Origin of the sequence: Nonomuraea glycinis (genome assembly GCF_014646515.1) — a bacterium.
GTDB classification, from domain to species: domain Bacteria; phylum Actinomycetota; class Actinomycetes; order Streptosporangiales; family Streptosporangiaceae; genus Nonomuraea; species Nonomuraea glycinis.
In genome coordinates, this window is the sequence record NZ_BMNK01000003.1 from 399,534 (window position 1) to 453,429 (window position 53,896).

General features: G+C 70.5%; 47 protein-coding genes (1 of these 47 running past the window's edge). 22 read left to right on the forward strand and 25 right to left on the reverse strand.

The window, feature by feature from the left end; all coding sequences use genetic code 11:
* Positions 1–1,000, forward strand: the 3' portion of a protein-coding gene (locus IEY87_RS11400; protein ID WP_189138520.1) for a magnesium and cobalt transport protein CorA. The gene continues 2 nt to the left of window position 1, outside the view; the window shows 1,000 of its 1,002 coding nt (coding positions 3–1,002); only part of the start codon is in view: it crosses the left edge, with 1 base visible at position 1; its stop codon occupies positions 998–1,000.
* Positions 991–1,128, forward strand: coding sequence for a hypothetical protein (locus tag IEY87_RS11405; protein WP_189138521.1), 138 nt, complete (start codon positions 991–993; stop codon positions 1,126–1,128). The genes IEY87_RS11400 and IEY87_RS11405 overlap by 10 nt, the downstream gene beginning before the upstream one ends.
* 36 nt (positions 1,129–1,164) lie before the next feature.
* Here IEY87_RS11405 and IEY87_RS46625 read toward each other — a convergent pair whose 3' ends face one another.
* Positions 1,165–1,293, reverse strand: a complete 129-nt coding sequence (locus IEY87_RS46625) for a hypothetical protein (protein ID WP_263651311.1) — start codon at positions 1,291–1,293, stop codon at positions 1,165–1,167.
* Positions 1,294–1,433: 140 nt separating this feature from the next.
* Between IEY87_RS46625 and IEY87_RS11415 the strand changes: the two genes are divergently transcribed.
* Together IEY87_RS11415 and IEY87_RS11420 are read left to right on the forward strand one after the other, a co-directional pair.
* Positions 1,434–1,748, forward strand: coding sequence for a hypothetical protein (locus tag IEY87_RS11415; protein ID WP_225276937.1), 315 nt, complete (start codon positions 1,434–1,436; stop codon positions 1,746–1,748).
* Positions 1,745–2,122 (forward strand): helix-turn-helix domain-containing protein, encoded by a 378-nt coding sequence (locus tag IEY87_RS11420; protein ID WP_189138522.1) that lies wholly within the window; start codon positions 1,745–1,747, stop codon positions 2,120–2,122. The genes IEY87_RS11415 and IEY87_RS11420 overlap by 4 nt, the downstream gene beginning before the upstream one ends.
* A 76-nt stretch (positions 2,123–2,198) precedes the next feature.
* Here the strand turns inward: IEY87_RS11420 and IEY87_RS11425 are convergent, their stop codons facing one another.
* Both IEY87_RS11425 and IEY87_RS11430 read right to left on the reverse strand, forming a co-directional pair.
* Entirely contained in the window at positions 2,199–3,188 is a 990-nt protein-coding gene (locus IEY87_RS11425) for a threonine ammonia-lyase (RefSeq protein ID WP_225276938.1), read from the reverse strand.
* A gap of 52 nt (positions 3,189–3,240) precedes the next feature.
* On the reverse strand, positions 3,241–4,089 hold the full coding sequence (locus tag IEY87_RS11430; protein WP_189138523.1) for a phosphotransferase: 849 nt from the start codon (positions 4,087–4,089) through the stop codon (positions 3,241–3,243).
* A 247-nt stretch (positions 4,090–4,336) separates the two neighbouring features.
* On the opposite strand from IEY87_RS11430, the gene IEY87_RS11435 reads away from it, so the two are divergent.
* Entirely contained in the window at positions 4,337–4,975 is a 639-nt protein-coding gene (locus IEY87_RS11435) for an HD domain-containing protein (protein ID WP_189138524.1), read from the forward strand.
* Positions 4,976–5,586: 611 nt separating this feature from the next.
* On the opposite strand, the gene IEY87_RS11440 is transcribed toward IEY87_RS11435, so the two are convergent.
* The 5 genes from IEY87_RS11440 to IEY87_RS11460 all read right to left on the reverse strand — a co-directional run bounded on the left by IEY87_RS11440 (position 5,587) and on the right by IEY87_RS11460 (position 11,347).
* Positions 5,587–7,113: a glycoside hydrolase family 13 protein gene (locus IEY87_RS11440; protein ID WP_189138525.1), complete on the reverse strand. Its 1,527-nt coding sequence runs from the start codon at positions 7,111–7,113 to the stop codon at positions 5,587–5,589.
* 2 nt (positions 7,114–7,115) lie between these two features.
* Entirely contained in the window at positions 7,116–8,048 is a 933-nt protein-coding gene (locus IEY87_RS11445) for a carbohydrate ABC transporter permease (protein ID WP_189138526.1), read from the reverse strand.
* A complete protein-coding gene (locus IEY87_RS11450; RefSeq protein ID WP_189138527.1) occupies positions 8,045–8,911 on the reverse strand; it encodes a carbohydrate ABC transporter permease in 867 nt (288 codons plus the stop codon). The genes IEY87_RS11445 and IEY87_RS11450 overlap by 4 nt, the downstream gene beginning before the upstream one ends.
* 5 nt (positions 8,912–8,916) lie before the next feature.
* Complete coding sequence (locus IEY87_RS11455) at positions 8,917–10,260, reverse strand: ABC transporter substrate-binding protein (RefSeq protein WP_189138528.1); 1,344 nt, start codon at positions 10,258–10,260, stop codon at positions 8,917–8,919.
* A gap of 94 nt (positions 10,261–10,354) precedes the next feature.
* A complete protein-coding gene (locus tag IEY87_RS11460) occupies positions 10,355–11,347 on the reverse strand; it encodes a LacI family DNA-binding transcriptional regulator (protein ID WP_189138529.1) in 993 nt (330 codons plus the stop codon).
* A gap of 241 nt (positions 11,348–11,588) precedes the next feature.
* Between IEY87_RS11460 and IEY87_RS11465 the strand changes: the two genes are divergently transcribed.
* The gene (locus tag IEY87_RS11465) at positions 11,589–14,852 is read left to right on the forward strand and encodes a discoidin domain-containing protein (protein WP_225276939.1); all 3,264 of its coding nucleotides are present in this window, start codon (positions 11,589–11,591) and stop codon (positions 14,850–14,852) included.
* On the opposite strand, the gene IEY87_RS11470 is transcribed toward IEY87_RS11465, so the two are convergent.
* The gene (locus tag IEY87_RS11470; protein ID WP_189138531.1) at positions 14,849–15,721 is read right to left on the reverse strand and encodes a sugar kinase; all 873 of its coding nucleotides are present in this window, start codon (positions 15,719–15,721) and stop codon (positions 14,849–14,851) included. The genes IEY87_RS11465 and IEY87_RS11470 overlap by 4 nt on opposite strands.
* Positions 15,722–15,911: 190 nt before the next feature.
* Here IEY87_RS11470 and IEY87_RS11475 point away from each other — a divergent pair, with 190 nt between their 5' ends.
* The 3 genes from IEY87_RS11475 to IEY87_RS11485 all read left to right on the forward strand — a co-directional run bounded on the left by IEY87_RS11475 (position 15,912) and on the right by IEY87_RS11485 (position 17,736).
* Positions 15,912–16,658, forward strand: a complete 747-nt coding sequence (locus tag IEY87_RS11475; protein ID WP_189138532.1) for a hypothetical protein — start codon at positions 15,912–15,914, stop codon at positions 16,656–16,658.
* A 97-nt stretch (positions 16,659–16,755) separates the two neighbouring features.
* A complete protein-coding gene (locus IEY87_RS11480) occupies positions 16,756–17,469 on the forward strand; it encodes a maleylpyruvate isomerase family mycothiol-dependent enzyme (RefSeq protein WP_189138533.1) in 714 nt (237 codons plus the stop codon).
* Between the two features lie 3 nt (positions 17,470–17,472).
* Positions 17,473–17,736 (forward strand): DUF6343 family protein, encoded by a 264-nt coding sequence (locus tag IEY87_RS11485; protein ID WP_225276940.1) that lies wholly within the window; start codon positions 17,473–17,475, stop codon positions 17,734–17,736.
* Here IEY87_RS11485 and IEY87_RS11490 read toward each other — a convergent pair.
* The 3 genes from IEY87_RS11490 to IEY87_RS11500 all read right to left on the reverse strand — a co-directional run bounded on the left by IEY87_RS11490 (position 17,704) and on the right by IEY87_RS11500 (position 19,257).
* Entirely contained in the window at positions 17,704–18,036 is a 333-nt protein-coding gene (locus IEY87_RS11490) for a DUF3040 domain-containing protein (RefSeq protein ID WP_189138534.1), read from the reverse strand. The genes IEY87_RS11485 and IEY87_RS11490 overlap by 33 nt on opposite strands.
* Positions 18,037–18,224: 188 nt before the next feature.
* The gene (locus tag IEY87_RS11495; protein ID WP_189138535.1) at positions 18,225–18,470 is read right to left on the reverse strand and encodes a type B 50S ribosomal protein L31; all 246 of its coding nucleotides are present in this window, start codon (positions 18,468–18,470) and stop codon (positions 18,225–18,227) included.
* A 28-nt stretch (positions 18,471–18,498) separates the two neighbouring features.
* Positions 18,499–19,257: an SDR family NAD(P)-dependent oxidoreductase gene (locus IEY87_RS11500; RefSeq protein WP_189138536.1), complete on the reverse strand. Its 759-nt coding sequence runs from the start codon at positions 19,255–19,257 to the stop codon at positions 18,499–18,501.
* A 165-nt stretch (positions 19,258–19,422) separates the two neighbouring features.
* Here IEY87_RS11500 and recQ point away from each other — a divergent pair, with 165 nt between their 5' ends.
* Together recQ and IEY87_RS11510 are read left to right on the forward strand one after the other, a co-directional pair.
* The gene (recQ, locus tag IEY87_RS11505) at positions 19,423–21,240 is read left to right on the forward strand and encodes a DNA helicase RecQ (RefSeq protein ID WP_189138537.1); all 1,818 of its coding nucleotides are present in this window, start codon (positions 19,423–19,425) and stop codon (positions 21,238–21,240) included.
* A gap of 190 nt (positions 21,241–21,430) precedes the next feature.
* Positions 21,431–22,435, forward strand: coding sequence for a LacI family DNA-binding transcriptional regulator (locus IEY87_RS11510; RefSeq protein WP_189138538.1), 1,005 nt, complete (start codon positions 21,431–21,433; stop codon positions 22,433–22,435).
* Between the two features lie 111 nt (positions 22,436–22,546).
* On the opposite strand, the gene IEY87_RS11515 is transcribed toward IEY87_RS11510, so the two are convergent.
* A complete protein-coding gene (locus tag IEY87_RS11515; protein ID WP_189138539.1) occupies positions 22,547–23,353 on the reverse strand; it encodes a carboxypeptidase-like regulatory domain-containing protein in 807 nt (268 codons plus the stop codon).
* 252 nt (positions 23,354–23,605) lie between these two features.
* Here IEY87_RS11515 and IEY87_RS11520 point away from each other — a divergent pair, with 252 nt between their 5' ends.
* Entirely contained in the window at positions 23,606–24,301 is a 696-nt protein-coding gene (locus IEY87_RS11520; protein WP_189138540.1) for a 2OG-Fe(II) oxygenase, read from the forward strand.
* 94 nt (positions 24,302–24,395) lie between these two features.
* On the opposite strand, the gene IEY87_RS11525 is transcribed toward IEY87_RS11520, so the two are convergent.
* A complete protein-coding gene (locus tag IEY87_RS11525) occupies positions 24,396–25,094 on the reverse strand; it encodes a helix-turn-helix domain-containing protein (RefSeq protein ID WP_189138541.1) in 699 nt (232 codons plus the stop codon).
* A 219-nt stretch (positions 25,095–25,313) separates the two neighbouring features.
* Here IEY87_RS11525 and IEY87_RS11530 point away from each other — a divergent pair, with 219 nt between their 5' ends.
* Positions 25,314–25,763, forward strand: coding sequence for an SRPBCC family protein (locus IEY87_RS11530; RefSeq protein WP_189138542.1), 450 nt, complete (start codon positions 25,314–25,316; stop codon positions 25,761–25,763).
* A 90-nt stretch (positions 25,764–25,853) separates the two neighbouring features.
* Here the strand turns inward: IEY87_RS11530 and IEY87_RS11535 are convergent, their stop codons facing one another.
* Together IEY87_RS11535 and IEY87_RS11540 are read right to left on the reverse strand one after the other, a co-directional pair.
* Positions 25,854–29,015: an AfsR/SARP family transcriptional regulator gene (locus IEY87_RS11535; RefSeq protein WP_189138543.1), complete on the reverse strand. Its 3,162-nt coding sequence runs from the start codon at positions 29,013–29,015 to the stop codon at positions 25,854–25,856.
* 9 nt (positions 29,016–29,024) lie between these two features.
* Positions 29,025–29,381, reverse strand: a complete 357-nt coding sequence (locus IEY87_RS11540) for a nucleotide pyrophosphohydrolase (RefSeq protein ID WP_189138544.1) — start codon at positions 29,379–29,381, stop codon at positions 29,025–29,027.
* Between the two features lie 57 nt (positions 29,382–29,438).
* Here IEY87_RS11540 and IEY87_RS11545 point away from each other — a divergent pair, with 57 nt between their 5' ends.
* Positions 29,439–30,203 (forward strand): aminotransferase class IV, encoded by a 765-nt coding sequence (locus tag IEY87_RS11545; protein ID WP_225276941.1) that lies wholly within the window; start codon positions 29,439–29,441, stop codon positions 30,201–30,203.
* On the opposite strand, the gene IEY87_RS11550 is transcribed toward IEY87_RS11545, so the two are convergent.
* Positions 30,173–30,718 (reverse strand): DUF6789 family protein, encoded by a 546-nt coding sequence (locus IEY87_RS11550; RefSeq protein ID WP_189138545.1) that lies wholly within the window; start codon positions 30,716–30,718, stop codon positions 30,173–30,175. The two genes, IEY87_RS11545 and IEY87_RS11550, sit on opposite strands and share 31 nt — an antisense overlap.
* Positions 30,719–30,813: 95 nt before the next feature.
* The gene (locus IEY87_RS11555; RefSeq protein WP_189138546.1) at positions 30,814–31,827 is read right to left on the reverse strand and encodes a LacI family DNA-binding transcriptional regulator; all 1,014 of its coding nucleotides are present in this window, start codon (positions 31,825–31,827) and stop codon (positions 30,814–30,816) included.
* Positions 31,828–31,986: 159 nt separating this feature from the next.
* On the opposite strand from IEY87_RS11555, the gene IEY87_RS11560 reads away from it, so the two are divergent.
* The 4 genes from IEY87_RS11560 to IEY87_RS11575 are packed head-to-tail and all read left to right on the forward strand — an operon-like array spanning position 31,987 to position 36,429.
* Positions 31,987–33,267, forward strand: coding sequence for an extracellular solute-binding protein (locus IEY87_RS11560; RefSeq protein ID WP_189138547.1), 1,281 nt, complete (start codon positions 31,987–31,989; stop codon positions 33,265–33,267).
* Positions 33,264–34,226 carry a carbohydrate ABC transporter permease gene (locus IEY87_RS11565; protein ID WP_189138548.1) on the forward strand — a complete coding sequence of 321 codons (963 nt, stop codon included), beginning with the start codon at positions 33,264–33,266 and terminating at the stop codon, positions 34,224–34,226. The genes IEY87_RS11560 and IEY87_RS11565 overlap by 4 nt, the downstream gene beginning before the upstream one ends.
* Positions 34,223–35,041, forward strand: a complete 819-nt coding sequence (locus IEY87_RS11570; RefSeq protein WP_189138549.1) for a carbohydrate ABC transporter permease — start codon at positions 34,223–34,225, stop codon at positions 35,039–35,041. The genes IEY87_RS11565 and IEY87_RS11570 overlap by 4 nt, the downstream gene beginning before the upstream one ends.
* Positions 35,042–35,043: 2 nt before the next feature.
* Positions 35,044–36,429, forward strand: a complete 1,386-nt coding sequence (locus IEY87_RS11575; RefSeq protein ID WP_189138550.1) for a glycoside hydrolase family 5 protein — start codon at positions 35,044–35,046, stop codon at positions 36,427–36,429.
* Here the strand turns inward: IEY87_RS11575 and IEY87_RS11580 are convergent.
* The 3 genes from IEY87_RS11580 to IEY87_RS11590 form a co-directional block, all read right to left on the reverse strand.
* A complete protein-coding gene (locus IEY87_RS11580; protein ID WP_189138551.1) occupies positions 36,409–37,464 on the reverse strand; it encodes a hypothetical protein in 1,056 nt (351 codons plus the stop codon). The genes IEY87_RS11575 and IEY87_RS11580 overlap by 21 nt on opposite strands.
* A complete protein-coding gene (locus IEY87_RS11585) occupies positions 37,461–39,089 on the reverse strand; it encodes a hypothetical protein (RefSeq protein ID WP_189138552.1) in 1,629 nt (542 codons plus the stop codon). Before IEY87_RS11585 ends, IEY87_RS11580 begins: the two co-directional genes overlap by 4 nt.
* Positions 39,090–39,229: 140 nt before the next feature.
* The gene (locus tag IEY87_RS11590; RefSeq protein ID WP_189138553.1) at positions 39,230–40,600 is read right to left on the reverse strand and encodes a trypsin-like serine peptidase; all 1,371 of its coding nucleotides are present in this window, start codon (positions 40,598–40,600) and stop codon (positions 39,230–39,232) included.
* A gap of 82 nt (positions 40,601–40,682) precedes the next feature.
* Between IEY87_RS11590 and IEY87_RS11595 the strand changes: the two genes are divergently transcribed.
* Together IEY87_RS11595 and IEY87_RS11600 are read left to right on the forward strand one after the other, a co-directional pair.
* A complete protein-coding gene (locus IEY87_RS11595) occupies positions 40,683–41,255 on the forward strand; it encodes a GNAT family N-acetyltransferase (protein WP_189138554.1) in 573 nt (190 codons plus the stop codon).
* Between the two features lie 73 nt (positions 41,256–41,328).
* Positions 41,329–42,123, forward strand: coding sequence for an SDR family NAD(P)-dependent oxidoreductase (locus IEY87_RS11600; RefSeq protein ID WP_189138555.1), 795 nt, complete (start codon positions 41,329–41,331; stop codon positions 42,121–42,123).
* A gap of 110 nt (positions 42,124–42,233) precedes the next feature.
* Here IEY87_RS11600 and IEY87_RS11605 read toward each other — a convergent pair whose 3' ends face one another.
* The 4 genes from IEY87_RS11605 to IEY87_RS11615 form a co-directional block, all read right to left on the reverse strand.
* Positions 42,234–46,226, reverse strand: coding sequence for a S8 family peptidase (locus IEY87_RS11605; RefSeq protein ID WP_189138556.1), 3,993 nt, complete (start codon positions 46,224–46,226; stop codon positions 42,234–42,236).
* 74 nt (positions 46,227–46,300) lie between these two features.
* Positions 46,301–46,429 (reverse strand): hypothetical protein, encoded by a 129-nt coding sequence (locus IEY87_RS46630; RefSeq protein WP_263651313.1) that lies wholly within the window; start codon positions 46,427–46,429, stop codon positions 46,301–46,303.
* Between the two features lie 64 nt (positions 46,430–46,493).
* Positions 46,494–49,370: an ATP-binding protein gene (locus IEY87_RS11610; RefSeq protein ID WP_189138557.1), complete on the reverse strand. Its 2,877-nt coding sequence runs from the start codon at positions 49,368–49,370 to the stop codon at positions 46,494–46,496.
* 146 nt (positions 49,371–49,516) lie between these two features.
* Positions 49,517–51,319, reverse strand: coding sequence for a DUF4434 domain-containing protein (locus IEY87_RS11615; RefSeq protein WP_189138558.1), 1,803 nt, complete (start codon positions 51,317–51,319; stop codon positions 49,517–49,519).
* Between the two features lie 348 nt (positions 51,320–51,667).
* Between IEY87_RS11615 and IEY87_RS11620 the strand changes: the two genes are divergently transcribed.
* Both IEY87_RS11620 and IEY87_RS11625 read left to right on the forward strand, forming a co-directional pair.
* Complete coding sequence (locus IEY87_RS11620; RefSeq protein ID WP_189138559.1) at positions 51,668–53,188, forward strand: M28 family metallopeptidase; 1,521 nt, start codon at positions 51,668–51,670, stop codon at positions 53,186–53,188.
* 137 nt (positions 53,189–53,325) lie between these two features.
* A complete protein-coding gene (locus IEY87_RS11625) occupies positions 53,326–53,892 on the forward strand; it encodes a dihydrofolate reductase family protein (protein ID WP_189138560.1) in 567 nt (188 codons plus the stop codon).
* The last annotated feature ends 4 nt before the right edge of the window (positions 53,893–53,896 follow it).

The window sequence follows — 53,896 nt, forward strand, 5'->3', positions numbered from 1 at the left end:
GCCGGACGTGATTGTGAACAAGGCGATCTACTGCGATGGCGTGCGCCAGACCATCAGCGGCGACATCAGTGACGCGGTCACCGACGCCCGTGGCCGGGGCGACTGCTTTCTGTGGATCGGCCTGCACGAGCCGACACAGGAGGAGTTCGACCTCATCACCGGCGAGGTGAGCCTGCACCCGCTGGCGGTGGAGGACGCCATCCATGCCCATCAGCGGCCCAAGCTGGAGCGTTACGGCGACACCCTGTTCATCGTGCTCAAGCCGCTGCTTTACATGGAGGAGACCTCCGACATCGAGGTCGGCGAGATCAACCTGTTCCTGGGCCGTGACTTCGTCATCAGCGTCCGCCACGGCCAGGCCAACCCGCTGGGCGGGGTGCGCCGCCGCATCGAGTCCGACGCCGGCCTCTTGGCCGCCGGCCCGGCGGGGGTGCTGTACGCGATCTGCGACGAGGTCGTCGACACCTACTCGCGCGTCTCCCACGAGATCGAAGGCGATCTCATCGCCCTGGAGCATCGCGTCTTCAGCGGCGAACACACTGACGTCACCGCTGACATCTACTCGCTCAAACGGGAGGTGCTGGAGTTCCGCACCGCCCAGGATCCGTTGATCCCGGTGTTGGAGGAGATCGTCAGAGGGCGGGTCGAGTTGTGCACGGCCAACCGGGAGCAGTTCCGCGACGTCCTGGACCACCTGCTGCGCGTGGACGCCCGGATCGACGAGTACAACGAACTGCTCACCAGCGTCCTGAACGCCCACCTTGCCCTGGTGGGCCGCGAGCAGAGCGCAGCGGCCATGCAGCAGAACGCCGACATGCGCAAGATCTCCTCGTGGGCGGCCCTCGTCGCCGTACCCACCATGATCGCCGGAATCTACGGGATGAACTTCGATTACATGCCCGAACTGCACTGGCTGCTCGGCTACCCCTTCAGCCTGGGCGTCATGGTCGTGGCCGCGCTCATCGTCCACCGACTGCTGCGCAAGAGCGGATGGCTGTGAGAACCCCCCGCTTCTTCCGTTACCGGCCTTCCGCCGGAAGGCTCCTGCTCGCCGCGGTCATCGTCTGGATCGCCCTGCTGACGCTCGTCATCCTGCTCGACCCCCATGGCTCGGGCCCTCTTCCGTAACCGCGATGGACAGACATGTGCCGGATCCTGGCAGACCTACCTGCGGACCCAGCGGTGGTAGGCGTCCAGGTCGACGTTGCTGCCGCAGAGGATGGTGGCCACGTGGCGGCCGGCGAACCGATCAGGGTCCTCCAGAACGGCGGCGACGCCGAGGGGCCATGACATCGATATGACTTGAAAGGCATATGGCTTCAATGACATAATGAAGTCTGTGGACATCGATTGGCCGGCCGAAATTCGGCACGTGGCTTGACCGGCTCGAAGCAGAAGCCGGAGCAGGCGACCAGCGATCCAAGCTGCTGCTGGTGTTCACGGCCCGTGCCTTGGATCAGCTTCGGCATTTGACCGAGCCGCCAACCCCTGAGGAGGAAACGGCCACGTTGCGGTGGGTTCGTCAGTCGCGCCGCCATCAACTTTGGCGGGTGTCGCACGCCTACCACCCGGAGGTGGCAGTGCGATTGATCTGCTGGTTTCCACCGAACACGGGGAAGGCCGTCGTGGCGCTGTTTGCCGGAGACAAGGCGAAACTGGGAGATCTGTTCTACGACAGCGTGGCCACACGTGCCGATGGACTGATCGATCAGTGGAAGCGGGAGACTGCGTTTGAGGAGAAGCCATGACCAAGCCTGAGACAACCTTCGTCCGTGGCAATGAGCACCTGGATCGGCTGCTCGCCGATCCCGACCTTGCCGCAGACGTTGCCGTGGCGCACAAGGCGGCCGAGGAGATGGACCGTGTCCACGCCATGAACCTGGCGATGATCCGCAAGGCCGGACAGATGACCCAAGCCGAGGTGGCCAAGAAACTCGGCGTGGGACAGGGCGTGGTATCTCGGCTGGAGAACCGCAACGACATGCTGTTGTCCACCCTGTTCGACTACCTCACGGCGACGGGAGCCGAAAGTGCCAGCATCGTCGTGACCGTCCATGGTCGCCGCATCGAACTTGACCTGGCACAGCTGGGCAACACTTCCTCTGAACGGCGATCAGCCTGATTCGTCCTTTCCAAGTAGAGCGATGTCCGGGCCGAACTCGTGGCGGACTCCGGTAGTCCTGGTCGGCTCCGGTGACCTACCTGCGGACCCAGCGGTGGTAGGCGTCCAGGTCGACGTTGCTGCCGCAGAGGATGGTGGCCACGTGGCGTCCGGCGAACCGATCAGGGTCCTCCAGAACGGCGGCGACGCCGAGGGCCGCCGAGGGTTCGACGACGAGCCCCGCGTGTTCTAGGAGCATCCGCATGCCCGCGATGATCGACGTCTCCTGGACCAGGACGGCGTCGTCGGCCACCTGGAGGAGGTCGTCCAGGACCGCGGGGATGGGGTGGCGGCCGGCGACGCCGTCGGCGATGGTGTCGGTGGAATCGGTGGTGATGACCCGGCGCTCGTGCCAGGAGCGGGTCATCGCGGGTGCGCCGAGGGGCTGTACGCAGATCACCTCGACCGCCGGCAGCAAGGTCTTCAGGACGTGGCCCACGCCGGTGGCCATGGCGCCGCCGCCCAAGGCGATCAGGACGGTGTCGAAGGTGGGCGTACCGGTCGCCAACTCCAGGCCGATGGTCGCGGCGCCCTCGCAGGTCTCGATGTCCAGGCTGTCCTCGACCAAGCGGATGCCGCGCTGTCGCGCGATGGTCGCCGCCTGCTCGCGGGCCGTGTCGAAGTCGCCTTCCACCAGCTCCAGCTCCGCGCCCAGGGCGCGGATGCGATCGAGTTTGGCCGTGGGCGCCCGGCGCGAGGCCACGACCGTCACGTCGAGGCCACGGCGGCGACCCGACCAGGCGAGCGCCTGGCCGAGGTTGCCGGCGCTCGCGCACACCACGGCTGACCGGCCCTGGTCGGCCAGCAGGCTCGCGACCAGTTCGGTGCCCCGGCCCTTGAAGCTGCGGACCGGGTTCGCCGTCTCCAGCTTGATGCTCACCGTGCAGCCAAGGTGGCCGGCCAGCGCGTCGCACTCGTACAGCGGGGTGTCCAGGAAACTCGGGTCGATCACCTGGCGAGCCGCGCGGATCCGGTCAAGGTTCAGGCGCGTGTTGAGCACGAACGGGTCCATAGCCCCAAATTTCATCACTCACAGTGCCAACCCGCCGAACCTCCACCCGGCGCGTCGGGCCGAGAGGTCAAGCCCGGTCCGGTCCGCGGCGGTCGAGTGCGACTCGAACCCGGTTGAGTCCCTCCGCTCGCCAGTGGTGCCTGTCGGGAAACTGGTCGTCCCGGCGCCAGCGCCAGGTCGAGAACAACGCCCACATCACCGCGCGGCACTGGTGGATCAGATCGTGGTCGGCCTCCGGATAGTGCTCGTCGACGTCTTCGGGGGCGTGGGCGAGGTCGAACTCGATCGGCCCAACGCAGCACGTCGCGAGGTCCACGAAGAGCGGCCCTCTCCTCGTGTTGAGCAGGTTGCCCGGATGCGGCTCGCCGTGCAGCAACTGCTCGCCGGCCTCCCCGCCGCTGATCGCGGCGCTCACGCTCCTGAGTGTGCTGCTGAGGAGCTCCCGGTCGGGGCCGGACAGCTCCGGCGTCTGCTCCCGGTCGCTCACCTCGCTCAGCGCGCCGGCGATGCGCTCGGTGACGTGCGGCGCCTTCAGATCGACCTTGCGCAGGGCGGCATGGTGCCGCATGAGCGCGTCCGCGTAGTCGGCGGGTGCGATCTCCGCCCCCACCGGTTCGTAGTAGGTCCAGAACGAGAGGACGAAGTCATCACGCAGGTGGACTCGGGGGTCGACCCGAGGATCAAGCTCAGCCACCGGGCCGTCGACTTCGGCGAGACGGCGAGCGACCTCGACTTCGAACGCGAAGTCGGCTCGATGCGCCGAGGGTGCGACCCGAACGAGAACATCGCAAGGGACCAGGCGCATCGCGATGCGGTCCGAGTCGTGGATGACGACCGCATCGTCGACCTCAAGGCCCAGCGCAGAAGCAGCCGCCCCCGCGGTCTCGACCGCGCGCCGGGTGTCCGATGTCTCCATACCGTTCTCCTTTGATCGTTGAGTACACGTCCAGGGACCACAACGACGTCCTCAATGTCTACCGAGATTCGGGTGGCACACGTGCCAATCCACCAGTCGCTACGGTGCATCCTGTCCGAATATGGGCGATTACTGGCCGGACGAAGGCGGTACCGCCCGCCGATCGGCAGGCAGCATGAAGTCGGACACATGGTTCAAAATCCGGCAGGCGTCCACGGTCGGCACACTTCCTGGAAGGTCAAAGGTCATGCCCGAGATCATCGCGGGGCTGGAGATTCCTGAGACAGCGGCGGTCGCTGAAGCGACCAGGCTCACCCAGGAGACGACCAGCCCTCTCATCTACCACCACTCCCGGCGGGTCTTCTTCTTCGGCCTCATCCACGCACACAGGCTGAGCGTGAAACCGGACCCGGAGCTGCTCTACCTGGCGGCCATGTTCCACGACACCGGCCTGCTGACTCCCTTTTCCGATGTCGAGCAGCGCTTCGAAGTGGACGGCGCCGACCACGCGCGTAAGTTCCTCCTGGACCGGGGTTTCTCGCCGGCCGCCGCCGATACCGTCTGGACGGCGATCGCCCTGCACACCACGCCGGGCATCCCCGGCCGGATGGCCCCGGAGATCGCGACCACCCACCTCGGCGTCCTGACCGACCTGCTCGGCTTGGGCTGGGACGGCCTGGACCACGATCAGGTGGACGAAATCCTCGCCGTCCACCCACGGGGGGACTTCAAGAACGAGTTCCTGCGCACCTACGTCGACGGGCTCAAGAACCGCCCCGAAACCACGAACGGCACCGTGAACTCCGACGTGCTCGAACACTTCATCCCGGACTTCCAGCGCACGAAGACAGTCGAACGCATCATCGGCTCACCATGGCCGAGCTAACAGTCCATGGTGGCGTGGCATCCGGCGTCGACCGGTTATTGAACAGAGACTCCCGCCCGATAAGATCACGGGAGCCGTCGGAGGTCGTTCATGAGAATGATTCCACTGTCGTGGTCCCATGCACTGGCTACAGGCGCTGCCCTGGTAACACTCGTAAGCTGCTCCACTCCCGGGGACAAGGAATTGTTTCATGTGGTCAACGAGACGGGGGAGACGCTGACGTTACGCTGGAAAACCAACCCTGTCCCTTTGGCGACTCTTACGCCAGGTGGGGGCACGTCGGTAGGGGTTCACCCCTCACGCTGTACGAATCCCGACCACCAAATCGTTCTTTCAGCTTCGAGTGAAGCGAACAATAACTATGAATATGGCCCTGGCGTGTGCCCTGGCGCGATGTGGAAGATCCGCGATCGCTGATCGACAGCTCCTTCACTTCCTTCCCCGCATAGCGTCCCGCGGAGCGCGACGCCGTCCCCTGCGGAATTTGCCCCACTCGCGGGGGTCCGGGGGCCGGAGGCCACCGGCGAGGGGGTGCGGGGGAGCTCGGCTCCCCCGCACAGCGCGGCCCGAGTTCGTAACGCGCGAAGCGCGCTCAAGCGAGGCCTATGCCGTTAACTCGCCGGATGTGGGGCCAGCCAGGCGGTGGTGTCGGGGGGTAGGGCGCCGTCCTCCAGGGGTCCGCTGGTCAGCAGGATCTCTCCCGCTGGCAGTGGTACGACCTCCGTGCCCAGGTTGGTAACGCAGGTGAGGCCGGAGTCTCGGGTGAAGGCCAGGACAGCCGGGGAGTACGGGAGCCAGCTCAGGGTCCCGTCACCCAGGTACGAGCGGCGCAGGCGCAGGCCGGTGCGGTAGAGGTTGAGCATGGAGTCGAGGTCGGGGAGCTGAGCTTCGGCCGAGAGTTTGCGCCAGCTCTCCGGCTGGGGCAGCCACGGCTCCGTGCGGCCGGGGCCGAAGCCGAACGGGGGTTCGTCGCCCGACCAGGGCAGCGGCACCCGGCAGCCGTCCCGGCCGGGGTTGGTGCCGCCGGAGCGGGCGTACATCGGGTCCTGGCGCAGCTCGTCCGGCAGGTACTCGACCTCGGGCAGGCCGAGCTCCTCGCCCTGGTAGACGTACAGGCCGCCGGGCAGGGCCATGGCCAGCAGGGCGGCGGCGCGGGCGCGGCGGTAGCCGAGCTCGGCGTCGGAGGGGGTGCCGTGCAGGGCGCCGCCGTGGGCGAAGCTGGTGTCGGCGCGGCCGTACCTGGTCACGGGGCGGGTGACGTCGTGGTTGGACAGCACCCACGTCGGCGGGGCGCCGACGGGGGCGTGGGTGGCGAGGGTGAGGTCGATGACCCGGCGCAGCTCCGCGGGGTCCCAGGGGCAGGACAGGAAGTCGAAGTTGAAGGCGGTGTGCAGCTCGTCGGGGCGCAGGTAGCGGGCGAAGCGTTCCTGATCGGGCAGCCACAGCTCGCCGATCAGGACGCGCTCGTCGTAGGAGTCGGAGACCTGCCGCCAGCGGCGGTAGACGTCGTGCACCCCGTCGAGGTCCTCGTAGGCGGTGTCCGACTTGAGCAGCAGGGCCGCCGAGTCGATGCGGACGCCGTCGACGCCGCGATCGAACCAGAAGCGGAGCACGTCCTCGAACTCGGCGTGCACCTCCGGGTTGTCCCAGTTGAAGTCCGGCTGTTCGGGAGCGAACAGGTGCAGGTACCACTGGCCGTCCGGCACCTGGGTCCAGGCGGGGCCGCCGAAGATGGACCGCCAGTCGTTCGGCTCGTCGCGGAACCAGAAGCGGTCCCTGGTCGACGGGTCGGTCAGGGCTTCCTGGAACCAGGCGCTGGCGGTGGAGCTGTGGTTCGGCACCACGTCGATGATGACCTTGATGTCCAGCTCGTGCGCCTCGGTGATGAACGCCTCCGCCTCGGCGAGGGTGCCGAAGACCGGCTCGATGTCGCGGTAGTCGGCCACGTCGTAGCCGCCGTCGGCCATCGGTGACGGATACCACGGGTTCAGCCAGATGGCGTCGGCGCCGAGGTCTTTCAGGTACGGCAGGCGGGATCGGAGCCCGGCCAGGTCGCCGACACCGTCGCCGTTGCCGTCGGCGAAACTGCGCAGGTAGACCTGGTAGATCGCGGCCCCCCGCCACCACGTGTTCGGCATGCTCATCCTTTGATGGATCCGGCGGTCAGGCCCGCCATGATGTGACGTTGGAAGATGAAGAAGACGATGATCGTCGGGACGCTCGCGACGACCAGGCCGCCCATGATGGCGTTCTGCGAGACCATGCCCGCGGTCTGCGACAGGCCGACGCTGAGCGTCATCTTGTCGCTGTCGGTCATGACCAGCAGCGGCCAGACGAAGTCCTTGAAGGAGGTGACGATGGTGAAGATGGACACCACGCCGAGGATCGGCCGGGAGATCGGCAGCACCACCGACCAGAGCACCCGTAGCGGGCCGGCGCCGTCGATCTGCGCCGCCTCGATCAGCTCCCTGGGGATCGAGTCGAAGAAGCGCTTGAGCAGGAAGATGTTGAACCCGTTGGCCGCCGCGGGGAACCACAGCCCCCACGGATTGTTCAACAATCCCAGGTCCACCACCGTGACGTAGAGCGGGATCAGCACGACCATGGCCGGGATCATCAGGGTGGCCAGCATCGCGCCGAGGATGACGCCGCCGAACATCGGCCGCAGCCTCGACAGCGCGTACGCCGCCGACACGTCCACCGCCATGCAGAACAGCCACCCGCCGAAGGAGTAGTAGGCGGTGTTCCACAGCAGGGTGCCGAGGTCGAACAGGTCCCACGCCTCGACGTAGGAGTCCAGGGTGGGCTCGGCCGGGAAGAGGGTCGGCGGCATCTGGGCGATCTCCTCGCCCGTCTTCATGGCGCCGGTGATCATCCAGTAGAGCGGGAAGAGGAAGATCAGGGTGAAACTCACCACGATCGTGACCAGCACGGCCCAGTAGATCCGCCTGCCCCACCGGCTGTTGAGCTGGAGCGGGGAGATGATCGTACGGAACTGGGACTCGATCGGTCTGCCACGCCTTCGCCTGGCCCTGCCGCGCCGGGTGCCGGCCCGGGCGCCGACGGAGATCATGTCTTGTCCTCCCGGGTGAGCCGGAGCTGGAAGGCGGCGAAGGCGAGCAGCACGATCATGAGCATCATGCCGAGGGCGCCGGCGGAGCCGTAGTTCTGGTAGGTGAACGCGTACTGGAACAGCAGGTAGGCGACGGTGACGGTGGAGTTCTCCGGGCCGCCGCCGGTGAGCATGTACGGCTCGATGAAGACCTGCATGGTGGCGACGATCTGGAGCATCAGCATGAGGAGCAGGATGAGCCGGGTCTGCGGGATCGTGACGTGCCTGATCCGTTTCCAGATACCGGCCCCGTCCAGCTCGGCCGCCTCGTACAGCTCTGACGGGATGTTCTGCAGGGCGGCGAGGTAGATGAGCGTGGCGCTGCCCATGTTCATCCAGGTCGAGACGATGACCAGGGAGATCAGGGCGGTGGTCGGGGAGTCGAGCCAGGCCAGGCCGGGCAGCTGGAAGAAGCCCAGAACCTGGTTGAACAGCCCGGGCCCCGGATCGAAGAACCACCTGAACAGCAGCACCGCGACGATCGGCGGCAGCATGACCGGCAGGTAGACCACGAACCTGAGGTAGGCCCGGGCGTGGCGCAACTCGTTGAGCACGACGGCGACGACGAACGGCACGACGTAGCCGCAGGCCAGCGCGAGGAACGTGAACTGCAGCGTGGCCAGCCAGGCGTCGGCGAAGGCCGGATCGCTGACGGCGTAGCTGAAGTTGTCCAGCCCCACCCAGGTGGGCGGGTCGATCAGGTTGGTCGACTGGAAGCTCAGGATGAACTCCCTGGCCATCGGGTACCAGGCGAACACCGCGAAGCAGAGCAGCGCCGCGCACAGGAACCCGTAGGCCGTCAGATTGCGCCTCAGAACCGGCATACAGGTCAGCCCTTGGCGGCCAGCACGGCGTTCGCCTTGGTCTCGGCGTCGGCGAGCAGCTTGTCGAGGTCGGCGTCCTTACGGCTGAGCACGCCCGACATGGCCACGTCGAGGATCGCGTAGAGCTCCTGGGCGTGCGGCGGCTCGGCCTTCGGCGGGATGGTGGCGGCGGCCTGGACGTACGGCTCGTAGTTCTCGACCGGGAGGGTGGCGTTGGTCTTGCGGTCGGCCTGGAGGGCCTTGCCGGTGGCCGAGTCGCCGTAGACGTCGTTGTCGGGCACGCCCACGGGGTTGCCGATGGTCTTGCCGCGGGCGAAGTCGAAGCGGCCCTTGCCGACGGTGTTGAAGCGGAAGTCGATCCACTGCAGCCCGGCCTTGGCCTCGGCGGGCGTCGCCTTCGGGTTGACCATGAACGCCTCGCCGCCGCTGAGCGACGCCTTGGCCTCGGGGAAGCCGGTGATGCCGTAGTCGGCGACGTTGCCCTTGAACTTGTTGACCACGTCGGTGACCACGTCGGGGGCGCCGAGCATCATGCCGACCTTGCCGCTGCCCATCGCCATCATCAGCGACTCCCAGCCGACCAGGAGCTTGTTGCCCATGCTGTCGTCGGTCCAGCGCATGTCGTGCAGGGTCTGCAGGACGGCCTTGCCCTCGGGCGAGTTGAAGGCGGCCTGCTTGTTGTCGGGGGTCAGGATGTTGCCGCCGCGGCCGTAGATGGCCTGGGTGAAGTGCCAGCCGCCGGTGTTGCCGCCGGAGTACTCGCCGTAGCCGACATGGCCGGAGCCGAGCCCGGCGATCTTCTTGGCGGCCTCACGGACCTCGGCCCAGGTCGTGGGGGGCGTGTTCGGGTCGAGGCCGGCGTCGGTGAAGAGCTTGCGGTTGTAGACCAGGCCGACGCCGTAGTGCACGTTGGGCACGCCGTAGGTCTTGCCGTCCTTGGTGACCAGCTCGCGCACGTCGGTGCGCAGGTCGTTCCAGTTCTTGATCTCGCTGGTGTACGCCGAGATGTCCAGGGCCTGGCTCTTGCCGATCACGTCGTCGTAGTTGGTGACGGGCACCACGAAGACGGTCTCCATCTGGCCGCCGGCCAGCTTCGGCCCGAACGTCTTGGGATCGAAGCACGGCTGCTGGTCGGTGCTCTTCACGGTCACGCCGGGGTGCGCCTTCATGAAGGTGGCCACGTCGTCGTCCCACGCCTGGCGCTCCTTGGGCGCCGACTTGGCGGGCTGACAGGCGACCGTGATCGTCACCTGCTCGGCGGCACCGGCCGTGGGCGTGGCCGGCTCGCCCGACCCACAGGCGGACAGGCCGAGCGCGGTGACGACTAAGAGTCCGGTGGCTCTCTTCATTGATCTGGCCCTTCTGATGCGAGGTGCCCACACCATAGGATCGCCAACGAGAGTCCGCAAGATTTCGACGGCCTATTGCAAGATAACGACTGAGTTACGAAGCCCGAACCCTCGCCGTGGAGGCCCGTACGACCAGCTCCGGCTCGAAGAGCAACTCGTCCGCCGACACCACGGCCTTGTCGATCTGGGCCACCAGCAGGTCGACCGCGGCCCGGCCCATCGCGTCGATCGGCTGGCGGACCGTGGTCAGCGGCGGGTCGGTGCAGTTCATCAGGGCGGAGTCGTCGAAGCCGATCACCGACACGTCGCCGGGCACGGTCAGCCCCGCGCGCCGGGTGGCCCGGACCGTGCCGAGCGCGAGCAGGTCGCTGGCGCAGATCACCGCGGTCACGCCACGCCTGACCAGCCGGGTCGCCGCGGCGTGCCCGCCTTCGAGCGCGAACATGGTGTGCTCGACCAGCTCGGGGTCACCGCCCTCGGCCAGGAAGGTCTCCAGCTTGCGCCGGGACGGGATGTGGTCCTTGGGCCCCAGCACCATGCCGACGCGCTCGTGGCCCAGCGCCCGGAGGTGGCCCAGCGCCATCTCGGCGGCCACCACGTCGTCGCACGACACCTGCGGGAACTCCAGGCGCTCCACGGCGGCGTTGACCAGCACCGTCGGCAGCTTGCGCTCGTGCAGCAGCTCGTAGTGCCCGTGCGCGGCGTCGGCCTGGGCGTACAGGCCGCCGGCGAAGACCACGCCGCTGACCTGCTGCTGCAGCAGCAGGTCGACGTAGTCGGCCTCGGACACGCCACCGACGGTTCTGGTGCACAGCACGGAGGTGAACCCCTGCTGGGCCAGGGCGCCGCCGACCACCTCGGCGAAGGCGGGGAAGATCGGGTTCTGCAGCTCGGGCAGGACCAGGCCGACCAGGCGGGCGCGGTCGCCGCGCAGCTGGGTGGGGCGCTCGTAGCCGAGCACGTCGAGCGCCGTCAGCACGGCCTCGCGGGTGGCGTCGGACACCCCCGGCTTGGCGTTGAGCACGCGGCTCACGGTCGCCTCGCTCACCCCGACCTTCTTGGCCACGTCTGCGAGTCGTCGCGTCATGCGCAAACTATACGACAGAATACGCAAACACTTGCAACCGCTTACGTTGAATCGACGGCTCGCCTTGCACGAGGCGGGAGGCGTACACCTTGGACTGCCACCCACCTTGACCAGGGACAGAGACAGCCAGGCCATTGCCACAGTCAGTCAATTGTTTGCGCAATCCCGTCGAAATATTGCTGAGGTCTGCTGGACATCTTATGGTGCGCCCAACCGCACTTCTTCCGAAGGGCCACCCCCCATGAGAGCACTCTTAGCCGCCCTCACCCTGGTCATCTCCGTCCTCGTCGCCCCGCTCCCGGCGGCGGCGGCCGACACCAATCTCGCGGCGGGCCGGACCGCCATCGCCAGCGGCCACACCGACGTCTACCGGGCCGCCAACGTCACCGACGGCGACCAGGCCACCTACTGGGAGTCTCCTAACAACGCCTTCCCCCAATGGGTCCAGGTCGACCTGGGCGCCACCGCCACCGTCAACGGCCTCACCCTCGAACTGCCCGCCGGCTGGCCCAGCAGGACGCAGACGCTGACCGTCGAGGGCAGCGCCGACGGCGCGAGCTTCACCACCATCAAGGCGTCGGCCACCTACACCTTCGCCCCCACCGCCACCGTCGCCGTCAGCACGAGCACCCGCTACGTCCGGCTGCGCTTCACCGCCAACACCGGCTGGCCCGCCGGCCAGCTCTCCGAGTTCGAGGTGTACGGCGAGCGCGGCACGAATCCAGAACCGGGGGCGAACCTGGCGATCGGCAAGCAGATCGACGCCTCCTCGCACACCCACACCTACGTGGCGGCCCACGCCAACGACAACGACCTGGACACCTACTGGGAAGGCGCCGCCTACCCGAACACGCTGACCGTCAAGCTGGGCGCCAACGCCGACCTCACCTCGGTGGTGCTCAAGCTGAACCCGGCCCCCATCTGGGGCAGGCGCACCCAGACCATCCAGGTGCTCGGCCGTGAGCAGAGCGGACGCGACTTCGACGTCCTCGTCCCGCAGGCCACGTACACCTTCGACCCCGCCGCCGGGAACGCCGTGACCATCCCGGTCACCGCCACGGCCGCCGACGTGCGGCTGCGGATCACCGCCAACTCCGGCGCGCCGGGCGGGCAGGTGGCCGAGTTCCAGATCTTCGGCGAACCGGCGGACAACCCGGACCTGACCGTCACCGGACTGACCTCGGCCCCGGCCGCACCGACCGAGACCGACGCGATCGAGCTGTCGGCCACGGTCAGGAACACCGGCACCGCCGCCTCGGCCGCCACCTCCGTCGCCTTCTACCTGGGCGACGACAAGGCCGGCAGCGCGAACGTCGGCGCACTGGCCCCCGGCGCCTCGGCCACCGTCTCCGCCGGCATCGGCACCCAGGACGCCGCCAGCTACGCGATCAGCGCCAAGGTCGACGAGGACGGGGACGTCTTCGAGCGGGACGAGACCAACAACACCGCCACCGGCACCCTGACCGTGCGGCCGGTCGACACCGCCGACCTGGTCGCCGCCCCGGTGGCCTGGACCCCGAGCAATCCCGCCCGCGGCGACACCGTGACCTTCTCGGTGGCCGTCAAGAACCAGGGCACCCGGGCCAGCGGCGGCGGCTCCCACGGCATCACGCTCACCGTGACGAACCCGGCCGGCGACGTCGTACGGACCCTCACCGGGTCCACCAGCGGCGTGCTCGCCCCCGGCGCCACCAGCGCCCCGGTCAACCTCGGCACCTGGACCGCCGCCGACGGCCGGCACACGGTCAAGGTCGTGCTCGCCGCCGACCCGGAGGAACTGCCGGTCAAACGGGACAACAACACCAGCACGCATCCCCTCTTCGTCGGCCGCGGCGCCAGCATGCCGTACGACATGTACGAGGCCGAGGACGCCGCGGTCGGCGGCGGCGCCACCCGTGTCGGCCCGAACCGGACCATCGGCGACCTGGCGGGCGAGGCGTCCGGGCGGCGCGCGGTGACGCTCGGCGGCACCGGCTCCTACGTCGAGTTCACCACCCGCGCCAGCACGAACACGCTGGTCACCAGGTTCTCCATGCCGGACGCGCCGGGCGGCGGCGGCATCGACTCCACCCTGAACGTCTACGTCAACGGCGCCTTCCACAAGGCCATCGCCCTGACCTCGCGCCACGCCTGGCTGTACGGCCCGGAGGCGGAGCCGAACAACAACCCCTCCTCCGGCCCGGCCCGGCACATCTACGACGAGGCCAACGTCATGCTGAACGCCACCGTCCCGGCGGGCAGCAGGATCAGGCTGCAGAAGGACGCGGCCAACACCTCCACCTACACGATCGACTTCGTCAACTTCGAGCAGGTCGCGCCGCTGGCCAACCCGGACCCGGCCCGTTATGCCGTACCGGCCGGATTCACCCACCAGGACGTGCAGAACGCGCTCGACCGGGCCCGGCAGGACAGCGCGCTCACCGGCGTCTACCTGCCCCCGGGCGACTACCAGACGGCGAACAAGTTCCAGGTGTACGGCAAGGCCGTCAAGGTCGTCGGCGCCGGGCCGTGGTACACCCGCTTCCACGCGCCGGCCGGGCAGACCAACACCGACCTCGGGTTCCGGGCGGACGCGACGGCCAACGGCTCGACGTTCGCGAGCTTCGCCTACTTCGGCAACTACACCGCGCGCATCGACGGGCCGGGCAAGGTGTTCGACCTCAGCAACGTGTCGAACATCACGATCGAGGACCTCTGGGTGGAGCATCAGGTCTGCATGTACTGGGGCACCAACACCGACAACATGGTCATCAGGAACTCGCGGATCCGGAACGTCTTCGCCGACGGGCTCAACCTCACCAACGGCAGCACCGGCAACCGGATCGCCGACATCGAGACCAGGTCGACCGGTGACGACAGCTTCGCGCTGTTCTCCGCCACCGACAACAACCAGGGCGAGCAGCACGGCAACGTCTTCGAGAACCTCACCTCGCTGCTCACCTGGCGGGCCGCGGGCGTGGCCGTCTACGGCGGCTACGACAACGTCTTCAGGAACATCTACGTCGCCGACACGCTGGTCTACTCCGGCATCACGATCAGCTCGCTGGACTTCGGGTACCCGATGCACGGCTTCGGCGCCAGCCCGCCCACCCGGTTCGAGAACATCTCCCTCGTCAGGGCCGGCGGGCACTTCTGGGGCGCGCAGACCTTCCCCGCCCTGTGGGTGTTCTCGTCGTCGAAGGTGTTCCAGGGCATCCGGATCAACGGCCTGGACATCGTGGACCCGACGTACTCGGGGATCATGTTCCAGACGGGCTACGACCGCAACGGGCAGCCGCTGAACCCGGTGACGGACACCGTCTTCGACAACGTCTCCATCAGCGGGGCGCGCAAGAGCGGTGACGTCTTCGACGCCAAGTCCGGCTTCGGCATCTGGGTCAACGAGATGCCCGAGACCGGCCAGGGCCCGGCCATCGGCTCGGCCACCTTCACCGGCCTGAGGTTCGCCGACAACGCGCGGAACATCAAGAACACGACGTCGACCTTCACCCTCACCGTCAACTAGAGCTCGGCCCTGGTGGGCAGCCCCTGCCAGTCGCTCGCGCTGGTCACCGCGGCGGCGCTCAGCAGCGTCCCGCGGTGCAGGCGCTCGGGCGGGGTCAGCCCGTCCAGGGCCGCGCTGATGTATCCGGCCACGAACGCCTCCGCCGAGCCGGAGGTGTCCACCACCGGCACCTGCGGGCCCGGCGCGTCGTAGCGCATGCGGTCCGACCGTACGCTCGCGCCCTTCGCGCCGCGGTCCACCACGACCTCGCGCTCGGGCGTGAGCGCGGGCTTGACCAGGTCCAGCTCGTCCTGATGAACGAAGAGCAGATGGGAGTCACAGGCCAGCTCGGTCAGCGCGTCCTCCGCCTCGCGCACCGAGGCCCACAGCTCGGGGCGGTAGTCGACGGCGAAGGAGATCATCACCTCGGCGTTCCTGGCCGCGCTCACCGCCGCGCGCACCGCCTCCAGCGCGTCCCGGCCCAGCGCCGCCGTGACCCCGGAGACGTGCAGCATCTTCGACGCCCCGATCCGGTCGATCGGCACGTTCCCGGGCGTCAGCCCCGACCCGGCCGAGCCGGCCCGGAAATGGGTGACGTGCGGGCTCAGACCCACCCGGGTGTCACGCAGCAGCAGGCCGGTCCGGCCACCCTGCGTCACCCGCACGTCGGCGGCGTCAACGCCCTCGCCCCGCAGCACCGTCAGCACCCGGGCGCCCAGCTCGTCGGCACCCACTTTGCCCAGGTAGGCGCAGCTGTGGCCGAGCCTGGCCAAGGCGACGGCGAGGGTGAACTCGGGCCCGCAGACATCGAGCCGCGCCTCGTGCTCGTGCCGGACCCGGCCGCTGGACACGACACCCAGTGCCTCGCCCAGCGTGTAAACGTCGATCATGAGCACAGACTGTAGTCGGTGAAGGTCACGTCAAAATTTTTTCCTGGCGACAGTGCAGGTGACGGCTGTGATCAGATTTTTCCCGCAACTTTAGACAACCTTTTCCCCATACTGTGGCTCTAAGTAGTAGAGGAAGTTGGCCGTCCCGGGCCGACTTCAAAGCAATACGGGGAGAGGAATCAGCACCCTCATGCGTAAGCTCGCTGTAGGAATCATCTCCGCCCTGGCCGGCGGAACCATGTTGATGTCCGGTGGCGTCGCCACCGCCAGCACCACGACCAAGGCCGCCCCTGAGGTCGAGATCGTCGACATCTCACCGAACCCGGTGGTGGTCAAGTGGGGCGGCGAGACGACCGCCAGCTTCAAGGTCAACGCGTCCTCGGACGTCGAGAAGGTCGAGCTCAGCGTCGAGCCGCTCACCCGCGGCCCGCGGGCGCTCGCGGCCAAGGACGTCAAGCCGCTGGAGGACTGGCGCTTCTCGGTGCCGTTCGACTCCCGCGACTACGAGGGCAAGTGGCGCGCCACCGCCGTGGCCTTCGACAAGGACGGCAAGCGCGTCGCCGCAGACACGTCGTTCTTCGCCGTGGACATCGAGAAGCGCCGGACGAAGGCCGCCACGCGGATCATCGGCTTCGAGGCCTCGCCGTCCAGGGTCTTCAAGGGCCGGTCCGTCTACCTCTCCGGCCGCCTGCTGGTCAAGGACGGCAGGGGCTGGGACACCGTTCGCAACGCGGAGGTCTCCCTCTTCTACCGTGCGAACGGCTCCAGCGGCTGGAAGTGGGTCGACTCCGACCGTACCGACCGTCGTGGCAAGTTCGACACCAGGACCCGTCCCTTCAAGAGCGGCAGCTACAAGGCCGTCTACAAGGGCAGCTTCAGGACCGAAGGCACGTCCAGCGACAGCGAGTACGTGCGCGTCATCCGGTTCCGCCGCTAGTCAACTCTGAGTGAGGGCCCGGCCGTCTCGGCCGGGCCTTCGCCATGTACGGGGGCTCATCGGTGAGAGGCGGCCCCTCGGGGGTAGCGACGCACGTATGGGTGACGACCTGCTGCACGAACTCGACCGGTTCGACCCGTTCGACATCTTCGACGCCGAGGCGGCCAGGCTCGACCGGTTCTTCGCCGGCCTGGACGCCGACGGCTGGCGGCGCCCCTCCCGGGCCGCCGGCTGGTCGGTCCGCGACGTGCTCGGCCACCTGGCGGGCGAGGAGCTCTACAACCAGGCGTGCCTCGACGGCACGCTGCAGGACCTGCTCTCCCTGATGGAGAGTGAGGGCATCAGGGGCTACAACGACTTCAACGAGTGGTGTGTACGGCAACGCCGCGACGTACCCGTCGACGAGGTGCTGCGGGAGTGGCGTACCAAGAACGGCGACACCCGCCGCCGCATGCGTGCGCTGGGCCCGGACGCGCTGCTGGAGACCATGGCCGGCCCCTACCCGGTGGGCAGGCAGGCCTTCCATTACGACTCCGAGTACGCCACCCACGCCGATGACGTGGCCGCCCCCGTCGCCGAGGAGGAGGCCGAGGGCCGTACGCGCTGGCGGGCGGCGATGGGGCGGTTCGCGCTGGCGGAGAGGGAGTCCAAGGCGCAGGTGGAGCAGACGGCCGAGCAGATCTGGGTGTCCGCGGGCGGGGTGAGCGCCTCCCTGTCCCCGCCCGAGTTCGTCGAGGCTACGGTGGGCCGGCTGCCCGAAGGCCATCCACTGGATCCGCGGCTGGTCTCGGCCCTGCGCTGCCTGGCCTGACCGATGATGTGGCTACGTAACCGCGAGGGCACCGAGCCCGCGACCGCGCGCAGCCCCGTGCGCGTCCGCAGGATCCTCTCCGTGACCGCGCTCGTGCTCACCACCGTGGCGGCCGTCTTCTTCGTCTCGCGGGCGCTGAGCACCGGCGAGGAGGTCTGGGTCTGGGAAGCGGCGATCGCGGCCGTGGTGGCCATCATCGCCGCCGTCGACCTGCTGGTGCTCAGGCACCGCCGCTCACGCCATCGCGACGGCCAGCACCAGCAGTAGGAGGGTCAGCGCCACGATCGCCACGATCAGCCACACACGGCCGACTCGCCGGCCGGGCCGCGCGCCGGACCCCCGCTCGCCGGCCGGCCGCTCGGGTTCGGCTCGCCTGATCGGCTCGTCGCCGGGGATCGGGGTCGCGTCCCGGGCGCGCGGCAGGTCGTCCTCCTTGCGCTGAGCCGGTACGCCGTCCGACTCGATCTTGTTGATCGCCGCGACACGCCGGGCGAGCTCGGGGTCATCCTGCTCCAGAGCCTGCTCGATTTCAGCGAGGATGCGGCGTTCCTTCCCAGAGAGACTCATTGCGCGATCACCATCGCTCCCACGCCGGTAAAGCCCTTGTACCCGCAAGTAACCGGCGCATGCGGACTCTTCATCGCAGAACGCTCTTCTGTCCACAATGCTCTTGGATTGGGGCAGGAACGACGAAGCCCCCGCCCGCTCCGGCGTTGGTCAGGCCGGGCGGGACGGGGGCGGCGCGCTCACGCGCGTCACATCGTGCCGTAGCGCTGCTTGAAGCGCTCGACCCTCCCGGCGGTGTCCAGCACGCGGCCGCGGCCGGTGTAGAACGGGTGGCTCGCGGAGGAGACGTCGACGTCGACTACGGGGTAGGTCCGGCCGTCCGTCCACTCGACGGTCCTGTCGCCGGCCACGGTGGACCGGGTGAGCATGGCGAACCCGACGCTGGGGTCACGGAAGACGACTGGCCGGTAGGACGGGTGCAGGTTCTTCTTCATGCCCCCTCCAACCCGGTGGCAACGGTTTTCATTCCCGAGCCTCGGGATCCAGTCCCAGAACAGAGCGACCACCGTCGACGGGCAGGGTCACACCGCTCACGAACGAGGCCTCGGGCGAGAGCAGGTACGCCACCGCGGCGGCGATCTCGGCCGTGGTGGCGACCCGGCCCAGTGGGTGCAGCCGGGCCATCTCCGCCTCGACCCCGGCCGCCTCCGTCCCCTGTCCGGCCAGGAACCGCTCGTAGCGCTCCGTCGCCACCGAGCCCGGCGCCACCGCGTTCACCCGGATGCCGCTCCTGCCGTACTCGACCGCAAGTGCCCTGGTCAGGCCCTCGACGGCGGCCTTGGCCGTCGAGTACGGCAGGCTGCCGGGGACCGCCCGGCGCGCCTGGTGCGAGGTGACGTTCACGATGGCCCCCGCCGTACCCGAGGCCAGATAGCGGCGCACCGCGGTGGCGCAGCCTACGACCGCCAGCCCGAGATTGGCCGTGATCAGGGCGAGGACCTCGGCGGTCGGGGCGGAGTGGACGGAGGCGTCCCCGAAGACGGCGGCGTTGTTGACCCACCCCGAGAGCGTGCCCGCCTCCTCGGCGAGGTCGGCGGCGCGGGCGGCGACGGCCTCGTCGGCCGCGTCCCCGATCACGGGGACGACCCGGGGGCCGGCCCAGTCGAGGGCACCCGGGGCGTGTTCGACGACGACCACGGTGTCCTCCTCCCCCAGGAGCCGCTGCACGACGGCTCGCCCGATCCCTCGTCCGCCACCGGTCACCACATAAGACAGGCTCATAACGGTCCGCCATTCCCCCGATATGCCGATAATCACGGCATTTCCGGCCGTTTCGGGAGTAAGGCATGGCGGCGCTCGCCGACTCGGAGCACTCTCGCGGGTGGCCTACGATCGCCGTGGGCGAACCTCGCCGAACGTCGACCCCCGAACACGTAAGGTAGCCACATGGATACCTCCCTTGAGGTCCTGCACCGGGTGTTCGGCTACGACTCGTTCCGGACCGGTCAGCAGGAGATCATCGAGCATGTCGTCTCGGGCGGCGATGCGCTCGTGCTCATGCCCACCGGCGGCGGCAAGTCGCTGTGCTACCAGATCCCGGCCCTCGTCCGGCCAGGGGTCGGGGTGGTCGTCTCGCCGCTGATCGCGCTGATGCAGGACCAGGTCGACGCGCTCACCGCGCTGGGCGTGCGCGCGGGGTTCCTCAACTCGACGCAGGACTTCGGCGAGCGGCAGCGGGTGGAGGCGGCGTTCCTGGCGGGCGAGCTCGACCTGCTCTACCTCGCGCCCGAGCGGCTGCGGGTCGAGGCCACGGTGCGACTGCTGGCCAAGGGCGAGATCTCGCTGTTCGCGATCGACGAGGCGCACTGCGTCTCGCAGTGGGGGCACGACTTCCGTCCCGACTACCTCGCGCTGTCGGAGCTGCCCGCGCTCTGGCCCGAGGTGCCGCGCATCGCGCTGACCGCAACCGCCACGCCCGCCACGCACGCCGAGATCTCCGAGCGGCTCGGCTTGGGGCAGGCCCGGCACTTCGTGGCCGGCTTCGACCGCCCCAACATCCACTATCGGATCACCACCAAGAGCGAGCCCAAGCGCCAGCTCCTCGATTTCCTGCGCACCGAGCACCCCGACGAGGCCGGCATCGTCTACTGCCTGTCGCGCTCCTCCGTCGAGAAGATCGCCGAGTTCCTCGTCGACAACGGCATCGCCGCGGTCCCCTACCACGCGGGTCTCGACGCCCGCACCCGCGCCGCCCACCAGGCCCGCTTCCTGCGTGAGGAAGGGCTGATCGTGGTGGCGACGATCGCGTTCGGCATGGGCATCGACAAGCCCGACGTGCGCTTCGTCGCCCACCTCGACCTGCCCAAGTCCCTGGAGGGCTACTACCAGGAGACCGGCCGGGCCGGGCGTGACGGGCTGCCCGCCACCGCCTGGATGGCCTACGGCCTGCAGGACGTCGTGCAGCACCGCCGGATGAGCCTCGAAGGCGACGACCAGCACCGCCGCCGCCAGGCGCACCACCTCGACGCGATGCTGGCGCTCTGCGAGACGGTGACGTGCCGCCGCGTCATGCTGCTGGACTACTTCGGCCAGAGCGGCACCGAGGCGTGCGGCAACTGCGACACCTGCCAGACGCCCCCCGAGTCCTGGGACGGCACGGTGCCCGCGCAGAAGGTGCTCTCGACCGTGCTGCGCCTGGCCCGCGAGCGGCGGCAGAAGTTCGGCGTCGGCCAGATCGTCGACATCCTGCTCGGCAAGACCACCGCCAAGGTGCTCCAGCATGGCCATGACTCGCTGAGCGTGTTCGGGGTCGGCGCCGAGCTGGGCAACTCCGAGTGGCACGGGGTGGTGCGGCAACTGCTGGCCCAGGGCCTGCTGGCGGTCGAGCCCGACTACGGCGCCCTCGTCCTCACCGACGCCAGCGCCGAAGTGCTGCGCGGCAAGCAGGAGGTGCCGCTCCGCCGCGACGCCAAACGGCCCGCCCGCGCCGCCAGACCCGCCGCGGGCAAGGCGCGGGCCGCCGCCGCCGAGCTGCCCGAGGAGGCGGCGCCGGTGTTCGAGCGCCTGCGCTCCTGGCGGGCCGCCACCGCCAAGGAGCAGGGCGTCCCTGCCTACGTCATCTTCCACGACGCCACCCTGCGCGAGATCGCCACTCTGTCGCCGACCTCGCTGACCGAGCTGGGCACGGTCAACGGCGTGGGCGAGAACAAGCTGGCCAAATACGGCGAGCAGGTGCTGGAGACCCTGGCCGGCGAGGCCGCATGACCTGCGAGCCTCACGAGGCGCCGCGTAACGTACGGGCTCACGAGGCAGCCACATGACGTGCGGTGCTCATGGGGGCACGCATGACCTACGGGGCTCATGAGGCGCCACATGACCTGACAGGGCTCGTGAGGTCAGGAGGAGCCGGGGTGCTGGAGGATCTTTCCTATAAAGTGGCGCGCAGGAGGAATCGATGTCGGCCAGGCCCAGGCGTACCACTCTCTCCACCATCGCGGCCTCGGCCGGCGTCTCAGTAGCCACCGTGTCCAAGGTGCTCAACGGCCGCAGCGACGTCGCGCCCGCCACCCGCTCGCTGGTGCGGTCTCTGCTGGAGCAGCACGACTACGTCCCCTCCTCGGCCCGCCGCACCGGGGACACCACGATCGAGATCCAGGTGGACGGCATGTGCGCCTACGCCGCGGGGATCGTCGGGGGCACCGTCGAGGCCGGCGCCGACTCAGGCGTGTCGGTCGCGATCGCCATCAAGAAGGGCCCCGCCGGCGGTGGGACCGCCTGGGCCAGGGACCTGGTCTCCGCCGGGAGGCAGGCGGTGATCACCATCGCCGAGCATCCGACCCCGGCCCAGCTCGCCATACTCTCCCGAGCCCGCCTGCCGGTGGTCGTCATCGACCCGCTCGACCTGTCCGACACCTCGGTGTCCAGCGTCGGCCCCACCAACTTCACCGGCGGCCTCATCGCCACGCGGCATCTGCTCGCCCTCGGCCACAGCCGCATCGCCTACCTCGGTGGCCTGGCCACCGCGCTGTCCAGCCAGGCGCGCCTGCACGGTTATCGCGCCGCCATGGAGGATGCGGGGGTGCCTGTGCTGCCTGATTACGTCCGCACGCCCGGCTTCTGCTATGCCCACGGGGTGGAGGGCGCGGGCGTCCTGCTCGACCTGCGTCCAGCTCCGACGGCCATCTTCGCCGCCTCCGACGAGTGCGCGGTCGGCGCCATCCACGCCGCCAAGGCGCGCGGCCTGCGCGTGCCGGAGGATCTCAGCATCGTCGGCTTCGACGACAGCGAGATCGCGTCCATGACCTCGCCGAAGCTGACCACCATGCACCAGCCCTTGCGCGAGATGGGCATCGTCGCCCTGCGCACGGCGCTGCGGCTGGCCGCCGGTGAGCGGATCGAGTCCGCGCACGTCGAGCTCGCCACCGAGCTCGTCATCCGCGAGTCCAGCCTGACCGCCTGACCGCTGACCGCCTAACCGCCTGACCGCTGACCGCCTGACCGCCTGACCGCCTGACCGCCTGACCGCCTGACCGCTGGCCGCCTGACCGCGCCGGGCCCGTGATCAGCGTGGTCAGAGCTTCAGCTCCAGCTCGATCCAGTAGACCGAGCTGATGTGCTGGGTGAAGTCCGCGACGAGCTCGGCCGCGTACTGGCCGCTGTTGCGCAGGCCGACCTGGAGAGGGCGTCCCTGGTAGTTCGCGCTGATCCGGTAACGGCCGAGGGGGACGTCCACCAGACCCGACCCGTCCGGGGTCCGGATCGCCTTGCGGGTGATGGTGCTGCCCTGCGAACCGTCGGCCAGCGGGCCCTCGGGGGTGAGGGTTACCTCCACGTTCTCGTCCTCCAGGTAGACCTCGGAATTCTGCGGGTCGACGCTGTCCAGGTAGAACAGCACCGAACTGCCATAGTGGCCGAGATCGTCGGGCTTCTCCCCGGTGAGCTTCCAGGTGAAGTTCCTGACCGCGCCGGTCGGGCCGGCGAAGGAGGTGTCGTCCTCGGGGGCGAGCTCTACCAGGTAGGTCTTGCCGTTGAAATCGATCTTCTTGCTGGCCGTGACGTGGAAGGTGGCCGCGACGTCGGTGTCCACCCGGTAGAGGCCGTCGGCGTCGGTCGAGACGACGAGATTGCTGTCGTAGAGGAGCTGGTTGTCCGCGACGATCTCGGCACCCTGGATCGGCTTGCCGTCCGTGCCGACGACCCGGCCCTTCAGCACACCGGCCTCGACCTCCAGATCGCCCTTGCCCTGCCGCGCATCATCCTGCCGCGCACCGTCCTGCTCCACTCTCCCCTGCGTGTCGGACGGGGCCGGGACGCCTGGGGTGATCACGCAGCCGCTCAGGGTCACTGCCAACACGCCTGCCACCAACAGTCTTCTCATGCGTGCAAGCTAGCCAGATGATCTTGCAACGGACTTGCGGCGCATTGTGCGGCAAAGGGGCGCCGGGCCACCAACCGGCCGCTCGAACCAAGCGTCCCGGTCAGCAGCCGGCCGCTCGAACCAAGCGTCCCGGTCAGCAGCCGGTCGGTCGGACCGAGCGTCCTGGTCGGCGGAGACGCCAGTCCGGGCAGCCACCCGCTCCGAGGTCCGAAAAGCGCCGACTTTCAGCGCGCCGTCGGTGTTGTAGAAGGTATGACCATCAACACAGCCGACTGGACGGCCCTGGCCGCAGAGTTGGACGCCCACGGGTGCGCGCTCACGCCGCCGCTCCTCACGCCGGCCGAGTGCGCGAGCGTCTCCGGCCTGTACGGCGAGGCCACGCGGTTCCGGTCCACGATCGACATGGAGAGGTACAGGTTCGGGCGGGGGCAGTACCGCTACTTCGCCCACCCGTTGCCGCCGCTGGTCGAGCGGCTGCGGGCGGCTTTCTACCCGAGGCTGCTGCCGATCGCCCGCGACTGGGCGGCCAGGCTCGGCCGGCCCGCGCCGTGGCCCGACAGCTTCGAGGAGTGGCTGGACAGGTGCCACCGGGCGGGGCAGACCAAGCCGACACCCATCTTGCTGCGGTACGGCCCTGACGACTGGAACGCGCTGCACCGCGACCTCTACGGGGATCTGGTGTTCCCGCTCCAGGTCGTCATAGGGCTGGACCGGCCGGGCGAGGACTACGCGGGCGGCGAGTTCCTGCTGGTCGAGCAGCGGCCCCGGGCTCAGTCTCGCGGCACGGTGACCATGCTGCCGCAGGGCCAAGGGTTGATCTTCACCACGCGCGACCGCCCGGTCAGGTCCGCGCGCGGCTGGTCGGCCTCACCGGTCAGGCACGGCGTCAGCACCGTACGCTCCGGCCGCCGCCACACCCTCGGCCTCGTCTTCCACAACGCCCCATGACCCCGGAGCCGCTCATCGCACCGGTCACGTCGGCCCGGCCACGAGCCGAGACGATCGTGCTCGGCCGCAGCCGTAACCTGATCCGTCGGGAGCGCTAGGCGGGTGCCTGATCCGTGACGTAGTCGAAGTCGTCGTAGGAGAGGGTGCGGCGTAGGACGCGGACGATCTGGCCCGGGTCGTCGTGCGGTCCCGGCACGTAGTAGGGCCGGCCCTTCCTGCCGAAGGTGATGGCCGACGGCCCTTCCCAGGCGCCCAGCAGCGCCGCCGGGGCCTCGAACTCCTCGTCGGACTTGAAGCCGAGCGTGCGGGCGTAGTCGGTGGAGCCCAGGACGAGGTGCCGGGCGAGCTCGATCGGCACCTCCTGATAGCCCTTGTACTCGCCGAAGAAGTATTCCCTGAACCGGCGCAGCTCCCGCTCGTCGTACACCTCGGGGCCCATGTAGTTCTTGACGCCGGTGCAGTAGACGTCGGCCAGGAAGCCGGCGACCGACAGCTTGTCCCAGCCGTGCCGCCGGGCGACCAGCACCGACACCATGCCGCCCTCGTCGGCATCGGGGGCCTCGTCCGTCCAGCCGTGGGCGGGGTCGACGCCGAGGCCGACGCTCCAGCCGACGTTGATCCAGCAGCCGACCACCTCGGGCTCACGCTCCGGGTCGGCGCTCTCGGCCGCGATGGCGCGCACCAGCGGCGCCACGACCGACGGCGCCACCTTCAGCGTGCGGGCGATCTCCTTCGGCGAGCGGCCCTCGGCCCTCAGCTCGCGTACGCGGTCCTTCAGTTCTGCGCTGTCCACCCGCGCAGACTATCGGTGAACAGGCCCCCGCCCTCGCGGCGCGCTCATCACCACGAAACGCCCCCGACCGGCGCGCTCCTCGCCCGGAGCCAGAAGGCGGCCTGTCGAAGGCCTGAAGAAGGCCTGAAGAACCCTTAAGACGGCCTGAAGGGGACCGTAAGCACGGCCCGGCATCGTGAGGGTCGTCAAGCGAGACCGCCTCTCCCGAAGGGCAACACCATGACCCAGACCGCCGAGTACGAGATCACCCGCCTCTTCGACGCCCCCCGCCGGCGGGTCTTCCAGGCGTGGACCGAGCCCGGGCACTTCTCCTCCTGGTTCGGGCCGCGCGGCTTGACCACCCCCGTGGACCGGGTCGTCATGGACGTGCGCCCCGGCGGCAGGTGGCAGGCGACGCTCTGCGGGGAGGAGGAGTTCGAGGTCACGCTGGACGGCGCCTACCGTGAGGTGGCGGAGCCGGCCCGCCTTGTCTTCACCACCGGCGACCCTGACCACCCCGGCGACGGCCCCGCCTCCGTGGCGACGGTCGAGCTGACCGAGGCCGGCGGCAGGACCACTATGCGCTTCCACCAGTGGGGCGTGAACACCGACCAGGAGCACGCCGATCAGGCCAGGCAGGGCTGGATCGAGTTCTTCGACCGCCTCGACGAGCACCTCGCATCCGCGTGACACGTCCCTCAAGGCCGAACGTCGGGGACGAGCACCTCACATCCGCGTGACACGTCCCTCAAGGCCCGCCACCGCAGGCCGGGCGTCGGTTCAGGTCAGGGCGGTGGCGGCGTCCTCCAGTTTCGTTCTGCCACCCCGCTCGTACGCCTCGGCGAACGCGTTCTCGCCCAGGGCGGCGCGGGCGGCGGTCGCGATGCGGTCCAGGTCCTCCTGCTCCGATGGGCCCGCAGGGGTCTGGTTGTGGTCACGGGCGGCGGCCGCGAGCCCGAGGAGCCGGGCGGCCCTCTCGTACGATCCCTCGGCCGCGAACGCGCTGGCCGCTCCCATGACGGCGAAGGCCGAGGTCCGTGGATCGCCGACCCGCTGTGCGGCGTCGAGCGCTTCCCGGTGGAGTTCCAGGGCCGCCGCCGGGTCGCCACGGCGCTCGGTGAGCAGGCCCAGCTCGACGAGCGTGCTCGGCACGTGCAGGGCGGGCTCGACGCCGGGGCCGCGCGGGACGCCGTCGAGCAGGTGACGCAGGTGCTTGTCCGCCAGCTCCAGCTCGCCCGCCCGGCGGGCCGAGAAGGCGAGCCCCATCTCGGACATCATCTGGCCTTCGCGGTAGCCCTGCTCGACGGCCAGCCGCAGCCCGCTGCCGCACAGCTCCATGGCCTGGTCGTACTCCCCCGCCTGCATGGCGACCCAGCCCAGCCAGGACGTGCGCCGGGCGGCGTCCGCCCAGAGGCCGAGCTCCTGCGCCATGCGCAGCCCCTGCGCGAACAGCTCCTTGGCGCGGCCGATGTCGCCGGCCGTCTCGGCCAGGCCGGCCAGCCACTCGGTGGCCTGCAGCAGGCCCCAGCGGTCGCCCAGCTCCCTGAACAGCCTGGCGCTCTCCGTACAGTCGCGCTCCAGCGCGGCGAGGTCGCGGCGGGTGAAGTGGTCCTTGGCGTGCAGGCTGAGCGCGGTGGCGATGCCCCACCGGTCGCCGGTGGCCCGGAAGGTGACCAGTGCCCGGTTCACCAGCTCCAGGCTGAGCGGCAGGTCGTGCACGCTCATCGCGAGGAACAGCAGCGCCCTGGCCCGCCGGCCGGCGTCGGCGATCCGGTCCGGCAGCGGCTCCCAGTCGGCCCGCTCCCCCAGCAGCAGCACGAACCCGGCATGCCAGGCAGCCGCCCTGCCCCTGGCATCGCCGTCGTCGCCCGCGACGGCCAGTGCCGCCTCCAGGGCTCGTCTTGCTTCGGCGAGCCGGCCGCGGAGGAACCAGTGCCAGGCCATCGCGTTCACCAGCCGCCGGGCCATGGCGCCTTCGCCCCGGTCCACGGCGGTGTCCAGGGCGGCTCGGAGGTTGGCGGACTCGGCGTCCAGGCGCTGCAGCCATGCTCGCTGCTCGTGGCCGTACAGGTGCGGCTCGGCTTCCTCGGCGAGGTCGGTGTAGTAGGCGGCGTGCGCGAGTCGTACGGCGTCGAGCTCGTCGGCGGCGGCGAGCTTGGTCACGCAGTAGTCCGCCACCGATTCGAGCAGCCGGTAGCGGACGCCCGCCGCGCCGTCCACCACGACCACGAGCGACCGATCGACCAGCCGGGCCAGCACGTCGAGGACATCCGGCCCGACACCCTCAGGCACGGCGGTGCCGGCTGTGCAGAGGGCCTCGGCGGCCTCCAGGGTGCAGCCGTCGGCGTGCACCGCGAGGCGCCGGAGCACCACGCGCTCGGGTTCCGTCAGCAGCTCCCAGCTCCAGTCGATGACCGCCATGAGCGTCTGCTGCCGTTGCGGTGCGCCGCGCTGTCCCGAGGCCAGCAGCCGGAACCGGTCGTCGAGCCTGGCCACCACGCCGTGCACGCCCAGCACCCGTACCCGGGTCGCCGCCAGCTCCAGCGCCAGCGGGATGCCGTCGAGCCGCCTGCACAGCTGCGCGATCGCCGAGGCGTTGCCCGCGTCGAGCGTGAAGCCACGGGCCGAGGCGGCGGCCCGCGTGACGAACAGCCGTACGGCGTCGGAGCCGGCCATGATGGCCAGGTCGGTGCTGCCGGGCAGGCCGAGCGGCGGGACCGCCCACAGGGTCTCGCCGTCGATCGACAGCGGCTCCCTGCTCGTGGCCAGGATGCGCAGCTCCGGGGCGGCCCGCAGCAGCAGCTCGGCCAGCTGCGCGGCCTGCTCGACCACGTGCTCACAGTTGTCCAGCACCAACAGCATGTGCCTGGCGCGCAGCGCGTCGGCCAGCCGGTCCGCGGAGGAGTCCGGGCCGTTGTCCTGCCTGATCTGCAGCGCCGCCATGACGGCCTCGGCCAGCGACGCGGTACGCCGGTCGACGGGGGCCAGCTCCACCAGCCACACCCCGTCGGGGAAGTCGTCCACCAGGCGGCCCGCGACCTCCAGGGCGAGCCGGGTCTTGCCCACGCCGCCGCTGCCGGTGAGCGTCACCAGCCGTTCGGTGTGGACGAGGGAGCGTACCCCTGCCAGGGCCTCTCCCCGTCCGATGAGCTTGCTGAGTGCGGCGGGCAGGTTGGTCGCGGGGCGTTCCGCGGGCAGGCTGAGCGCCGGGTCCTGGCCGAGTATCGCCTGGTGCAGCGCCACCAGCTCGGGTCCGGGGTCCAGGCCGAGCTCCTCGGCCAGCCGGTCGCGCAGCTCGGCGTAGGCGGCGAGGGCCTCGCTCTGCCGGCCCGCCCGGTACAGGGCGCGCAGGTGGGCGGCGCGGAGCCGCTCCCTGAGGGGGTGCCGGGCCACCAGGTCACCCAGCTCGCCCACGAGCAGGCCGTGCTCGCCGAGCTCCAGCCGCGCCTCGGCGTGCAGCTCCAGGGCGGTCAGCCGCTGCTCCTCCAGCCGGAGGATCGCGCCCCGGGTGTGCTTCTCGTCGGCGAAGTCGGCGTACGCGGGCCCGCGCCACAGCGCGAGCGCGTCGGCGAGCAGCCCGGCCCGGGTGCCGGGGCCGGCGGCCGCCTCGGCGCGGGCGAGCAGGTCGGCGAAGCGGGCGGCGTCGAGGTCGGTGGTTCGCAGCAGGTAGCCGGGGGGCTTGGAGACGACCAGGTTCTTGCCGCCGGGCTCGGCGTCCTCCAGCGCCTTGCGCAGCTGGGAGACGCGGACCTGGAGCGCGCCGGTGGGGTTGCCGGGCGGGTCGTCGCCCCACAGGTCGTCGATCAGCCGGTCGGCGGAGACGGGGTGGCCCTCGTGCACCAGGAGGTCGGCGAGGAGGGCGCGCACCTTCGTCCCGGGGATCGTGACGGGTTCACCGGCGTCCGTCCACACGGCCAACGGCCCAAGCACCCCAAAACGCATACCCGTACCTTATGGGTGGGGGTCGGGTGGGGCTTTTCTGGCGGAGCCTCGGTAGAGGTCCGGGGGGTAGCGGCGTTCGCTGGAGGCGAGTTTGGCCTCGGCTGCCTGGACGAGGTCCACGCCGAGGACGTCCGCCAGCCGTACCAGATAGTTGGTCACGTCGCCGAGCTCGGCGCTGATCCTGGCCAGGGTCGGCGGGTCGGGGGCGCTGGATTCCTCGGCGGTGAGCCACTGGAACTCCGCCACCAGCTCGCCGACCTCGCCCGCCAGGGCCATCGCCAGGTTCTTGGGCGTGTGGAACTGCTCCCAGTCCCGTGCCTCGGCGAACTGCTGCAGGTGCGCGGCGAGCCGCTCCAACTCCGTCACGGACCACGACCCTACCCACCTGATCGGAGGGAGTATGTTCGCCGGAGGTCAGGGGAGGTGAGCGTCATCGAGCGTACGGTGATCGACGGGCGGATCGTGGGCGGGGCCGAGGTGGCTCTCGCTCTCAAAGCGCGGTACGGGCATTTCACGGCGATGCAGCTGCGGGGCGGCCGGGTGCGGGGGCTGGGCCGCCATCTCGACCGGCTCGATGCGGCCACCCGGGAGCTGTTCGGCCAGGAGCTCGACCGGGACCTCGTGGTCGACTCGATCAGGGCGCTGGAGGTCGTGGACGCGAGCGTGCGGGTGTACGTGTGCGAGGCGGACGGGCCGCGGGTGCTGGTCGGCTCCGGTGATCCGGTGCACCTGGCGGCCACGCCGAAGGGCCTGAGGTCAGTGCGCTACCAGCGCTTCCTGCCGCACATCAAGCACACCGGCGGCTTCCCCCAGGCTTACCTGGGGGCCCGCGTGCGGGCGGAGGGCTTCGACGAGGCGCTGCTCACGAGCGACGACGGGGTGATCTCCGAAGGGGCGGTCACGAACCTGGGCTGCTTCGACGGTGAGCGGGTGATCTGGCCGGACGCGCCGATGCTGCGCGGCATCACCATGCAGATCCTGGAGGCCGAGCTGGGCCGGGCCGGGGTGCCGTGCGAGCACCGGGTGCTGCGGGCGGGCGATCTGTCCGCGTTCGGGGTGGTGTTCCTGGCGAACTCGTGGGGCGTGGTGGCCGTGGACCGGGTGGACGAGATCGCGCTGAAGGTGGACGAAGGGCTCATGGCCCGGCTGACGGGCTGCTACGACGCCGCCCCCTGGGACGCCATCTGACGGGTCTCGGCGGGGACGGCGGGGGCGATGGACTCGCCGGGGTCGAGCCGGTTGAGCAGGAAGGCCAGGGTCACGCCGTACACCACGTGGCCCACGGCCATCACGCCCTGCCGGCCGGGCTCGTCGCGCGCCAGGGGCGGCAGCGCGCTCAGCCGGGGCGCCCAGCCCGCGTAGCTGACCACCCAGATCGCCAGCGCGTAGCCGACGCCGAGCGGCAGCCGGCCGCGCCGCTTCCTGGCCAGCAGGCCGAAGAGCGCGCCCGAGGCCGCGCCGAAGCCGACGTGCGCGACCGCGCCCAGCACGCCCTCGGCCTTCTTGGGCCGCCGCTCGCTGCCGGGCAGCAGGCCGCGGACGATGTGCTTGGGCGGCTGCCCGCGCATGAGTCCCGCCTTCTCGCCCGCGACCATGACGGTGCTCATCGCGGCGGTGGCGAGCGTGCCGCTCACGGCTCCGTTGACGAGTTCGCGCATCATGCCGCTGCGGCTGCCCGCCGCACCGGCCGCGAAACGCCGCATGCCGCCCGCCGACCTGCGCACCGGCCGCGAAACGCCGCATGCTGGTGCGGCGCCCGCCTCGCCAGGCATGAAACGTACAGCTGCCGCGTAAAGCGCTACGCGGGCAGCGCCGCGGTGCTCTCGCGGACGATGAGCTCGGTGGCGAGCTCCACGCGGCGGGCCTCGGGGGTGTCGCCCCGGCGCATGGCCAGCACCGTGCGGGTGGCCAGCGCCGCCATCTCCTGTAAGGGCTGACGGACCGTGGTCAGCGGCGGCCAGGCGGACTTCGACAGGGGCAGGTCGTCGAAGCCGACCACGCTGAGGTCCTCGGGCACCCGCAGCCCGCGCTGACGGGCGGCCTCGAAGACGCCGAACGCCTGCAGGTCGCTGCCCGCGAAGATCGCGGTGGGCGGGTCGTCGAGGGAGAGCAGCGCGTGGCCGTGGTCGTGGCCGGAGTCGACGAGGAAGGTGCCCCGGCGGATGAGCTCCGGCGAGGCGGGCAGGCCGGCCGTCTCCAGGGCCGCCCGGTAGCCGTCTATCCGCGCCTGGCTGCACAGCATGTCGGCGGGTCCGCTGATCATGCCGATCCGGCGGTGGCCGAGCTCCAGCAGGTGCCGGGTGGCGGCCAGGCCGCCGTTCCAGTTGGTGGCGCCGACGGAGACGACGCCCGGGGCGGGCTCGCCGTCGGGGTCGACCACCACGAACGGCAGCGTACGGGCACTGAGCTGGTCCTGGACGCCGAGCGACAGGCGGGAGGCGACGATCACCACGCCGTCGGTCCGGCGGCCGGCGAGCCGCTCGAGCCAGTCGCGGCCCGGTCCGGCGTGCGTGTGCAGGACGGAGATCACCACGCTCGCCCCGGCCTCGTGGGCGGCCATCTCCGCGCCGCGCACGATCTCCATGGCCCAGGGGGACTCCATCTCGGTGAAGACCACGTCGACGAGGCCCGCGCGGGTCTCGTCCTGGCTGATGCGTCGCTGATATCCGTGCTTGTGCAGCAGCCGCTCGACGCGGTGCCTGGTCGCCGGAGCCACCTCGGGCCGGCCGTTGATGACCTTGGAGACCGTGGGGATCGACACCCCGGCCTCCTCGGCTATCAGAGCGATCGTCACCCGCCTTTTCGCAGACATGATCAGGAGTTTAGCCGAAAGTTTCGGGATCACGATGCGCGGGGGCCATGATCAGGGTCAGGGCGACTATTGACGTATTTGACAGCAAAATTTATGCTCCGGGAACAGCGAAATTATCGGGGGGCCAACGAAACTTTCGCCAGCCGAGGAGGAACCCCAATGAGGCGAACTCTCGCCTTGATCGCGGCCACTGTACTCGTGGCGGGCTGCGGGGGTGGACAGAGCGCGGCCCCCGAGACTGACACCAGCGGCGGAGCGCCACAGAAGGTGACCCTGGAGTGGTGGCACCTGTCGACCGCCGACCCCCTCAAGACCGTGTACGAGACCAGGGCCAAGGAGTTTCAGGCCAAATACCCCCACGTCACCATCAAGATGACCGTCCTGGAGAACGAAGCCTACAAGTCCAAGGTGACCACGCTCACCCAGTCCGGCAAGGCCCCCGACCTGTTCGCCACCTGGGGCGGCGGCGTGCTCCAGCAGCAGATCGACGCGGGACTGGTCAAGGACGTCTCCGCCGACGTCGCGCCCGTCCTCGACACCTTCACCAAGGCGTCGCTCACCGCCTACCAGTTCGACGGCAAGACCTACGCCCTGCCGGTGGACATCGGCATGGTCGGCTTCTGGTACAACAAGAAGCTCTTCGAGCAGGCGGGCATCACCGAGCCGCCGACCACCTGGTCGGCCTACCTCGACGCCGTCACCAAGCTCAAGACCGCCGGGATCACGCCGATCGCGCTCGCCGGCAAGGAGAAGTGGCCGGGCCACTACTACTGGGCCTACCTCGCCATGCGCATCGCCGGGCTGCCGGCGCTCCAGCAGGCCGGGGTCGACCACGACTTCACCAAGCCGGAGTTCGTCCAGGCCGGGCAGCGGCTCAAGGCCCTGGTGGACCTCCAGCCGTTCCAGAAGGGGTTCCTGGGCGCGAGCTACTCCACCCCTGACGGGCAGGCCGCCACCGTCTCCAACGGCAAGGCCGCGATGGAGCTGATGGGCCAGTGGGCGCCCAACGTGCAGAACGACAACGGCAAGGGGCTCGGTGACGACCTCGGCTTCTTCCCCTTCCCCGCGGTCGAGGGCGGCAAGGGCACGATCACCGAGGCGTTCGGCGGCGGCGGTGGCATGGCCGTGGGCGCCGACGCACCGGCCGAGGCCATCGAACTGCTGAAGTTCCTGACCGAGACCGGCAACCACACCAAGGCCGTCGAGAAGAACGCGGTGCTGCCGGTGCTCAAGGGCGAGGAGAGCGCGGTCAAGGACCCCAACCTCAAGGTGGTCGCCGACTCCCTGGCCAACGCCACCGGCTTCCAGCTCTACCTCGACCAGGCGTACCCGCCGGCCGTCGGAGCGGAGGTCAACGACAGCGTGGCCGAGCTCTTCGCGGGCGCCAAGACCCCGGAGCAGGTCGCGGCGGACATCACCGAAGTGGCCAAGAGCGAATGACGACCGTCACCCGCAGGCCGGAAGCGGCGACGCTTCCGGCCCCCGCCCGCCCGCCCCGGAAGAGGGGTCGCGGCCTGCTGACGATCGCCCTGTTCGTGCTGCCCGCTCTGGTGCTGTTCCTGCTGCTCGTGGTGGCGCCCATCCTGGTGGCGATCTACGCCAGCGGCTTCAAGTGGAACGGCTTCGGCGGGCTGCCCACCGACTTCATCGGCTTCGACAACTTCACCCGGCTGTTCCGGTCGGAGATCTTCACGACCGACCTGTGGCACCTGGCCGTCCTGGTCGGGCTCTGCGTGCTGGTCCAGCTGCCCTTGGCGCTGGGCATCGCCATGCTGCTCAACCAGCGGATCCGCGGCCGCTCCCTCTACCGGCTGATCTTCTTCGCGCCGTACGTGCTGTCCGAGGTCATCACCGCCGTGCTGTTCTCGCTCATCCTGTCGCCCACCTCGGGACTGGCGAACGAGATCATCGGCATCGTCGGGCTGGAGTCGGAGTGGCTGTCCGATCCCGGCACCGTGCTGCTGTCGCTGTTCCTGGTGCTGACGTGGAAATACTTCGGCTTCCACATGATGATCTACCTCGCCGGGCGGCAGAACATCCCGGAGGAGCTGATCGAGGCCGCCAAGATCGACGGCGCCGCCGGCTGGAAGGTGTTCCGGCACGTCACGCTGCCGCTGCTCGGGCCGACGATCCGGATCAGCGTGTTCCTCTCGGTCATCTACACCATCCAGCTGTTCGACCTCGTCTGGATCCTCACCGAAGGCGGCCCGGCGCACGCCTCCGAGACGCTCGCGGTCACCATGTTCGACGTCGGCTTCGACCGCGCCCAGGTGGGCTACGCCAGCGCGATCAGCGTCGTGATGTTCGGACTCAGCCTCATCTTCGCCCTGGGGTATCAGCGGTTCGTGATGCGCCGTGACCTCGAGGGCGCGACCACCGCCATGGGAGACCGCCGATGAAGCGCACCACACTCCCCCTGCACGCGATCGCCTGGATCGTCGGCGCGTTCATCCTCGTCCCGATCGTGTACGCGCTGATCGGCGGCTTCAAGAGCACCGACCAGCTCTCGGTCAACCCGTTCGGCCTGCCCAGCCCGTGGAACACCGGCAACTACACCGACGTGCTCGCCGAGGGGTCGTTCTGGCGGCAGTTGTGGAACAGCACGTTCATCGCCGTGCTCACCACCGCCGTCACGGTCGCGCTGTCGGCCATGGCGGCGTTCGTCTTCGCCAGGTTCGCCTTCCGTGGCCGGGAGCTGCTGTTCACCCTCTTCACCGCCGGGCTGATGTTCCCGTTCGCGGTGGCCATCCTGCCCATCTTCGTCATGCTGCGCACCCTGAACCTGCTGGACAACCCCTGGGGCGTGATCCTCGTGCAGGCCGCCTTCGGGCTGCCGCTGACGATCATCATCCTGCGCGGGTTCTTCCGCAGCATCCCGGGCGAGATCGAGGAGGCGGCCACGCTCGACGGCTGCGGCCCCTTCGCCTTCTTCTGGCGCATCCTGCTGCCGATGGCCCGCCCCGCGCTGGCCACCGTCTCGGTCCTGGCGATCGTCGGCAGCTGGAACAACTTCATGCTCCCGCTGGTGGTCTTCAGCGACGAGCTGAGCTGGACGCTGCCGCTGGGCATCCAGCAGTTCCAGGGCCAGTACAGCTCCGACACCTCCAGGATTCTCGCCTACCTGGTGCTGGCCATGGTGCCCGCGCTGGGCTTCTACGCCCTCGCCGAGCGCCACCTCATCGGCGGTCTCACCGCGGGCGCCACGAAAGGATGACCATGCTGCATGTCTCCGGAACCCGGCTCCGCAGAGCTGACGGCCAGTCCGTACGGCTACGCGGCGTGGGCCTGGGCGGCTGGATGAACCTGGAGAACTTCATCACCGGCCATCCGGCCAACGAGTCGTCCATGCGCGCCGCCGTACGCGAGGCGCTGGGCGAGGAGCGGGCCGCGCTCTTCTTCGACCGGCTGCTCACCTCCTTCTTCACCGACCAGGACGCGGCGCTGCTGGCCGGGCTGGGGATGAACTGCGTCCGCATCCCGATCAACTACCGGCACTTCGAGTCCGACGACCGACCCTTCGAGGTCATCGAGCAGGGCTTCCACCACCTCGACCGGGTCATCGACCTGCTCGGCGCGCGGGGCATCTACAGCGTCATCGACCTGCACGCGCTGCCCGGCTCGCAGAACCAGCACTGGCACTCCGACAACCCCACCCACATCGCCGCCTTCTGGCAGCACCGGCACTTCCAGGACCGCGTGGTGCACCTGTGGGAGGCTCTCGCCGACCACTACCGCGACCACCCCTGGGTGGCCGGCTACAACCCGGTCAACGAGCCCGGCGACCCCAGCGGCAAGGTCGTCGGCCCGTTCTACGACCGGCTGGTGAAGGCGGTGCGCGCGGCCGACCCGCGGCATGTGCTCTTCCTCGACGGCAACACCTACTCCACCGACTTCTCCGTCTTCCGGGAGATGTACGAGAACACCGTCTTCGTCTGCCACGACTACGCGCTGGCCGGGTTCGCCCACGGGGGCGGATATCCCGGCTTCACCCGGGGCGAGTGGTGCGACAGGAGCGAGCTGGAGCGCACCTTCGCCAAGCGGTCGAGCTTCCAGCGGGAGACGGGCACGCCGCTGTGGGTGGGCGAGTTCGGGCCCGTCTACACCGGTGATCCGGAGCGGGACAGGGAGCGCTACCAGATTCTGCGGGACCAGCTCGACATCTACGACGCTCATGACGCCGGTTGGTCGCTGTGGACGTACAAGGATGTGGGGTTGCAGGGGCTGGTGCACGCGAGCGGACCTTACGTGGAGCGGTTCGGCGCGTTCATCGACAAGAAGCGGCGGCTGGGCGCGGACCGGTGGGGCTCCACCATGGAGGAGGCCGACGAGGTCGTCGGCCCGCTGCACACGCTGGTGGAGACGGAGTTTCCCGGCTGGCGCCCCTACCCGTGGGGCGCCCGCTACCAGACCGACGACCTGATCAGGCACATCCTCATCGCCCAGGCGCTGCTGCCGGAGTACGCCGAGCTGTTCCGGGGGCTCGACGACAGTGAGCTGCTGGCGCTGGCGGACTCGTTCGCCCTGGCGGGGTGCGTGCGCCGGCAGCCGCTGCTCGACCTGCTCGCCGGCAGCCTCGGGGCGTCAGGGCGTCCAGGCGACTGAGACGAGGGTCGGTATGGCGCCCGGCCGGCAGGCGGCCTGGACGAGCATCGGCGAGGTCAGCGGGGCGGGCAGGTCGAGCTCCAGCGTGTTGCCGGACGTGGACCGGGTGGGCAGGTTCAGGACGCCGTCCTGCACGCTCATGATCTGCGCCACGGTGGGCGCCGCCGTGCACAGGGCCTCGCGGGTGGCGTGCCGCAGCCGCCGCGCCTCGCCGCCCACCCGGCGCAGGGCCCGCCGCATCAGCGCGCGGTCCCTGGCCGTGGCCGGCCTGCCGGTGCTCAGGTCGGCCCTGCTGCCGAGCCGGACGGTCAGCCGGCCGCCCGAGCCGAAGACGCCGAGCGGGACGGGGTTGACCACGAACAGACCACTGCGGATGGTACGGCCACCGCGCCGGTTGAGGTTGGCCAGGCCGCCGGAGCTGATCAGCGACAGGAGTTCGCAGCGGGCGGCGTCCAGCTCCTCGCCCTGCTGGACGGCCCTCGGCTCGGGGACCTCCTCGAACGCCACGCTGTCGACGCGCAGGCCGGCCGTGCCGCCCTCCATGACCGACTCCGCCACGGCCGCGCGCACCTCCGGCGAGACGCCGCGGCCTTCGGCGATGTCCAGGAGCTCCACGCACACCAGGCCGTCGTCGGGGACCTCCTCCGGCATCAGGTCGAAGACCGCCTGGCCGCTCTTGATGCCGGGGCCGCCCTTGAGCAGCACGCACTGCCGCAGCCGCCCCTGGGCCCGGACCTGGATCAGCCGCTGCGGAAGCCGGGCCGCCTGACCCCGGACGTCCAGATGCCAGCCGGGGAAGGACGTCTCGTCCAGCGCCAGGGCCACCTTGACCCGCAGCCACCGCCCCCTGGTCACGACCTTGAACCCGACCAGCCCCGAGCGCTCGAACCGGCCCAGGATCTGCTTGCCCCGATGGAACTGGTCGGCCACCTGCAGCGCGGCCGCCTGCCCGCCGAACACCTCGATCGGCGGCGACAGCGGCACGATGACCTCATCGAGCTCGGTCGCGGGTCCGGTCAGGAGAGTCGTGGTCATGATGCGCCCCTCGATGCGGTGAGGGCCTCGGCGAGCCCTGCTGGATCCCGGAAGTCGAACCTGCTGAGCAGCGGGTCGCGCCGCTCCCACATGCGGCGCACCGCGCGGTGCAGCGGATCGCCGTCCCGCTCCACGTGCCGCATGCTGACCGACAGCGCGCGCAGATACTCCTCGCCCTCGCCCAGCTCCCAGTGCGGCAGCAGCGGCGAGGACACGTCGCCGCCGCTGCGCCGCAGCCACAGCCACAGCCGGGCCCGCTCGCGCTGCTCGGGAGCGAGGACGGACTCGCCCTTGGTGTGCCGGGAGACCGCCTCGGCGAGCAGCCGCCAGTAGTCGGCCCGCGTCTCGGCCACGTGCGACACGCCGCAACCGCTCCACGGCGACCAGCCGGCCTGGATCACCGGGATGCCGAAGGCGGGCAGCTCGCAGGCGACCCGGCCACGGACCGTGACGCCCACGTCGGTCATGCTCCACAGCATGTTCTTCGACAGCGCCTGCCTGGGCAGGAAGGCCAGGTGCGGGCGGCGGGCGTGGCGGCCGGCCAGGGCGGCGAAGTGGCCGGTCGAGTCGTGGCGGTCCTGCTCGGGATGGTCGAGGAAGAGCCAGTTGACGGCGTCCTCGTCCGCCGCGAACTCGGCCGTCTCCGCACACCATTCCGCGAAATCCTCGAACACTTCCCGATTCGTGCCTACGGCGTCGGAGACGGCGTGCTGGAAGACGGTGACGATCGGGCGGTCCGGGTCGAGGCCGAGCCGGTCGCAGCCGTGCCCGCGCAGCTGACGCCGCTCCGTCTCGGTGCGCAGCTCGAAGGAGTTCACGCTGCCGCCGCGCCACCAGCTCCCCCGCTCGCCCTTCACCCGCCAGGCCACCAGCTCCGCGCCCGGCCTGAGCAGGTTCCGCTGCGGCCAGACGCACTCGTCGAAGTAGCGGGCCAGGCGGCCGGTCAGCTCCTCGTGGAAGGTGCCCGCCGCGGGGGTGCCGGGGAAGAGCGCGTACGCGCCCATCGACCCGCCGCTCTGGGTGTGCACGATCGGTACGTCCCTGCGCATGGCCGTCTCGACCGCCAGCCCCCACTGGTCGTAGTCCACCTGGCCGGTGACGAGGGCGACGGGCGACAGCTCGGCGAACAGCCGGTCGTAGACGGCCGACAGGGCTCTGGAGCGCCCGCGCCGCGCGCGGTGCCGCTCGTCCTCGACGCCGGGCAGCCTGGGCGTCCGGCTCAGCCGGAGCAGCGTCGCCCTCTCCAGCGCCTCCAGCGCCGCCGAGCCGATCCCGGCGGCGGGGCCGTCCCCCTCGTCGGCGAGCCTGCGGTCCACGAGGTCGTGCACGTCGATGATCTCGGCCGCGCCGAACGCCTCGGCCAGCCGGCGTACCCGCTCGACGTCGAACCGCTCCCACAGCACCCCGCTCAGCTCCCGGTCGGTGCCGGTCAGCACGACGAGCCGCGCGGAGGTCAGGTCACAGATCGCGTTGGCGAGCAGGAGATTGCGTACGACGAGCCGGACGTCCTGCTGCATGGCCTCGACCACCACGCAGGCGCCCGGCCGGTGGTGCCGCTTGCCCCAGTAGGCGCTCGCCGCGGAGAGCAGGCGTTCGAACTGCTCCCCGTCCCCGACAGCACTCATATGCCACTCCCTCGCTCGACCGCAGCAGCCGCGTAGACGCTTCCAGAACGGGCGCGGGACCGGCTCGCGCAACACGCGATCCTTTGCCGTAGCCGCGCACGGCCATGAAGCTCAAGTGGTACGGGCGGGGGGTGGTGATGTCATCGGTTGGGGAAGGTGTGGGTGTTGTCGCGTGGGTTCGGGTCCAGGGAGGTGGACGTCACCGAGACGGTGATCTTCCGGTGGGCGGGGGCGCGGCCCTTGATCGGGATGCTCACCCGTGCCGGGCTGCCCGGTCGTACGACCGCGATCGTGCAGGCCACCCGCTGCCGCACCGCCGCGCACGACGACCCCGGGGCCAGGCTCAGCCCTCGGGGCAGCCGGAAGGTGACGGGCACCTGCGCGGCCGCCATCAGGCCGCCCATCCGGACCGTGGCGGTGACCCGGCCGGGCGACCGTGTTCCCTTCACCGAGAGCGCGTCGTAGACGCCGCCCGGATCCGCCTGGCGCACCAGGACCCCGTAGCCCTCGGCGCCCAGCGGGTTGGCGACGCTGTACCCGTCGCCCGGCACGTCGCCCGCCCCCGAGGACAGCACCCCGACCAGCAGGCCGGTGCTCCTGTCGAGCCACGGCCCGCCGCTGTTGCCGCCGTACAGGTGACAGTTGACGGTGTGCAGCCGCCCGGACGTCCCCATCGGCCGGATGTAGCCGGGTGTGACGGTCGTCCGGCCCAGGCACCAGAGCTGGTGGGAGCCGTCGTAGGGAGGGTCGCTCGGGTAGCCCATGCTCACGACGGTGTAGCGGCCGGCCCGGCCGCGCATCGGGGTGAAGGCGCCGACCGTGTCCTGCAGCGTGGCACTCCCCCGCTTACCGACCTCGACCAGCGCGATGTCGTACACCGAGTCCCAGTCCCACATCCCCGCGCCGGTGTAGGCGTGCGGCTTCCAGACCCGCCGCACCCCCCACGCGCCGTACGGCGCGCCCTTGCCCTGTCCGTCGTACGCGGGCACGAACGCGAGATTCGACGACCAGGTGCCCTGGCCGGTCCGCCGGGAGACGCCGTACACGCAGTGCGCTGCCGTCGCCACCAGCAGCCCGCCGGCCGACCGCACCACCGCCCCGGTGCACGACCTGCGTCCGCCGTCGGCGTCGAGCAGGAATAGCCGCCCGGTGGCCCTGCTGGCCGCCGACCCCCCGTACGGCCTGGCCACGCGGGCATAGCCGTTGACGTCACCCCCGGGCGTGAGCCTGCTCCCGTCCGGCACCCCCCGCCCCACCCCACTCCGCGTGCCCGGAGAACGCCCCATGCCCGGCGTGCGTTCGGCGCCTGGCGGTGGTGCGGTGTGGCCCGGCAGGTCGGCCGCGTCCGCGTGGGACTGGTTACTGGCCGTCCAGTACTCCACCGCCCGTCGCGGATCCATCACCGGCGAGGCGTCCACCTGCGGCACGTCCCCGGCATCGGCCGCCAGGCCGGGCGGCGTCAAAGCGGTGCCGGCGACGGCGAGAACCAGCAGGATCCTTCGGCGTGACATCGATCCCCCATCTCTTTCCGGAGCACCCTAGGTCACATCGCGCACACGTTCGGTGAGCAACGCTGCCGGATAGGCTCGCGGCATGGCATGTGATCGCATCCGGCTCGTCCCACTGGAGGTGGCCGACGCCGAAGAGATGGCGGAGGCGCTGAGCGGCGAGGACCTCTACACCTTCACCGGCGGCACCCCGCCCACGCCGGCGGAACTGCGCGAGCGCTACGCCAGGCAGGTCGTGGGCCACTCCCCGGACGGCCGCGAGGAGTGGCACAACTGGATCATCCGCACGGTGCCCGACGACGAGGCGATCGGCTACGTACAGGCGACGATCGTGGACCCAAGCCGACAAGCGGACATCGCGGCAGGCCGACCGGCGGAGAACGCGGACCCGAGTCGACGGGCGGAGGACGCGGGCAGCGGGCGGCGGGCCGAGGTCGGTTGGGTCGTGGAGGTGCGGTGGCAGGGGCGGGGGTATGCGGCCGAGGCCGCTCGCGCGCTGGTCGCCTGGCTGGACGGGCGCGGCGTGGCGACGGTCGAGGCGCACATCCACCCGCGTCACGAGGCCTCGGCCGCCGTCGCCCGGCAGGCGGGCCTGCTGCCCACCGAGCGGTTCGACGACGGCGAGCGGCTGTGGCGGCGTTCGCGGGACACGCCGTGACCGTGCCGCGCTCCCGGCGGTCAGGTTCGCCGACAATGGCCGCAGAGCAAGATCCGACAGAGGAGTCTCACCCGTGCACATCGATCTCACCGGAAAGACCGCGCTGGTCACCGGCTCGACCCAGGGCATCGGAGCCGCCATCGCGGCCGGGCTGGCCCGGTCGGGGGCGCGGGTCGCGGTCAACGGCCGGGGCGACGCGTCGGTCAGCGCGGCCATGGACCGGATCCGGGCCGACGTGCCGGACGCGGACCTGGTCGCGGCGCCGGCCGATCTCGGCACCGAGGAGGGGGCCGATCGGGTGCTGCGGAAGCTGCCGCAGGTGGACATCCTGGTCAACAACCTCGGCATCTTCGGCGCCGTACCCGCTCTGGAGATCAGCGACGCGGAGTGGCGGCGCTACTTCGAGATCAACGTGCTGGCCGCGATCCGGCTGACCCGCGCCTACCTGCCGGGCATGCGGGAGCGGTCCTGGGGCCGGATCCAGTACATCGCCAGTGACTCGGCCATCGTCATCCCCGCCGAGATGATCCACTACGGCATGTCCAAGACCGCCCTGCTGGCGGTCTCCCGGGGCTTCGCCAAGGAGGCGGCGGGCAGCGGCGTCACGGTCAACTCGGTGATCGCCGGCCCGACGCACACCGGCGGCGTGGAGGACTTCGTCTACCAGCTCGTCGACCGCGACCTGCCGTGGGAGGAGGCGCAGCGGGCGTTCATGCGCGAGCACCGCCCCCAGTCGCTGCTCCAGCGGCTGATCGAGCCCGAGGAGATCGCCAACTTGGTCGTCTACCTCAGCTCCCCGCTCGCCTCCGCCACGACGGGCGCGGCGGTCCGGGTCGACGGAGGGTATGTGGACTCCATCGTCCCCTGAACGACCCGTGGCCGGGCGACGGGAGGTTCCCATCGCCCGGCGGCGGACCGTCGCCGATCGGCTTCACCGCCCTGCGCGAGCAGATCGGCGACGACCTCTCGGCAGCCGGTTCAGCGGAGGTTGAACAGGCGGGTGCTGGTCTGCTTGAGGGTGTTGCCCTCGGCGTCCCAGGCCTCGACCTTCAGGCTGACCGCGCCCTTGGTGTCGCGCAGCGACGGGTAGTGGGTGGAGGCGGTGTAGGCGCCGTCACGGTCGCGCTTGACCTTGACGGAGGTCCACTTGGCGCCGTCGTCGGTGCTCATCCACAGCTTGAGCCCGGCGATCTTCGGCATCTTCGCCGCGGAGGGCGAGTGGTAGGCCTCGACGGTGAACCTGTGGGATCGGCCGGCGCGGACGGTGTTGTCCAGCGCCAAGGTGTCGCCCAGATCGTAGCCGGCGAAGACGACGGGCGTGGGCCGGCATTGCTCGGTGACTCCCTCGATGATCCAGTACTTGCAGAACGATCCCGGCAGCACGTGTTCCTTGGCCGGCGGAGCGCGGAACGTCCACTCGGTGTCGTGCTGGGCGTTCTTCGCGGTCAGCCGGTAGGTGCCGGAGCCCTTGGGCAATGTGAACGCGGGGAGATTGTCCAGGCCGGGCCGGGTGACGCGCGGGATCTCCGTTCCGTCCCGGTAGAGATGCAGGTCGTAGACCGGGGTGAGGAGAGCGTCGCCCTTCCAGAATCCGCTGCTGACCGGGTGCTTGTCGGGCGTGCCCGACGGGGCGAACTCGGCCCAGAGGGTGTCGCCCTGCACGCAGATCATGCATGTCAGGTCGATGCCCTGCGTGGTGAGGGGCGGCGCGTCCTTGTCGGCGAGGGCGTAGACCCTGTCCGACGCCGTCTGGGCGCCCGGCGTCAGGCCGGCGGTGAACCACTGCTGCCGGGTACGGCCGGGCCGGTCGAACACCTCGGCGCGGAACCGGGTGTCATAGAAGGTCGTCCGCTCCAGGTTGGACGAGGACATGCCGTGTGAGTGGATGACGGTGGGATCGACCGGTCCGATCCATTCGGTCCGGGTGGTCGGCCCGGTGAAGGCCATCGACCCGAAGTCCGAGGTGGACGTCGTCGTGGCGATGACGTCGTCCTGCTTGTAGAGGGTGCGCCAGTTGTTGAACCTGGCCGGTTGGGAGGCGTGGACGTCCAGGTCGACCTGGACGAGCTGCTTGCGGGTGAGGGTGTGGTGCAGGGACTTAGGCACGCTGCCCTCGGCGTACGGCTTGAGGACGTAGGTGTAGGGCGTGTCCGGTGTGCCCGTCACCTGGACGGAGACCGGCTCGCTCGCGAGCCGCGCGCGCAGCTTCAGTCCCTCCCTGTTCGACAGGGATACGTTCGGGATGCTGATGGGCTTGGGATCGCCGGTGTTGAGCTCCTGCTCGACACTGATCGGAAGGGCGCACAGGCCGCTCTTCGACGGGAAGATGGCTACTCCGGCCGCGCCGGCTTCGCGAATGGCGATGATCTGGCTGATCCAGGCCCAGCACTTCAAGCCGCCGTCCGGCGCGGGCCCCGTCTCCATGAGGATCAGCTTCCCACGCAGGTCCTTTCCGGCGATGTCCTCGGCCCGGCCCGCGCCGACGTCGACGAGGGGCAGGGTCCGCGTCCCGGTGAACGGCTTCCAGTCGGGCTGGTTGCCCTGGATGGGCCCGGTTCCGAAGTCGATGTGCTGGGGGGCGACCGGATTCAGGGTGATCGGCTTGTGCCTGCCCGCGGTCATGGTGACCTGGGCGTGGCCGAGCGTCCATTGGCCGGCGAAGCGGAACTTGCCCTTGGTGACCGGCTTGGTGGGGATGGCCCACACCTTCGCCCACGCGCCGTGCTGCAGGCCCGAGGTCACGGTGGTGCCGTACGGCTGACCGTTGGCGATGGTCCGCTGGGTTGCGACGACCCAGATGTTGTTCAGCGGCTCGGCGGGCTTCGGCGTGCTGAAACGGACCTGGGAGGCCTGCCGGGCGTCGAGCGTGATCTCGGTGTCACCGGTGACGGTGACCTCCGGACTGATCAGGAACGTCTCGTTGTAGCGGTCGTCGGAGTCCACCGTGCCCAGCAGCTGCATCACCGAGTGCGTGCCGACCGGGACCCGGGTGACCGTGGTCCCCTCCCGCGACACTACGGTGCCACCGAGGTATCCCTTCTCGCCGTCGACGTCGAGGGTCTGCTGGTACCACGGCGCGGCGGGCTGACCGTCCCTGCCGATGGTGTGGACGGTGAGCTGGACCAGCGGAGCCTCGCGCACCACGCCCACCGGGGTGGTCAGCCGGATGCCGTCGGCCTCGGCCGTCACGGAGCCGGAGTAGCTGCTGAGATCCAAGCCGGCCGTGTCGAGGGTGACGGTCGCCGTGGCGGTGCCGCCCGCGGGCACGGTGAGGGTCGGATCGGTGCTCAGCCTTTCCTCCACCGCGGTCCCGCCGGCGGTGCGCAGGGCAGGGGTGAGCGTGAGGGTGACCGGCTGGTCGGTGAGGTTGCTGTAGGAGAGCGCACGCCGCAGGGGTTCGCCCTCCTCGGTCACCGAGCCGAAGCCGATCCCGGCGGTGGTGGCGAAGACCCGCTGGGTGTGCGCCTTGGCCAGGTCCACCCGTCCTGCGCCCTGCTCGTACACGCTGAAGCCGTCGTCCTTGGCCGTGGACATCAGCGCGGACTTGAGCAGCGGCCCCTTCCAGTCGGGGTGTAGCTGCGCCATGATCGCCGCCGCGCCCGCGACGTGCGGCGTGGCCATCGAGGTGCCGGACGCACTGGTGTAGCGGTCGTCGACGGGCGTGCCCATCGTGGTGCCCGCGGCGCGCGCCGCGGCGATGTCCACACCGGGTGCGGCGATGTCGGGCTTGAGACCCGAGTCGCCGAACCGGGGCCCCCGGCCGGAGAAGTCGGCCATCTGATCCTGCTTGTCGACCGCGGCGACGGTGAGCGCTGCCTCGGCCGTGCCGGGCGCGGCCACGGTCCCGGGGAGGGCGCCGGAGTTACCCGCCGCGATGACGAACAGGGTGCCGGTGGAGGCGCTCAGGTCGTTGACCGCCTGGCTGATCGGGTCGGTGCCGTCGGTGGGACCGGCGCCCAGGCTCATGCTGACGACCTTGGCGCCGCTGGACGCGGCCCACTCCATGCCTTCGATGATCCAGGAGTCATAACCGGAACCGGCGTCGTCCAACACCTTGCCGACGACCAGCTGCGCGCCCGGAGCCACCCCCTTGTGCGTGCCGCCGGACGCCGCTCCGCTTCCGGAGATGGTGGCGGCCACGTGGGTGCCATGGCCATGGCGGTCGGTGACCGGAGAATCGGGGACGAAGGACTTGGAGTCGGCGATCTTCCCTTCGAGGTCCGGGTGGGTGGCGTCGATGCCGGTGTCCAGCACCGCGACCTTCACCCCGGTGCCGTCGTAGCCCCCGGCCCAGGCCGCCGGGGCGCCGATCATCGGCACGCTCTTGTCCAGGAAGGCCTTGGCCTTGCCGTCCAGCCACACCTTGGCGATTCCGCCGCTCAGCGTGTCAGGCGCCTTCAGCCCGGCCGAGGGCACAGTCCGTACGGCGTTCCAGAAAGCCGCCGCCTCGGCCTTGGCGACGTTCATCGCGGAGGCGTTGATGCTGTCCAGATCGTGGGTCGGAACGCTGGCCGGGATCGCCTCTGCGGACTTCTTGACGGCTGCGGGCTCGCGCTCGCCCGGGTATTGGACGATGACCGGGACCTGCTTCGTCCGGTCGTCGGCATAGCCGTTCTCCGCCAGATACCTGACGTCGAACAGCCGCCGGTCCAGCCGGCCCGCCTGGATGGCGGGCATCGCGTCCTCGGGGAGGACGAAGACGCCCTCGGGGGTGGTCTGGGTGACCAGCCGCGGCCGGTGCCCGTCCTGGCGGGTGGCGGGCTCGGTCTTCACCTCGAAGCGGCCCGTGCCGGCCTGGGTGAGGGTGACCTTGTCCCCGGTGACCAGGGTGATGACGTGCGGACCCGGCCCGACGCCCTGGAGCGCGACGGGTGCCGCCGGCGGCGGCTCGGCGGCCGTCGCCGCGGAGGCCGGCGGCAGCGTTGACGCGGCCAGTGCGAGGAGTGAGGACAGCAGGATGGCGCGTTTCACGCGGTCCTCCGGGGGAGTAAGCCGTGGGTAGGCATGAGGGGACTGCCTTTCTGCGAGGTCGTGGTGGGGGTGGCTCAGAGAGGGACGAATCCCTCGGGCGGCGGGACTTCCTCGGTGCTCGGCACGGTCTCGCCCCCGGACGCCTCCGGTCCCTGTTCGGGGACCTCGTCCAGATCGGATTCGGTCGCGGACTCGTCAGACATGCGGCCAGCATCCTTGCCACATCACCCGCTGGGGTATGGGAGCCGTATGGGGAAAATTCCCCATTCAGTCGTGGATGGGGCGTTCCAGGTGCCGGGCCAGTTCCGTGCGCGACCGCGCGCCGAACTTCTGCATCGCGGCGCTGAGGTGCTTGTCCACCGTCTTGGCCGACAGGAACAGCTCCCTGGCGATCTGCTGATTGGTCAGACCCGTCGCCACCAACCGCGCGACCTCCCACTGCCGGGCCGTCAGCCCCCGCTCCGGATCTCCCGAGCCGCGACGCCGGCCGGTGCGCAGCCCGTGCAGCCGGCCCAGCTGGGTGGCCCGGTCCAGATCCCAGCGCGCCTCCAGCCGCTCGTACTCCGCGAGCACGGCCTTGAGCGCCGGCTCCGCCGTGTCGTCACCGGCCTCGAGCAGGCAGGCCGCCGCCTGCTCTCTCGCCTGCGCGGCCTCGTAGGCGGCGGGCAGCAGCTCGTAGCCCGCCGCGGCGGCGGTGAAGTGCGCCACGGCCTCCGGCCACCGCCCGGTGCCCGCCGCCAGATGCCCGCGCGCGTGCTCCAGGGCCGGTACGGCCAGCGGCGCGTCCAGCCCGCGCAGCCCTGACTCGTACCGCGCCACGGCTCCGGCGGCCTCCTCCCGCCGCCCGGCGGCCAGCAGCGCCTCCGTCAGCGCCGGCAGGGCACGCACCCCGAGCGGCCACAGCCCGTTCGCCTCCCAGGCCGCGACGGCCTCGGCCGTCTCGGCGAGCGCGGCCGGCGCGGTGCCGCGCGCGATCCCCAGCCGCAGCAGCGCGGTCGCGGGGAAGGGCAGGTCCGCCGTGTCCGTGGTCAGGCCGATCCGCATCTGGTCGAGGAAGCGGCTCCGCGCCGCGTCGAGATCGCCCTCGGCCAGCAGCAACCCGGCCGTCGCCAGCGCCAGCGTGTCCCGTTCCGGCCGCTCGCTGAGCTCCTCGCCGAGCTCCTTGAGCTCCCTCGCCAGCCCCTCCCAGGCCCCGCTGAGATAGGCGACCTGGAGGAGGGAGGCCCGGCTGCGCACGGCGATGGGTCCGGTGGCGTCGATCTCCGCGCCGCGCTCCAGCGCGATCGTGAGCAGCCGCCGGGCCAGGTGGTGGTCCCCGGTCAGCACCGCGGCCGCCCCGATCGAGAAGGGCACGTTGACGGTACGGCGGTGCGCGGGCAGGCCGGCGACCTCCTGCTCCATCCCCTCGGCCAGGTCGCGCCAGCGCGGGTCGCCGATCAGCACCAGCGCCATCACGATCTTGCCCTGGAGGTAGAGGCGCATGGTCGGCTCGCCGATCGCGGGCACCGTCTCCAGCGCCCGGTCCAGCCACGCGACGTGCTCGTCCAGCGAGGTTCCCGGCGCTGTCGGCAGGCCCAGGGCCATCATCGCCCACGCCGCCAGCTCCGGACGATCGCCCAGGTCGTCGACGGCCGCGGCCATCTCCCGCCGCTCCCGCGCCGGATCCGACCGCGCGAGATTCAGGTGCAGGGCCAGCAGCAGCCGCAGCTCGCCGCGGACGGCCCGGGGCGGTTCGCCCTGCAGCGCCGCCGCGAACAGATCGCAGATGTCGGGGACGTGCAGCACCTCGGTGGCGATCCACCCGAGCCGCACCGTCAACTCGGCCTGGACCGGCTCCGGCAGCCGCCCGCGCCGCAGCACGTCCTCCAGGAGGCGGGCCGCCTCGGCGTCGTCGCCGAGCTCCACCGCCTGGTCCGCGGCTCGCCGCGCGGCCGTCACCCAGTCGTCGTCCCGGCCCGCCTGCCGCAGATGGTGCGCCACCTGCCCGAGCGGCACGGGAACCAGCCCCTGTACGGCGTCCGCGGCGGCGGCGTGCAGCGTCTGCCTGCGGCCGAGCGGGACGCCCTCGTACACCGCCTGGGCGGCCAGCACGTGCCGGAATCCCACCATGCCCTCGCGCTCGGCGAACAGGCCGGCGTCCAGCGCCTCGTCCACCCCGTCGGCCACGGCGGCCGGGGGCAGGCCGGTCACGCCGATCAGCACCGCCAGGGGTACGGCCAGCTGGAGCACGGCCGCCGCCTCGGTCACCGCCCGCGCCGCCGGGGAGAGCCTGCCGACCCGTTCCCGTACCGAAGAGCGCACACCGCTCGGCACGTCGAGCGCGTCCAGCGTCCGGCGCGCCCACCCACCGGCCCACGGGATCAACGCCCCGCGCGTCCGCAACAGGGCCAGCAGCTCCTGGATCGCCAGCGGCAGCCCCGAGGCCCGCACGCACAAGTGTGCCGCGAACTCCGCGGAGACCTCCTCGCTGCCCAGGATCGCCGCCGCGAGCGCGCGCGTCTGCCCCTCGTCCAGCGGCGCGAGCACCACGTGCTCGTGGGTGAGCACGTCACGGGGGCGCGCGGTCAGCGCGCGCACGCCCGCCGGCACCTCCTCGCCCCGGTACGTCACCACGATCGACAGCGAGCCCGGCTGGTTCCCCAGCAGGTACGACAGGAACTCGACCGTCTGCTCGTCGGCCCAGTGCGCGTCCTCCACCACCAGCACCGCCGGGCCGAGCGCGGCCAGCACTTCGCCCAGGCCGCGGAACAGCCGGTGCCGCTCGGCCGCCCGGTCGTCGAGCGGCTCGGGCGGCTTCGGCAGCACGTGCGCCAGCTCGGGGAACAGGCCGCGCAGCGCGCCGGCCACCGGTGACAGCGCCGCGCCCGCCAGCTCGCCGCCCGTGGACCGCAGCGCCTCGACGAGCGGGCCCAGCGGGAACGGCTCCCTGATCTGGCCGCACCCGCCGCTCAGGATCCGCCGCCCGGCGGCCTCCGGGCGGGCCAGCAGCTCGGTGACCAGGCGGGACTTGCCGATGCCGGCTTCGCCCTCGACGACGAGCACCGACGGCGGCAGGGCCAGCGCGGCGGCCAGCCGGTCCAACTCCCTGTCCCGACCGACCAGGACCGGCGAGACCACCCGGCCCGGAATCCCCCGTCCGCTCATCCGTGCCGCACCCGGGCACCCCCATGATCAGAAGACATGCCGCACTTCTTCCTCTCATGTCTCATATGTCACTCTTATCGGACAAGTGGCCTAGTACGCCATTTTTCCGCTGCGATCTCCCGCACGGAGCGCGTCCACCAGGCCGGTCACGACCCGACACGACCGGCCGCGGGCGTGCCGCCGTCGAAGGCGTAGCCGCCCGTGCTGGTGTGGCCGGCGCCGTCGGTCGCGGTGATGGTGATCCACGGCCGGGCGGGATCGAGGTCGCCCGGCGCGAACGGCGCCCAGGCCGACTCCAGCCCGCCGGGCACCCGGTCGGCATCGCCGTCGCCGCCGTCGGGTGCCCGGTCGCCGTCGCCGCCGTCGGGTTCCCGGTCGGCATCGCCGCCGTCGGACGCCCGGTCGGCATCGCCGGTTCGGGGGGCGTGCCGCTGCTGTGGCACGGTCACCGTCCTGGTCCCGGCGCCCCGTGCCTGGTAGGTGAAGCGCAGGTCGCCGCCGCCCAGCCGATAGCCCTCGACCGTGATGCCGGCGCCCGTCCACCGCGCGTCCGCGATGATGGGCTGCCGCCAGTCCGCCGCGAGATCGTCGCTGAGCGAGGGCGTGGCGTCGTCGGACCGGCAGGTCAGGAACGGGTCCCACCCGTACGCGATGATCTTGGTGGCGTTCCCGCCCACCGCGGCGACCTGCTCGTCCACCCGGCTCTTGGTGGCGCGGCCCCGCAGCGGGAACGGGTTGGCCCGGCCGCACTCGCCCGCCGCCTGGGTGGGCTCGAAGACCTCGACGTTCACCCACAGCTCCACCCCCGGCTCGACGTGGCGCGCGGCCTCGGCCACGTAGTCGCGGGTGGAGCCGTGGTAGGCCTGCCGGTGGGTGCGCTCGCCCACCATCGGCGCCAGCCGGGGTCCGACCGAGGCGTCCACCTCGTCCGCGCCGTAGACGGGCACCTTGCCCACGCCACGCCCGTCCTGGATCGCGATGGCCATCGGCGCGCCCGCCCGGGTGCCCGCGATGTCGGCGAAGCCCTTGCCCACCTGCTCGACCGGGAAGCCGCGACCCCTGCGCGCGTCCCAGAAGGGGCTGACCATGATCTTCGTGCCGGGCATCGCGGCGGCCACCACCTCGTGCTGCGCGGCGTACAGGGCGATGATGGCGTCGTCGTCGGCCCGGTCCCGCATGGCGAGCTCGAAGGACTGGTAGACCCCGCCGAGCGCGGCCGAGGTCGCGTACCGCTGCCGATAGTCGGCCAGGACGCGCGCGGTGAGCTCGTTCAGCGCGGGCAGGTGCGCCAGGTCGGGCAGCCACGGCTTGCCGGGGTCCCTGGGCGGCACGGGCAGACCGGGAAAGACCCGCATGCCGTACGCGGCCGCCTCGGCGAGCAGGTTGCCCACCCCGTCGCCGTCGGCCGCGATCAGCAGGAGATCGTGGCGGCCGGCGTCGCAGCCGCCCAGCATCAGGCGGTAGTAGGTGCGCCCGCCGCTCTCGATCCGCCGGTCGAGCCCGGGGCAGCGCAGCACCGCGTCGCCGAACCGCTCGGTCGTCAGGTAGGTGTACACCCGGCCGATCGTCCGGCCGGGCGCGGCCTCCAGCGCGGCCCGGTAACAGGGCTTGCCGTTCTCGACGCAGCCGGCGAAGTCGCCGGCGAGGTCACCGGTCACCCGCCCGTCGCCGTCCACCTCGGCGGGCAGGATCCGCGCGCCGAACGTGATGATCGTGTCGCCGCCCACGCCGTGGACCGCCTCCACCAGGCGCTGGGTCACGCACCGGTCCGGGCGCGGGATGACCCAGTAGCCGGTGATGGGGTAGGGAGTGGTGACCCGGGTGTCCCTCGGCGGGCAGGTCACCTCGGCGCCTAAGGACCGGGTGATGGCGGTGACCACGGTGTCCGGCACGACGGCCAGCACCACCACCGTGACGGCCAGCGCCACGCGTACGAACCCCTGCAGCACCCGTAGCCCCTTCGCGTCGAACTTCAGGCTATGCGGTGCACTGTGATCAAATGAGCCCGTTCGGCCGCGTATTTGCACCTCCACCAGGCGCGGATCCCCCTGGCAGGACTGCTGAGTTGGCCGCTTTATAAACATTTATCGCGAAAAGGTCAACTGCGAGATTGTCCTAAATCTGGTACACACCATGGGCTGAGTGGGTCTTTTCACGGGTATCTGTCGGTACTACCTTCCCTAAGGCACACATTCGGGGGAATAAATGTCGCGTAGGTCCCTTTGTCGCCATCCGCTGAGATGGCCCCGCGCACCCAAGCGCATGCCCGCTTCAAGCTGTCCCATGGGAAGTGCGAAATGAAACTCAGTTTCCGAAAAAGTGCCATACGTGCCGCCGCACTGGTCACGGCACTCGCCCTCCCCTTCGCCTTCACGCCTCCGGCCAGCGCCGGAATCGTTGACGAAGCAGCCGCCAAACTGCTGGTGAAGAAGGTCAAGGGCACGAACGTCAACAAACACCTGCAGGCTTTCCAAGCCATCGCCACGGCCAACGGGGGCAACCGCGCGGCCGGCACGGCCGGCTACAAGGCCTCCCGTGACTACGTCGCCGGCAAGCTGCGCAAGGCCGGCTACAAGGTCACCCTCCAGCCGATCAACTTCGTGGAGAGCTGGACCGAGAACACCCCGCCCACCCTGACCGCGGGCGCCAAGACCTACGTCCCCAACGAAGACTTCTACACCTTCCAGCCGTCCCCGGCGGGCGACGTGACCGCGCCGGTCCAGGGCGTCGACCTCACCCTGCCGCCCACTCCCGCCTCCTCCTCCACCAGCGGCTGCGAGCAGTCCGACTTCACCGGCTTCCAGGCGGGCAACATCGCGCTCATCCAGCGCGGCACCTGCCCCTTCGCCACCAAGGTGCGCAACGCCGGGACCGCCGGCGCCAGCGGGGTCATCGTCTTCAACGAGGGCCAGCCGGGCCGGACCGAGGCCAACCCGCTGGACATCGGCGAATGGCGGGCCGCGATCCCGATGGTCTACGCCGACTTCTTCGTCGGCAACGAGCTGGCCGCCACGCCGGGCGCCACCATCCGGCTCAAGGTCGACTCCACCCTGGTGCTCGGCACCGACGACAACGTGATCGCGGAGACCCGCCTCGGCGACCCGCGCAACGTCGTCATGGTCGGCGCCCACCTCGACAGCGTCCCCGAGGGCCCCGGCATCAACGACAACGGCTCGGGCAGCGCCGCCATCCTGGAGACGGCCCTGCAGTTGCAGCACTTCCCGGTGAAGAACAAGGTCCGCTTCGCCTTCTGGGCCGCCGAGGAGATCGGCCTGCTCGGCTCCGACCAGTATGTGGCGAAGCTCAGCCAGGCCGACCGCGACCGCGTCAGGGTCTATCTGAACTTCGACATGGTCGCCTCGCCCAACTACGCCTACATGCTGTACGACGGCGACGACTCCGACGCCACCGGCTCACCCGCCGGCCCGCCCGGATCCGCGCAGATCGAGCAGCAGCTGGCGAAGTTCTTCGGCAAGCGCAACCTGCCCACCATCGGCACCGACTTCGACGGCCGCTCCGACTACGGGCCGTTCATCGCGGTCGGCATCCCGTCGGGCGGCATCTTCACCGGCGCCGAGGGCATCAAGACGGCGGAGGAGGCCGCGCTGTTCGGCGGCACGGCGGGCGCCGCCTACGACCCCTGCTACCACCAGGCATGCGACACGATCACGAACGTGAACGCGACCGCGCTGGACGTCAACTCCGACGCCATCGCCGACTCCACGGCCAGGTACGCCTTCAACCTCCGGTCCATCCCCGGCAGATCCACCGCCCCCGCCCGCAAGGGCGCCCCGGCGACGGACGCCGCCCAAAGCTGACCTGACAACCCGGTGAGCGGTCCCCACGGGGACCGCTCACCCTTTCTCCAGAAGAACGTCCGGGTACGTGTCAAGAACGCGCCGGCGACTCCGACCCCCTCGCGAAAGACCACAGGAACACTCACCAGGAGCCCGCCATGCGCAAGATCATCTATTACGTGCACACCTCGGTCGACGGCTACATCGATGGGCCGAACGGCGAGTTCGACTGGGCGGACATGGGCCCCGAGCTGTCGGCGTACTCCGAGGAACTCGTCGACAGGACGGGCACCTTCCTCTACGGGCGGGCGGTCTGGGAGGTCATGTCCTCCTACTGGCCGCAGGCCGAGTCGATCTCCCAGCACCCGCACGACCTCAAGTTCGCGCCCATCTGGCGGGCGGCCCCGAAGATCGTCGTGTCCAGCACCCTGGAGCAGGTCGAGTGGGACGCCCAGTTGATCAACACGGACGTGGCCGGGGAGATCGCCGCGCTCAAGGAGCGGCAGGGCGGGGACCTCCTGCTCACCGGCGGCTCGACGCTGATGTCCTCGCTCACCCGGCTCGGCCTGGTGGACGAGTGGCACATCGTGGTGCACCCGGTGGTGCTCGGCGGCGGCCGGCAGCTGTTCCCGCACCCGCAGGACCGCCTGGCCCTGCGCCTCACCGACACCCGCCGCCTCGACTCCCAGGCCGTGCTGACCAGCTACGTGCGCGCGGACGGCTGACACG

Excerpts from the sequence above, each read along its gene's own strand:
- IEY87_RS11405 (WP_189138521.1), top strand. The coding sequence starts at position 991 with ATGGCTGTGAGAACCCCCCGCTTCTTCCGTTACCGGCCTTCCGCCGGA.
- IEY87_RS46625 (WP_263651311.1), bottom strand. The coding sequence starts at position 1,293 with ATGTCATGGCCCCTCGGCGTCGCCGCCGTTCTGGAGGACCCTGATCGG.
- IEY87_RS11420 (WP_189138522.1), top strand. The coding sequence starts at position 1,745 with ATGACCAAGCCTGAGACAACCTTCGTCCGTGGCAATGAGCACCTGGAT.
- IEY87_RS11425 (WP_225276938.1), bottom strand. The coding sequence starts at position 3,188 with ATGAAATTTGGGGCTATGGACCCGTTCGTGCTCAACACGCGCCTGAAC.
- IEY87_RS11430 (WP_189138523.1), bottom strand. The coding sequence starts at position 4,089 with ATGGAGACATCGGACACCCGGCGCGCGGTCGAGACCGCGGGGGCGGCT.
- IEY87_RS11435 (WP_189138524.1), top strand. The coding sequence starts at position 4,337 with ATGCCCGAGATCATCGCGGGGCTGGAGATTCCTGAGACAGCGGCGGTC.
- IEY87_RS11440 (WP_189138525.1), bottom strand. The coding sequence starts at position 7,113 with ATGCCGAACACGTGGTGGCGGGGGGCCGCGATCTACCAGGTCTACCTG.
- IEY87_RS11445 (WP_189138526.1), bottom strand. The coding sequence starts at position 8,048 with ATGATCTCCGTCGGCGCCCGGGCCGGCACCCGGCGCGGCAGGGCCAGG.
- IEY87_RS11450 (WP_189138527.1), bottom strand. The coding sequence starts at position 8,911 with ATGCCGGTTCTGAGGCGCAATCTGACGGCCTACGGGTTCCTGTGCGCG.
- IEY87_RS11455 (WP_189138528.1), bottom strand. The coding sequence starts at position 10,260 with ATGAAGAGAGCCACCGGACTCTTAGTCGTCACCGCGCTCGGCCTGTCC.
- IEY87_RS11460 (WP_189138529.1), bottom strand. The coding sequence starts at position 11,347 with ATGACGCGACGACTCGCAGACGTGGCCAAGAAGGTCGGGGTGAGCGAG.
- IEY87_RS11465 (WP_225276939.1), top strand. The coding sequence starts at position 11,589 with ATGAGAGCACTCTTAGCCGCCCTCACCCTGGTCATCTCCGTCCTCGTC.
- IEY87_RS11470 (WP_189138531.1), bottom strand. The coding sequence starts at position 15,721 with ATGATCGACGTTTACACGCTGGGCGAGGCACTGGGTGTCGTGTCCAGC.
- IEY87_RS11475 (WP_189138532.1), top strand. The coding sequence starts at position 15,912 with ATGCGTAAGCTCGCTGTAGGAATCATCTCCGCCCTGGCCGGCGGAACC.
- IEY87_RS11480 (WP_189138533.1), top strand. The coding sequence starts at position 16,756 with ATGGGTGACGACCTGCTGCACGAACTCGACCGGTTCGACCCGTTCGAC.
- IEY87_RS11485 (WP_225276940.1), top strand. The coding sequence starts at position 17,473 with ATGATGTGGCTACGTAACCGCGAGGGCACCGAGCCCGCGACCGCGCGC.
- IEY87_RS11490 (WP_189138534.1), bottom strand. The coding sequence starts at position 18,036 with ATGAGTCTCTCTGGGAAGGAACGCCGCATCCTCGCTGAAATCGAGCAG.
- IEY87_RS11495 (WP_189138535.1), bottom strand. The coding sequence starts at position 18,470 with ATGAAGAAGAACCTGCACCCGTCCTACCGGCCAGTCGTCTTCCGTGAC.
- IEY87_RS11500 (WP_189138536.1), bottom strand. The coding sequence starts at position 19,257 with ATGAGCCTGTCTTATGTGGTGACCGGTGGCGGACGAGGGATCGGGCGA.
- recQ (WP_189138537.1), top strand. The coding sequence starts at position 19,423 with ATGGATACCTCCCTTGAGGTCCTGCACCGGGTGTTCGGCTACGACTCG.
- IEY87_RS11510 (WP_189138538.1), top strand. The coding sequence starts at position 21,431 with ATGTCGGCCAGGCCCAGGCGTACCACTCTCTCCACCATCGCGGCCTCG.
- IEY87_RS11515 (WP_189138539.1), bottom strand. The coding sequence starts at position 23,353 with ATGAGAAGACTGTTGGTGGCAGGCGTGTTGGCAGTGACCCTGAGCGGC.
- IEY87_RS11520 (WP_189138540.1), top strand. The coding sequence starts at position 23,606 with ATGACCATCAACACAGCCGACTGGACGGCCCTGGCCGCAGAGTTGGAC.
- IEY87_RS11530 (WP_189138542.1), top strand. The coding sequence starts at position 25,314 with ATGACCCAGACCGCCGAGTACGAGATCACCCGCCTCTTCGACGCCCCC.
- IEY87_RS11535 (WP_189138543.1), bottom strand. The coding sequence starts at position 29,015 with ATGCGTTTTGGGGTGCTTGGGCCGTTGGCCGTGTGGACGGACGCCGGT.
- IEY87_RS11550 (WP_189138545.1), bottom strand. The coding sequence starts at position 30,718 with ATGCGGCGTTTCGCGGCCGGTGCGGCGGGCAGCCGCAGCGGCATGATG.
- IEY87_RS11555 (WP_189138546.1), bottom strand. The coding sequence starts at position 31,827 with ATGTCTGCGAAAAGGCGGGTGACGATCGCTCTGATAGCCGAGGAGGCC.
- IEY87_RS11560 (WP_189138547.1), top strand. The coding sequence starts at position 31,987 with ATGAGGCGAACTCTCGCCTTGATCGCGGCCACTGTACTCGTGGCGGGC.
- IEY87_RS11565 (WP_189138548.1), top strand. The coding sequence starts at position 33,264 with ATGACGACCGTCACCCGCAGGCCGGAAGCGGCGACGCTTCCGGCCCCC.
- IEY87_RS11570 (WP_189138549.1), top strand. The coding sequence starts at position 34,223 with ATGAAGCGCACCACACTCCCCCTGCACGCGATCGCCTGGATCGTCGGC.
- IEY87_RS11575 (WP_189138550.1), top strand. The coding sequence starts at position 35,044 with ATGCTGCATGTCTCCGGAACCCGGCTCCGCAGAGCTGACGGCCAGTCC.
- IEY87_RS11580 (WP_189138551.1), bottom strand. The coding sequence starts at position 37,464 with ATGACCACGACTCTCCTGACCGGACCCGCGACCGAGCTCGATGAGGTC.
- IEY87_RS11585 (WP_189138552.1), bottom strand. The coding sequence starts at position 39,089 with ATGAGTGCTGTCGGGGACGGGGAGCAGTTCGAACGCCTGCTCTCCGCG.
- IEY87_RS11590 (WP_189138553.1), bottom strand. The coding sequence starts at position 40,600 with ATGTCACGCCGAAGGATCCTGCTGGTTCTCGCCGTCGCCGGCACCGCT.
- IEY87_RS11595 (WP_189138554.1), top strand. The coding sequence starts at position 40,683 with ATGGCATGTGATCGCATCCGGCTCGTCCCACTGGAGGTGGCCGACGCC.
- IEY87_RS46630 (WP_263651313.1), bottom strand. The coding sequence starts at position 46,429 with ATGTCTGACGAGTCCGCGACCGAATCCGATCTGGACGAGGTCCCCGAA.
- IEY87_RS11610 (WP_189138557.1), bottom strand. The coding sequence starts at position 49,370 with ATGAGCGGACGGGGGATTCCGGGCCGGGTGGTCTCGCCGGTCCTGGTC.
- IEY87_RS11620 (WP_189138559.1), top strand. The coding sequence starts at position 51,668 with ATGAAACTCAGTTTCCGAAAAAGTGCCATACGTGCCGCCGCACTGGTC.
- IEY87_RS11625 (WP_189138560.1), top strand. The coding sequence starts at position 53,326 with ATGCGCAAGATCATCTATTACGTGCACACCTCGGTCGACGGCTACATC.